Genomic DNA, 56,657 nt, shown 5'->3' on the forward strand with positions numbered 1-56,657 from the left:
ATGCGTTTGTTCGCCAGCCCCCGCGCGATCAGCGCTAGGATCTCCGTTTCGCGCGGCGTGAGCCGTTCCGGCGTGACCGTCACGCCCCGCCGCTCGCGCGACAGCGCGTCCGCGAGCACTTCCGCCACGCGTGGCTGCACGTAACGCTCCCCGCGCGCCACCCGCACGATGGTGTCACGCAGCGTCACGACGTCCACGTCCTTCAGCAGGTACCCACTCGCGCCGGCCTGCAGCCCACCCACCATCGCGTCCTCCTCCTCGAACGTCGTGAGCAGCACCACGGGCGGCCCGCTGCGCGCGCGCAGTTGCGCCGTCGCCTCCACGCCGCCCATGCCGGGCATGCGCACGTCCATCAGCACGACGTCCACGTCGCCCGGGTGCGCGTCCACCCACGCCACCGCGTCCTCGCCGCTGGCCGCTTCCGCCGCGACGCTCACGCCCTCCTCCAGGTCCAGCAGCGTCCGCAGGCCCACGCGCACCCACGGCTGATCATCCACCACGAGCACGCGAATCACGCGCCCGCTCCGTTCGTTTTCACGGTCATCCATAACTTGAATTCTCCCTCCCCGTACGTGCCGCCGGCCGCGCCGCCCAGATGCGCGGCCCGCTCCCTCAGCCCGGCGATGCCCTGCCCGCCCACCGGCGTGGGGTGCGCGTCCGGCGCGGGGTTCCGGGCGGTGAGGGTCACGTCGCCTGCCCCGAACGTGACGTGCAGCGTGAGCGGCTGCCCGGGCGCGTGCTTGCGGGCGTTCGTCAGGGCTTCCTGCGCCGCGCGGTACACCGCGAGCTGCGCGTCCTGCGAGACGTGACTTTCGGTGCCGTCGATGCGCAGCGTCACGTTCGCGTCGCCCCAGTCACGCAGCAGCGCCCGCAGGGCCGGCGCGAGCCCCGCGCCGATCACGTCGGGCCGCAGCGCCTGCACGGCCCGGCGCACGTCCGCGATGGCCTCGGTGTTGCGGTCCAGCACGCGCCCCAGCACCTCACGGGCGCTGCCGGCCTCCTCAGGCAGCAGGCGCGCGAGGGCCTGCAGCTCGAAGCGCTGAGCGGTCAGTTGATGCCCAAGCGTGTCGTGCAGCTCCCGGGAGATGCGCGTGCGTTCCTCGAGGTGTGCGTGCCGGATTTCCCGGTCGCGGTACGCGCGCAGCAGCGCGTGGCTCTCCTGCAACGCCTCGCGGGCGTGCGCCTGGCGCACGCCCAGTTCGAAGCTCAGCAGCGTGTAGCCGCACACCACGGTCGTGATGAGCACCGCAATGACTGTCCACAGCAGCAGGTACCGCCACGGCCCGAACAGCCCGTCGCCGTTCACCTGCGCGAGCAGGCTCACCCACGCGAACTCCGCCGCGAACGCCACCGCGAGTGCCAGCCCGACCGCCTGCCAGAACCCGAGTTGCAGACGCAGCAGCACGACCACGTACACCAGCGCGAGCAGCGGCTGGTAGTACAGGGACAGCAGGAAGCTGATGGCGGCGACCACGGCCGTCCCGGCGTAGCGCCAGCCGGCCACCTGACTGCCGAGCCGCACGACGATGGCCGCCCACAGCACGCCCGCGAGCAACACCTTCCCGCTGGCGAGCACCCACCACGGCTCGGTGGGTAATTTGTCCGCGTCGATGATCAGCGGCTTGGTGAGCAGCACCAGCAGCAGGATCATCAGGACGTTCAGGCCAGAAAAGACCGCTGCGAGGCGCGCGGACGGCTTCATCTGCGCGAACAGCCCACGGGGAGCGGGCAGGGGCGTCAACTCGGGCACGCGCCCATGCTAGCGGCTGGCCGGCCCCGGTCACGCCTCCCGGCGGGCATATGCCGCGTCAGCGTCGGCCTGCACGGTACGCCCACCACAGCAGCGGGAGTTGCAGCGGCAGCCGTGCCCACAGCGCCCACACGGGCAGCTGCGGGAAACGCTCGGGGTGCAGCGTCATGTACACGTTCGCCGGGAAGACGGCGACCAGCAGCGCCATCAGGCCGACGCTCGCCGCGCGCCGCGTCGGGCGGTACAGCAGCCCCAACCCGCCCGTCAGTTCCGCCGCGCCGCTCAGCAGGGTGGCGGGCCGCGCCGGGAGGGGCGGTGGGACGATCGCGTCAAAGAAGGCGGGGCGCAGGAAATGCAGGGTGCCCGCCGTGATGAACAGCGCTGCGAGCGGCAGCGTGGCGCGGGAAGCAGGGGTGGTCATCGCCTCAGCGTGGCACGTACGGCGGCGCGGGAGTGGAGTGGGCACTTCAGAGCGGTGGGGGAGAGGACCAAAAAGAACCGGGAGCGTACGCTCCCGGTTCCGAGGGGAAGGGCGATTACTCGCTCTTCTCGCCTTCTTCTTTCTTGTCGTTGCCGAGGCCGAACTGCGCGAAGAGGTCGGCGTACACGTCGCCGAGCTTCGTGCTGATCTTGCCGCCCTGGCTGGCGTCCTTGGCGTTGTAGCTGTAGTCGTAGTCGCCGCCACCGCGACGGCCACCACGGCCACCACCGCTGCGCTGACCGCCGCCCTGGCCGCCGAACTGACGGTCACGGCTGCCGCCGCCCTGGCTGACGTAGTCGCCGCCACGCGCCGGGGCACCACCGAGGGCGCGACGACGGCTGAGGCTGGCGCGCTGCTCGACGGGGTCGATGTTCAGGATGACGGCTTCGATCTCGTCGCCCTTCTTGAACAGGTCGGCGGGGTTGTTCACGCGGTTCAGGTCGAGTTCGCTGATGTGGATCAGGCCCTCGATGCCTTCCTCGATTTCCATGAACACGCCGAAGTCCGTGAGGCCCGTGACCTTGCCCTTGACCGGCGTGCCGGGGGGGTAACGGTCGGGGAGGGCGCTCCAGGGATCGTCCGTGGTCTGGCGAAGACCGAGGCTGATACGCCGGTCTTTCGGGTCGATGCGCAGGATGATCGCCTCGACTTCGTCGCCTTCCTTGAGGACTTCGTTCGGGTGACGGACGCGCTTCGTCCAGCTCATTTCGCTGACGTGCACCAGGCCTTCGAGGCCGGGTTCGATTTCCACGAACGCACCGAAGTTGGTGAGGTTCGTGACCTTACCCTTGACCTTCTGGCCGATGGCGAACTTGTCCACGGCGCTTTCCCACGGGTCGGTGGTGAGGGCCTTCATGGACAGGTTGATGCGCTCGCGGCTGGGGTCCACGTCGATGACCTGGACGTCCACCTTGTCGCCGACCTTGACGACGTCGCGGGGGTGGTTGAAGCGACCAAAGGTCAGCTCGCTGCGGTGCACGAGGCCGTCGATGCCGCCGAGGTTGACGAACACGCCGAAGTCGGTGATTTCGACGACTTCACCCTCGAACTTCGCGCCGGGCTCGAGCGTGTGCATGGTCTCTTCGCGCGCCTGGGCCTTTTTGGCTTCCATGATGGCGCGGTGGGAGATGATCACGCGGTTGCGCTTGCGGTTCAGCTCGATGAGCTTCACTTCGAGGGGCTTGCCGACGTACGGATCGAGGTCGTTGACGCGGCGGGTGTCCACCTGGCTGGCGGGCAGGAACGCGCGAATGCCGTCGATCTGGGCCACCAGGCCACCGCGCACCTTCTCGATGATGTCGACCTGGAAGGGCTCGTCCTTGGCCTGCATATCGGCCAGGACGCGCCAGCCCTTATCCTGATCGGCGCGCTTCTTGCTCAGCACGATCTGGCCGTTGGCCAGGTCCGAACGCACGACGTACGCCTCGATCTGATCGCCGGGCTTGTACTGTTCCTGCGCTTGTTCCTGGGTGAGGGGTTCGTCGGCGAGCTGGTTGAAGGGGATGAGGCCTTCCACCTTGGCGCCGACGTCCACCATCAGGCCTTCGTTGCCGATAAACACGATGGTGCCGGTCAGGACGTCACCGCGGTTGACCTCGCGGATCTCGGGGGCGGACTCGCTGGCGAGCACGTCCTCCATGGTCATGGCGGGGTAGTCGCGTTCGGCGCCCGTGGTTTCGGGCTGAGCAGTCCCGCTCTGGGCGGGGGTCGGGGTAGCCTGGTCTTCCATTAACTTGGTTCCTCCTACGTACCTGCGCGCTCGCTCCGGCCATGCCGGCAAATCGCGCGCGCGGCAACACCTCAGTGTAGCATCCCATGAGGGGGGATTGCAAATAAGGATTTTGGCGTGTGGTGCGCATTCCGTGCGTCCTTCACCGGTGCAGCTTCCCGGGGGGTGCTTGACGAGGCGGCCAGTCTCGACGTAGACTCATCCCCGCTTCCCGAGAGGCGAAGCGACCGCCAGAGTACAGCGTTGGGGCATCGTCTAACGGCAGGACGACGGTTTCTGGCACCGTTAATCAAGGTTCGAATCCTTGTGCCCCAGCCAACCTACACCGCCTATCCAGGCGGTGTTTTTTTGTTTGGTCAACGTGTGTGGCCAAGAATATCAATGGCTTTAAAAAGTAAAGCAGAATGCTTTGCGTTGCCGTCCGCTCTGCTACGCTACACCCATGACGCAGTACGACGTGGTCATCATTGGCGGCGGCCCCGCCGGCCTCACCGCCGGCATCTACACCGGCCGCGCCAACCTCAAAACCCTGATCCTCGAAAAAGGCCAGCCCGGCGGGCAGATCGCCCAAACCGAAGAAGTCGAGAACTACCCCGGCTTCCCTGAACCCATCCACGGCATGGAACTCGCGCAGCGCATGGTCCAGCAGGCCGAGAAGTTCGGCGCGGTCCTCGACATGGACGAAGTCCAGAGCATCAGCCACGACATCAGCAGCCACACCTTCACCATCACCGGCTACAACGGCACCTACACGGCCAAAGCCGTCATCCTGGCCACCGGCGCGAACCCCAAACGCCTCGGCATTCCCGGCGAGGAGAACTTCTGGGGACGCGGCGTCAGCACCTGCGCCACCTGCGACGGCTTCTTCTACCGCGGCAAGAAGGTCGTCGTGATCGGCGGCGGGGACGCCGCCGTCGAAGAAGGCCTGTTCCTCACCAAATTCGCGGACGAAGTCACGCTCATTCACCGCCGCGACACCCTGCGTGCCAACAAGGTCGCCCAGGCCCGCGCCTTCGCGAACCCCAAGATGAAATTCATCTGGGACACCGTTCCCGAAGAAATCCTCGGCGAGGGTGAAGGCTTCACGCAGCAGGTGCGCGCCGTACGCCTCCGCAACCTCAAAACCGGCGAGGTCACCGACTTCCAGACCGACGGCGTGTTCATCTTCATCGGCCACGTGCCCAACACCGACTTCGTCCGGGACACCGTCAAACTCCGCGACGACGGCTACGTCGAGGTAACGGACGACATCTACACCAGCGTGCCCGGCATCTTCGCCGCCGGCGACGTCAGCGACTACGTGTACCGCCAGCTCGCCACCAGCGTCGGCGCCGGCACCCGCGCCGCCATGAGCGCCGAACGCATGCTCGCCGCCCTCGAAGTCGAAGAAACCGCCGCCGACTGAACCCTCACCAGGTTGCCCCACACTCCAATCGCCGAGCGAGGCCCCGGACATTCCGGGGCCTCGCCCACTTCAGGCCCCGTCGTGGGCCCGTCCGGGCCAGGGAGGTATGCCCCGAGGGGCACGCCGTCGCCGCGTCCGCTCGCGTATCCTGCGTCGGTGATCGGGCGAACCCTCTGGCGCAAGGCGCGCGGCCTGCGCGGCAAACTGCGCCGACTGGCCCGCAGCGTTAGCGCCCGGCAGGCCCACCCGGACGACGCCTGGGCCGAGCGGCACCTCACCCCGCCGGAAACGCGTGTGTACGCCCGCATGGACGCCCGCGACCGGGAGCACGCCCTGCGCGTCACGCGGCGCATGCTCCGCGACCACCCGGACGCGAGCGCCGACCTCGTGGCCGCGGCGCTGCTCCACGACTGCGGCAAGAGCATCCGCCCGTACCGTGTCCTGGAACGCGTCCTGCTGGCGGCCATTCCCAACCGCGCCGCGCGGCTGCTGCCCGCATGGACATTTGGACCGTTCGCCGCACTCACGGTCCGCGCGCACCACCCCACCCTGGGCGCCGACCTGCTCCGCACTGCCGGCGGGCGCGCGCGCGTGGCGCAGCTCGTGGCACGCCACCACACCCCCGGAGCGGACGCGGAAGCGGCGCTGCTGCACCTGTACGACGACCTGGAGTGACGCAGCGCGCCGCAAGGTCGTGTCTGGGGCGTAGAGCACAGGCGCGTCAGATTTCGGTGAGCAAAATGAGGTACGTTGGACGCAGCATGACCTCGTCTGGCGCCCACAACAGCCCCCGCGTGCTCCTGTTCGACTGGGGCGATACGCTGATGCGCGACAACCCCGCCGAGATTCGCAAGATGCGCGACTGGCTCCACGTGGAGGCGCTGCCCGGCGCCAACGAGACCCTCGCCACCCTCCGCGCGCGCGGCTACCGCCTCATCATCGCCACGAACGCCGCCGAGTCCTGCGCGCACGACGTGCTCAGCGCGCTGGACCGCGTGGACCTCGCCGTGCACGTCGAGCGCGTGTACACCGCCCGGGACCTCGGCATCACCAAGCGCGACCCACGCTTCTACAGCGTGATCCTCGCGGACCTCGGCGTGAGCGCCCACGACGCCGTGATGATCGGCGACGCGTGGAGCAGCGACGTGCTCGCGGCGCACGCGGCCGGCCTTGACGCCGTGTGGCTCAGCGACGCCCCCGCCCCCGGCGATCTGCCGCCCGGCGTGCGGCAGGTGCGCACGCTGATGGACCTGCTGCGCCTGTTCCCGCCGCTCGGCGTGACCCCTCACTTGACAACCAGCTGAGCGGGACCTAGACTGCCTTCCGCTCGACGCTTGAGCAATGGCTGGCCGCCACACAGCGGCCCCATCGTCTAACGGTTAGGACACTACCCTTTCAAGGTAGCGATACGGGTTCGAATCCCGTTGGGGTCACCACCACGCGCGGGGGATGCATGCATCCCCCGCGCGCTTTTTGGCCTGTCCGCGCCTCAACGGCCCACGAACGGCGCCCGCGCCCGCAGGTCCCGGATGGCCGTCTCCTTGCCTTTCGCCTCAACCTCCACCCACGGCACGTCCAGATACGCAGAAGGGTACACCGAAATCAGGTCCGCGTGCCGCCGATCATGCGGCCCCTCGATGCCGCTCGACAGGTGCACGATCTGCCACGCCGGGTCGGGCCACGTCGCGCGCGCCTCCAGCGTGAATGCCCGCACGGACGCGTCCTCCTGGTCCGGCAGTTTTTCCTTCACGACATGATGATGCGCGTCGAACACCATCGGCACGCCAGCCGCGCGGCACACGCCCAGCACGTCCTGCGCCCCCACCGACACCTCGTCGTTCTCCAGCGCCAGCCGTGCGCGCGCGTTCGCGGGCAGCGCCGCAATGGCCTGCACGAGTTCCGGCATGCGCCCGCGCTTCCCGGCGTGCAGGATGATCGGCGCCCACGCGCTCGCCGGCAGGTCCATCAGGTCCAGCACGTCCGCGTGGAACGCCAGGACGCGCGCGCTCGTCGCGGCCACCTCAGGCCGCTCGCTGTTCAGCACGATGAACTGCTCCGGGTGGATCAGCAGGCGAATGCCCAGCGCGCGCGCCCTCTGCCCGACGCGCGCGAGGTCCGCGCGCAGCCCCTGCAGCACCGCCCACCCCACGCCGTCCGCGTAATCCGCGAGGGGGAACAGGTGCGCGCTCATGCGGAACAGCCGGATGCGTTCACGCGCGCAGAACTCCAGGCCGCGCAGCAGCCGCGCGAGGTTGTCGGCGTACAGTTCCGCCAGCCTCGGCGCGCGGGCGTCCTCGGGCAGCGCGGAGTAACTCTTGAGGGTGATGGTGCGGAAGCGCACCTCGTCGGTGGTGGTCATGCATACCAGCCCCAGTTCCGACTGGCACACGGGGCTGGGGGCGTCAGCAGCGTCACTCATCTTGCCATGCTGCCGCGCCCCCATGAACACCACCGTACGTTTACGCCCGAATGCCTTCAGGAACCGCGCGGCGCGAGCGGCGGGATGCGCAGGCCCCCTTTGCCGTCCCAGCCCTTGAAGGCGTAGAAGCGGCCCGGCAGGCCCGTCGTGAGGTAGTCATTGAGCGGCTCACGCATCGGCGGGCTGTCCAGCCGCGCGATCGCCTCCTCCGGCGTGAAGAAGCGCGCCTCCACGATGAACCCGTCCGGGTCCGACGGGTTGAGCAGTCCTTCCCACGCCGCCTCGAACACCACCGCGATGGCCCGCTCCCCGCGCCGCTCATCCTCGATGTGCACGGTGTACGCCATGTGCTTGATCGCCGTGAGTTTCAGGCCCGTCTCCTCGTAGATCTCGCGGACCAGCGCCTCGGGCACGATCTCACCGGCTTCCACCATGCCGCCCGGCAGGGTGTAGCGCACCCGCCCGGCGCCCTGCCAGTCGTTCCCGACCATCAGGACGCGTCCCTGCGCGTCGCGCAGCACCGCCGCCGTCACGAGCAGGTCACGGCGCGGCATGCGGCACCTCCGCGCGGCACGCCGCAGCCGGGACGAGGGGGGAGGCGCGGCGCGCGCGCTCACGCGCCCGCATGCGTCAGCTCCTGCAGCAGCGCCTCGCGTTCCACGTTCACGAGCGCGGCGATGAGCGGCGCGAGGCCGCCCGCCACCACCGTCTCCAGCGGAAAGTTCTTCACGTCGCCGCTGAGGCGGTGATCCGTGACGCGGTTCTGCGGGTAGTTGTACGTACGGATCTTCTCGCTGCGGTCCCCGCTGCCGACCTGCGCGGCGCGGTCCGCCCGCTCCTGCGCTTCCCGCACGGCCCGCTCCCGCTCGGCGAGGCGCGCGCGCAGCACCACCAGCGCCTTCTCGCGGTTCTTGATCTGGCTGCGTCCGTCCTGGCAGACGACCACGATCTCGTCGGGCGTGCCCGGCCGGTACACGGCGCGCACCGCGCTGTCGGTGGTGTTCACGCCCTGCCCGCCCGCGCCCTGCGAGCGGAACACGTCAATGCGCACCTCGGAAAGGTCGAGGTCCACCTCGGCGTCCTCCACCTGCGGCAGCACCGCGACCGTCACGGTGCTCGTGTGAATGCGCCCCTGCGTTTCCGTGGCGGGCACGCGCTGCACGCGGTGCACGCCCCGCTCGAAGCGGAACGCGCGGAACGCCCCGTCGCCGGTCACCTCGAACGTCACTTTGCTGAGGCCGCCCAGGTCGCTTTCGTTCGCGTCCAGAACGGCGAGCTTCAGGCCGGCGCCCTCCGCGTACCGCTCGTACATGCTCAGCAGGTCCGCGGCGAACAGCGCCGCCTCGTCGCCGCCCGCGCCCGCGCGAATCTCGACGATGCAGTCGTGCGGGTCGTGCGGGTCGGTGGGCAGCAGCAACACTTCCAGTTCCGTGTCGATGGCGCGCATGCGCGCCTCGGACGCGTCCAGGTCCGCGCGCGCCAGGTCACGCATTTCCGGGTCGCTGAGCAGCTCGCGGGCGTCTCTCGCCTGCGTGTCGAGCGTGCAGTACTCCCGCCAGAGGTTCACGATGGGGGTGAGTTCCCGGTGGCGCCGCGCGACGCGCCGGTACTGCCCCTGATCGCTGATGATGTTCGGGTCGGCGAGGTGCGCCTCGACCTGTTCGTACTCGTGTTCCAGCGCCGCCAGTTTCTGCGTCAGCATGGCGGCGCTCCCGCGCGAACAAGGTGATGGCCGTTGTCGTGGATCATGTGGAGCAGTGTACTGTCACGCTGCCGGGCCCGCCTGCGCGCGTAAAGAAGTCGTCATGGCCCGCCCGGTGAAATTCTTAGATTCCCACGAGCCCGCCCGGACCGTGCGGGCTCATCTAGCTGCCGGGCGCTCGGGCGCGCGCGGCGCTGCGTACACTGCCCCTCATGCGAAGTGTCAATATCGGCCTCCTCGGGTGCGGCACGGTCGGCGCGAACGTCCTGACGCTGCTGGAGCGTCGCCGGCCTCTGCTCGAATCGGTGGGCGTGCGCGTGAACGTTGCTGGCGTCCTCGTCCGCGACGCGTCCCGACCCCGTGATGTCCCGCCCGGCACGCCTCTCACGGCCGACCCGGCCTTCCTGAACGAGTGCGCCGTCGTGATCGAGGCGATGGGCGGCATTGACGGGCCGCTCGCGCTGCTCCGCCCGTTTCTCGCGTCGGGCCGCAGCGTCATCACCGCGAACAAGGCCCTGCTTGCTGAACGCTGGGATGAACTGCGCGGCTACGCGCTCGCCGGGGAGCTGTACTACGAGGCGTCCGTCATGGCGGGTACGCCCATCATCGGCCCGATGAGCACGGTGCTGCGCGCCAGCGAGTTCAGGCGCTTGCAGGCCGTGCTGAACGGCACGTGCAACTACATCCTCACGCAGATGGAAGGCGGCCGCAGCTACCAGGAGGCGCTCGCGGAAGCGCAGGCGCTCGGGTACGCGGAAGACCCGCCTACGCTCGATGTCGGCGGGTTCGACACCGCCCATAAGCTCGCGGTGCTGGCGCGCTTCTGCGCCGACGGCGACTTCCCGTACAGTGCCATCCGCGTGCGGGGCATCGAGCAGGTCACGCTGGACGACGTGCAGGACGCCCTGCGGAACGGGGAGCGCATCAAGCTCGTCGCGGAACTGCGCCGCACGCCAGGCGGCTGGGACGCCAGCGTCGAGCCGCGCCGACTGCCCGGCACGCACGCGCTGTGCACCAGCGGCGCGAGCCGCAACGCCATGGTGTTCGAGGGGGAGGAGTGCGGCGAGCTGTTCTTCGCGGGGGGCGGCGCGGGCGGCATGGTTACGGCGTCCGCCATGATGGGCGACCTGCTCGACTACCTGATCGGCTTTCCCGGGCACGTGCCGCTGCATTGAGTTGACCCGCGCTGCATACCGTGCTATTTTTATATTCATCAGCGGCCCGAGTGGCCGCTTTTTTCGTGCCGTGCTCCGCGCCCCTGACGACCCACCTGACCCGCATGGTGTATGCTCAGCGGTTCGCGCGCAGGGGACATTTTGCTGCGCCCACCCGCCCTATACTGCACACGTGAACGGTGCGCTGTCCTTCCCTACAGACGCCTTCGAGGCGCGGCTCCGCGAGGTCCTGCGCTCCCAGGTGGAATTCATCGAGCTGATCGGCGACGACCTGGTGACGGCCGGCGGCAAGCGCACGCGCCCCGCCCTGACGTACCTCGCGTTCCGCGCACTCGGCCTTGACGCGCACCCGCAGGAACACGACGTGGCCGTCGCTGTGGAACTGCTGCACAGCGCCAGCCTCCTGCACGACGACCTCATTGACGACGCCGATACGCGCCGCGGCGCCCCCACCGCCTTCCGCCGCTTCGGGAACGTCGTCAGCGTCATGAGCGGCGACTACATGCTCAGCAAACTCCTCGTGCTGCTCGCGAGCACCACGCCCGGCCTCGTGCGCGCCTTCGGCGAGACCGCCGCCCACGTCTGCGAAGGGGAAGTGCTGCAGTTCCAGGTGGCCGCGTACGGCGAGTACAGCCACGAACATTACCTGAACGTCATCTACGGCAAAACCGCCGCGCTCGTGGAACTCGCGGCGAGCGCGCCCGCGCTGCTGGTCGGCGCGAGCGACGCGCACCAGCGCGCCCTCGCGGACTTCGGTCGGGAGTACGGCATGGCCTTCCAGATGCAGGACGACCTCCTCGACCTGGCCGGGACGGAAGCGCTCATCGGCAAGCCCGTCGGCGGGGACCTGCGTGAAGGCAAGGCGACCTTGCCGATCCTGTACCTCCTCGAAGGGCCTGACGGTGACGAAGTCCGCGCGATTCTGGAGCGCCGCGCCGCGCATGAGGGCGACGTGGACCGCGTCCGCGCCCTCGCGTTCGCGCAGGGCGCCGTGGACCGCACCCGCGCGGCCATTCAGGACCGCGCCCTGCGCGCCGTAACGGCCCTGCGCGCCCTCCCCGCCAGCCCCGCCCGCGACCGCCTGGAGGCCTTTGCGGCGCAGGCGGCGGACCGCGTGAAGTGACGCCCGACCACCCACGCCACTTGGCCGACGCCGACGGCGGGCGCGTGTCGTATACTCCCCGCATGACGTTCAGCGCGTGTTCTTCCCTGTAGCGGACGACACGCCCTCACGTGCCGCCGCGTAGCCCTGCTGCGCGGCGTTTCTGTTGCCACACCCCGGAGGCCCCATGACGCAAACGCTGCCTGACATCTACCTGCACGACACCCTCACGCGCCAGAAAGTGAAGTTCGAGCCGACCACGCCCGGCCGGGTCGGCATGTACCTGTGCGGCCCGACCGTCTACAGCGACGCGCACGTCGGCCACGCGAAAAAGGAAGTCGCGTTCGACGTGGTCCGCCGGTACTTCCTGCACCGCGGGTACGCCGTGCGGTACGTCAGCAACATCACTGACGTCGGCCACCTGCAAAACGACAGCGACGACGGCGAGGACAAGATCGCCAAACGCGCCGCGCTGGAGCAGCTCGAACCGATGGAAGTCGCCGACAAGTACTTCTGGTCGTTCGTGTCCGACATGGAACGCCTGAACGTCCTCAAGCCCAGCATCAACCCGCGCGCCACCGGCCACATCACTGAACAGATCGAGCTGATCGAGGAACTGATCGCGCGCGGCCACGCGTACGCCGCGAACGGCAGCGTGTACTTCGACGTGCGCTCCTGGCCGCGTTACGGCGTCCTGTCTGGCCGGAAGCTCGACGACCAGGAGGAAGGCACCCGTGAGGACGTCCGCGAGGAGAAACGCGACCCGCGCGACTTTGCCCTCTGGAAACGCGCGGAAGCCGGGCACATCATGCGCTGGGACAGCCCCTGGGGCGTCGGTTTCCCCGGCTGGCACATTGAGTGCAGCGCCATGAGCCTCAAGTACCTCGGCGAAGGTTTCGACATCCACGGCGGCGGCCTGGACCTGCAGTTCCCGCACCACGAGGCGGAAATTGCGCAGAGCGAAGCGGCCGGGCACGCGTTCGCGCGGTACTGGATGCACAACAACATGCTCACCATCGGCGGCGAGAAGATGAGCAAGAGCAAGGGGAACTTCACGACCCTCGCGGACCTGTACGGACGCGTGGATCCGATGGTCGTGCGCTTCCTGCTGATCAGCAGCCACTACCGCAGCATCACCGAAATGAACGACGACGCCTTCGTGAGCGCCGCGAATGGGTACCGACGCCTCAACGAGGCCCTGCACGAGGTGGAACGCCGCCTGCCCGACGCGGCGGACGGCGAGGACGCCGCCCTCAGCCGCAAGATCGCCGGGCACGTGGCCGCGTTCGAGGCGGCCATGAGCGACGACTTCAACACGCCCAAGGCAGTGGCGGCGCTGTTCGGCCTGACCACCGACGTGAACGCCGCCCTGAACGCCGGCGCCGTGCCGAACGCCACGCTGGTCGCCGCGCGTGACGCGTACCGTCAGCTTGGCGGCGACGTCCTCGGCCTGTTCGCGGACACTCAGGACGCCCGTCAGGATGACACGCAACTCGTGAGCGCCCTGATGGACCTCGTGCTCAAGGCCCGCCAGAACTACCGCCTGAACAAACAGTACGGCGAGGCCGACGAACTGCGTGACACGCTCACGAAGGTCGGCGTGACCGTCGAGGACACCAAGGACGGCCCGCGCTGGCGCCGCTAAGGCCCGACCATGCAGGAGGCCCGCGCCGGGATGCGCGGGCCTCCTTTTGCTGAACGCCGTCAGGCGCCGGGGGTGCTGCCCGGAAAGACCGCCACGCGGCCCACCATGTACGCCACGCCATACAGGAACAGCGCGGCCACCGGAATCAGGCGCAGCGCCGTGCGTTCACTCAGGAAGCGCCCGCGCAGCATCAACTCGATCATGACGAGGCTCAGGATCACGAACGACGCGTACATCCAGTGCTCCAGGTTGCGGCTGGGGTCGTACGGCAGGCAGTAGCGCGTCAGGTCCTGCGCGGGCGTGGCGGCCGGGCAGTTCCGCGCGAGTTCCTCCGCGGTGGCGCGCGTCGCGGACGCGGTCTTCGCGCCGCCCAGGGCCAGCAGGACGCCCGTGATGGCCGGCAGCAGCGCCAGTACCCACGTGACACGCACGAGCGTCACGAAGGCGCGCGGGACGTCCGTGCGGGCCAGGAAGCGCAGGCTCCACAGGAACAGCAGCAGGGTGGCGAGCGCGAGGGGCGTGGGGAACAGAAACGCCAGGCCCGTGCGGAATTGCAGGTCATGCAGGCTCGTGAGCAGACTCATTGCCTACAGCGTACCGAACGGCCCCGCGCGAAACGTCCTGCGGGTCAGCGGGCGTCCCAGGTGAGCTGCAGCGGCTCGGGCAGCGCGGGCCCGTCGAGCACGTACGTACCGGCGGGTACGAGGGCCGTGCCGAGCTTCAGGCCCTGCCCGCCGGCGCTCACGCGAACGCCGCCGGGCAGGCGACTCAGGTAGTACGCGCCGCCGTCCGCGAGGATCGTGAGGCCCGACAGTGCCGCGATGCCGCTCGCCTCCCCGAGGTCCACGGCGCTCGCGGCGGGCGGCACGGCGCGCGCCACGCCCGCGTCCAGCGGGATCGGTTCATTGCCGCGCGTGAGGTGATAGGGGAGGCCCGGTGTGCTCGCCGGTTCATGCAGGCCGCTGAGCGCAAGCGGCACGCCCTCGGGCAGCGGGTCGCCTGGCTGGAGGGTGACGCTGCCGTACGTGAGGGTCACGCCGTGCGGCAGGGCCGTCAGGGTCGCGCCGCTCGCGCCACGCACGACGGTGAGGCCCAGCAGTGCAGGCAGCGCGAGCGTGACGCCCAGGTCGTGCTCCCCGTCCGGCAGGGGCGTGTGGTGCGTGACGTGATCACCGTGCACTGTGAGGGCGCGCCCCAGCAGGCTGAACGCCAGCGGCCGCCCGAACCCGGACGGCACCGGCGCGATGAGCGCGGCCGCCGCGCCGTCCGGGTGGGGCGTGGCCGTCCGCACAGGCGGGGGCGGCGCGGCGGGCGTGGGCGCGGGCGCGGGGCGGCGTGGTGGCGGGATGACCAGGCGGTGCCGGTTCATGAACGCGCCGAACGCTGCCGCCGCGACGATGAGCAGCAGCCAGGGGGACAGGCGCGCCGGGGGGGGCGCAGCGCCGGGCTCCGGTGAGGGCAGCGCCTCCGCAGGCGTTCCGGCGGGGCGGATGGCGGGCAGCGGCACCTGCACGTTCCCGACCAGCAGGGCGGGCGTGACGACCGCGCCGCGGGCGAGGCGGTCATTGCGGAGGTGCACGCTAATTTCCGCGCCGCGCGGCGCATCCCCGCGGGCGTTCACGCCGCGGACTGTGCCGCTCAGCCCGGCGGGTAGAGGTGCGAGGCGAACGCGTGCCGAGGGGACGCCGGTCAGGCGGTACCGCAGCGTGGTGCTCCCGCCGCGCGCGAGGGCGGTGCGTGCGGCGGGCGTCACGGGCACCAGCGTCCAGCTCCGCGCGTTCGCCTGCGTGACGCCCAGGGGGCGCAGCGGCGCGGCCGGGCTGGCTGGGGGACCGCTGAGGCCCTCAGGGAAGCGCAACAGGATGCGCCGGGCACCCTCGGGGGTGCGGGTGCAGAGCAGGCTGGTGGTGCCGACGGGGACCGGGTGGGGGACGTTGAGGCGCACGGTGCCGCCGGGCGCGAGGGTAACGCTCAGGTCGCGCCCGGCGCGGTCCGGGTCGAGTTCCGCGCGGGTGGTGCCGGGCAGGCGCACGGTGGGCGTCAGGCGGTCCGGGACGTCGAGCAGGGCCGGGGGGAACTGGCCGTCTGTGAGGTTGGGGGCGAGGCCCAGGGGGAGTTCGGTGGCGCTGCCGTGCCCTCCGGCACGCAGGGCGTCCCGCGCGTCCTTGGGAACGACCGTGCCGAGCGCGAGGTAATACAGGTGGTCGAGGGGGCCGCGCACGCGTTCGAAGGCGCGCATGGCCCGCTCGGCGGTGTAGCGGCGGGCCGGGTCGTTGTTCTGGCCGTCGGTGAGGACGTACACGGTCGTGGCCGCAGCGTCGTCCGGGGCGAGGCGCGCGAAGGTGGCTTCCAGGCTGCGGTACAGCCAGGTGTTGCGGCCGTTCGCGGCGGTGGCCTGCAGGGCCTGGAGCGCGCGCGCGCGGTCCTGCGGGAGGGTGTAGGTCACCTGGCTGCGCACGCCGGCGTCAAAGGTGACGAGGTGGAGTTCGCCGGTCTGCCGGGCGATCAGGCGCGTGAGCTGCGCCTTGACGGCGGGGAAGATGACGGCGCGGCCGTCGCCCTGGCCCATCATGCTGCCGCTGACGTCGAGGAGGATCACGGTGCGTGCGCGGTCCGGGGCGGGGGTGGGGGGCGTGCAGGTGGTCTGGGCGTGCGCCGTGGTGAGCAGCAGGGTGAGAAGCAGGGCGGCGCGCGCGGTCATGGCGTTCACTTTAGAGCCTGGGGCGTTTGCGCAGACACAGGCGACCGGCCCACCGCAATATTTTACGTAATGGGCGTAACTAGTTTTTACATTTATGCGTTGACCCTTAGCGCCCATCCTGATACAATAAGTGAACTGGACGCGCTCCAGCCGCCAAAAAGGGAGGCTGCGCTCCACCAGCACCCCCCACCATCGCCCCTGCGCCACCGACGCGCAGGCGTCAAGGAGGCCCATGAGCCAAACAGAATACACCGCAGACCAAATCAGCATCCTCAAGGGTCTCGAAGCGGTCCGCAAACGCCCCGGCATGTACGTCCAGGGCGGCACCGGCATTGACGGCTACCACCAGCTCCTCACCGAAATTATCGACAACGGCATCGACGAAGGCCTCGCCGGCTTCGCCGACACCATCCAGGTCATCATGCACGCCGACGGCAGCGCCACCGTCATCGACAACGGCCGTGGCATCCCCGTCGACATCATGAAAAGCGAAGGCCGACCCGCCATCGAAGTCATCTTCATGGAACTCCACGCGGGCGGCAAATTCGGCCAGGGCGCCTACAAGGTCTCCGGCGGCCTCCACGGCGTCGGCAGCAGCGTCGTGAACGCCCTCAGCAGCTACCTCGACGTCACCGTCAACAAACACGGCAAGCTCCACAACGTCCGCTTCGAACGTGGTGAACTCACCACGCCCCTGCGTGTGGTCGGCCCCACCCCCGCCGACGTCGACTGGAGCACCAAGGTCAGCTTCCACCCCGACCCCGCCGTCTTCAGCGAATTCGAGAACAAGTTCGACTACGACCGCATCCGCCGCCGCCTCCGCGAACTCGCGTACCTCACGGGCCTGAAAATCGTGCTGCGCGACGAACGCACCGACCTGCACGCCGGCCAGGTCCGCGAAGAAATCTTCCACGAGAAGGGCGGCATCGCCAACTTCGCCCGCGCACTGGTCACCGACGACACCAAACTGCTGTACGCCGAACCCATCGTCATGCGCGGCACGCACAGCGACGTCGAGGTGGAAGTCGCGTTCATCCACGCGAACACCTACAGCGCCGACAACATCCTCACGTACGCCAACATGATCCGCACGCGCGACGGCGGCACGCCCCTCACCGGCTTCAAAACCGCGTACACCCGTATCCTCAACAAGTACGCCAAAGAGAAGAACCTCGTGAAGAGCGGCAACCCCGTCCCCAGCGGCGAGGACCTCCTTGAAGGCATCTACTGCGTCGTGAGCGTCAAACTCGGCGAGCCGCAGTTCGAATCGCAGGCGAAAGTCAAGCTGCTCAACAGCGAAGCGCAGACGGCCGTGAACGCCATCGTCGGCGAGAAATTCGCCGAATTCCTCGAAGAGAACCCCAAAATTGGCAAGATCATCGTCGAGAAGGCTGCCGAAGCCGCCCGCGCCCGCGAAGCCGCCCGCAAGGCCCGCGACATCGTGCGCCGCAGCAACCCCCTCGAAAACGACGACCTGCCCGGGAAGCTCGCGGACTGCAGCAGCCAGGACCCCAGCGAAAGCGAACTGTTCATCGTGGAAGGGAACTCCGCCGGTGGCAGCGCCAAGAGCGGCCGTGAACGCCGCTTCCAGGCGATCCTCCCGCTGCGCGGCAAGATCCTGAACGTCGAAAAGGCCGAGCTGAACAAGATCCTCAAGAACGCTGAGATCCGCGCCCTCATCGGCGCGATCGGCGCGGGCGTCGAAGGCACCGGCGACAACATGCACTTCGACCTGTCCAACCTCCGCTACCACAAGGTCATCATCATGACCGACGCGGACATGGACGGCGGCCACATCGCCACGCTGCTGCTGACCTTCTTCTTCCGCTACATGCGTCCCGTCGTCGAGCAGGGTTACCTGTACATCGCGCAGCCGCCCCTGTACCGCCTCACTGTGGGCCGCGAGAAGAAAGGCACGTACCTCTACAACGAGGACGACCTGCGCGTCCTGACGAAGCAGGCCACGAGGGACGGCAAGAAGTTCGAGATCCAGCGTTTCAAAGGCCTCGGCGAAATGAACGCCGACCAGCTGTGGGACACCACCATGAACCCCGAAACGCGCACCCTCAAGCGCGTCAGCATCGAGGACCTGATCTCCGCCAACGAAACCTTCGAGGCCCTGATGGGCAGCGAAGTCGCGCCGCGCAAACTGTTCATCCAGGAGAACGCCCGCTTCGCGGAAATCAGCATCTGAGCTCTGGAAGCACAGGCCGCCCCGGACTAGTCCGGGGCGGCCTGTGCTTCATGTTCGGCGCCTTCCTGCCTGCCAGCGACCGGGGAGAGTGCCGTGCACGGGGCTTACGTGGCAGAGGGGTCTTTGGGGGGCACGCAGGTTCAGGTCTGGTGCGGCGATTCCGTCCACTTCCTGCTGTTGAAGCGGCGGTCATGCTGAAGCTGGAGGCGGGGACTTCAGGAGGGCGCCGGGGACGAGGCTGATACCGAGGTTTGTGCGGCTGCTTTCGAAGTGGGCGTTCGAAGGTGAAACCACCCTTGTCGCTGGCGTGGTGATCCAGTAATCCACGCTCAGCGGCCCGTTTCCGGACAAGTACCTTTCGGATGAACCGCCAATCGAAAGTCATGGGTGACCAGAAATCAAGCATCCATTGATTGAGGAACCTTCATCAAACAGAACGACAACTCCTCGAATTCTGCCTACAATCTTTAGACATCTACACAAAAGAACCTCCTGTTCCCATCAAATCGGCATTCGGATGGTTCCTGGTTGGACCGAAATACATGCAGAAAATCAGAGAACCTTTATTTATTCCCTGAACAAATTTTTAGAGATTGTTTACAATCTGTGTCCTAGTCGAGGTTAATCTCATTTCGCTGGGTATACTCCCTCTTGACTGATTGCAGCCTGACGTTGCTTGAGGTGATTTCCGTTAGGGGGGAAGATCATGAACACGGCACTCGATCTTATTGTGATCGCGCACTTACGTTGGGATTTCGTTTTTCAGCGACCGCAACACCTGATGACGCGCGCGGCCCGCGACCGCCGCGTCTATTACGTTGAAGAACCCATCTTCGGCGAAGGCAACGACTGGCTTGACGTCCGCCGCGACCCGAGCGGCGTGACCGTCTGCACCCCACACATCGAAGCTGGTCACAGCCCCGCCGACTCCCAGGCGCGCACCGCCATCCTCCTGCGCGACCTCGTGAAACAGGAACGCCTTCAGCGCTACGCCCTCTGGGTGTACACGCCCATGGAACTGCCCATCACCGCGCACCTCCGTCCCGCCGTCACCATCTACGACTGCATGGACGAACTGGCGAACTTCCGCCACGCCCCCCCAGAACTGCGCGAACGCGAGCGGGAGCTGTTCCGCCGCGCCGACGTCGTCTTCACCGGCGGCCACCGCCTCTACGAAGCCAAGTGCCAGCAGCACCCCAACGTCTTCCCCTTCCCCAGCAGTGTCGAAGTCGAGCACTTCGCGCAGGCCCGCGCCGGCCTCGCCGACCCCGCCGACCAACGTGACCTGCCGCGTCCCCGCCTCGGCTTCTACGGCGTCATCGATGAGCGGTTCGACATCGACCTGATCCGCGACGTCGCCGCACGCCGCCCCGAATGGCACTTCGTGTTCCTCGGCCCCATCGTGAAAATCGACCCGGCCGACCTTCCTGCCGGCGCCAACATCCACTACCTCGGCCAGAAAGGGTACGCGGACCTGCCCGCCTACCTCGCGCACTGGGACGTGGCGCTGCTGCCCTTCGCCCGCAACGAATCCACCGAATTCATCTCGCCGACCAAAACGCCCGAGTACCTCGCTGCAGGCGTGCCCGTCGTGTCCACCGGCATCCGTGACGTAATCCGCCCATACGGCGAGCAGAAACTCGTGCACATCGCTGACGACGCCGACGCCTTCGAGGCCGCCTGCGCCACCGCTCTCGCCGAACGCAGCACGACCGCTCACCATGACCGCCAGGCACGCGCCGACGCGCTGCTCGCACAGACGTCCTGGGACCGCACCTGGGACGCCATGAGCCGCCAGATCTACGCGGCCGCTCAACCGGAGGCCGCCGATGACTGAATTCAACCCCACCCGTTTCGACTACCTGATCGTCGGCGCCGGCTTCGCCGGCAGCGTCCTCGCCGAACGTCTCGCTTCGGAGCTCGGCGCGCGCGTCCTGATCGTCGACAAGCGCCCGCACATCGGCGGGAACGCCTACGACCGCTACGACGACGCGGGCATCCTGATCCACCCGTACGGCCCGCACATCTTCCACACCAACAGCAAGGACGTCTTCGACTACCTGTCGAACTTCACCGAGTGGCGTCCGTACCAGCACCGCGTGCTCGCCAGCGTCGACGGTCAGGAACTCCCGATTCCCATCAACCTCGACACCGTGAACAAGCTGTACGGCCTGAACCTCACGTCCTTCCAGGTCGAGGAGTTCTTCGAGTCCGTCGCGGAAAAGGTCGAGCAGGTCCGCACCAGCGAGGACGTCGTCGTCAGCAAGGTCGGCCGTGACCTGTACAACAAGTTCTTCCGCGGCTACACCCGTAAGCAGTGGGGCCTGGACCCCAGCGAACTCGACGCGAGCGTGACGGCGCGCGTGCCCACCCGCACGAACCGCGACGACCGCTACTTCGCGGACACGTACCAGGCGATGCCACTGCACGGGTACACCCGCATGTTCGAGCAGATGCTCTCGCACCCGAACATCAAGGTGATGCTGAATACCGACTACCGCGAGATCGTGGACATCATCCCGTTCGACCACATGATCTACACCGGCCCGGTGGACGCGTTCTTCGACTTCAAGTACGGCAAGCTCCCGTACCGCAGCCTGGAGTTCGTGCACGAAACGCACGCGCGTGAGCACTTCCAGCCAGTCGGCACTGTGAACTACCCGAACGACTACGGGTACACGCGCATCAGCGAGTTCAAGTACATCACCGGGCAGGAGCACAAGCACACCAGCGTCGTGTACGAGTACCCGCGCGCGGAAGGCGACCCGTACTACCCGGTACCCCGACCTGAGAACGCCGAGCTCTACAAGCAGTACGAAGCGGAAGCGAAAGCGCGCGAGGACGTCACGTTCGTTGGCCGCCTCGCCACGTACCGCTACTACAACATGGATCAGGTCGTCGCGCAGGCGCTCACCACCTTCAACAAACTCCGCGCGCGCCACGAGGCCCGCGTCAGCCAAACGGTGACCGCCCTGGAGGTGTGAATGCGTCCCCTGGAGCTCTGGGTGGGCGTCGAACCCACCGTCAGCCGCGTGGGCGACACCACCATGGATCAGTTGCACCTCAGCGGCTTCCATCACCGTCTGGACGACATTGACCGCCTCGCCTCGCTCGGCGCGAAACGCGTGCGCTTCCCCCTGCTGTGGGAGCGCACCGCCCCGAACGGCGTGGACACCTGCGCTTGGGCGTGGGCGGACGAGCGCCTGCAGCGCCTGCAAGACCTCGGCGTGGACCCCATCGTGGGTCTCGTGCACCACGGCAGCGGCCCGATGGACACGCACCTGCTCGACCCGAACTTCGAGGTGGGGCTCGCGCGGTACGCCCGCGCGGTCGCGCAGCGCTACCCGCACATCACGCAGTACACGCCGGTGAACGAGCCCCTCACGACCGCGCGATTCGCGGCGCTGTACGGCCACTGGTACCCGCACGCCCGCGATGACCTGAGCTTCTGGCACGCGCTGAAGCACCAGCTGCGCGCCACGGTCCTCGCCATGCGCGCCATCCGCGAGGTGAACCCGGGCGCGCAACTCGTGCAGACCGAGGACCTGGGCCGCACGTACAGCACGCCGCACCTGCAGTACCAGGCGGACTTCGAGAACGAACGCCGCTGGATCAGCATGGACCTGCTGATGGGACGCGTGGACGAGACGCACCCCATGTGGGCGTACCTCAGGGGCATCGGCGCGAGCGAACCGGACATCCTGTGGTTCGCGGAGAACCCCTGCCCGCCGGACATTTTCGGGCTGAACAGCTACGTCACCAGCGAACGCTTCCTCGACGAACGCCTCGACCACTACCCGCAGCATATGCACGGCGGGAACGGCCGCGACCAGTACGTCGACGTGGAAGCCGTGCGCGTGAACGGCGCGTTCCTGACCGGCCCCGGTGAGCGCCTCCGCGAGACGTACGAACGTTACGGCCGCCCCGTCGCCATCACCGAAGTGCACCTCGGCTGCACCCGCGAGGAGCAGCTGCGCTGGCTGCGGGAAGTCTGGGACGACGCGCAGGCCGTCAGCCACGCGGGCGTGGACGTCCGCGGCGTCACGATCTGGTCCGCGTTCGGCGCGCACGACTGGAACTCCCTGCTCACGCAGCAAAATGGCCACTACGAGAGCGGCGTGTGGGACGTACGCGCGCCCGCACCGCGCCCCACGGCCATGGCCGCCCTCGCCCGCGACCTCAGTGCCGGCCGCACGCCCACGCACCCGGTTCTCAGCAGTCCCGGCTGGTGGCGCCGCCGTGAGCGCCTCACGTACCCGCCGCACGGCACCGTGCGTGAAGAACCCGTCAGCGGCCCGCGGCTGCTCATCACGGGGGCCACTGGCACGCTCGGGCAGGCGTTCGCGCGCGCCTGCGCCATCCGCGGCCTGCCGTACCACCTGCTGGACCGCCGCGCCCTCGACATCACCGATGAGGCGTCCATCCACGCGGCGCTCGACCTGCACCAGCCGTGGGCGGTCATCAACACGGCCGGGTACGTCCGCGTGGACGACGCCGAAACGGACCCCCGCAACACCCGCGAGAACACGCACGGCCCGCACCTCCTCGCGCTCGCGTGCGCGCAGCGCGGCGTGCCCCTGATGACGTTCTCGTCCGACCTGGTGTTCGACGGCACGAAGGGCGCCCCCTACGTCGAGAGTGACGCCGTGAACCCCCTGAACGCGTACGGACGCAGCAAGGCCGACGCGGAACGCCTCGTGCTGCAGGCCGCCCCGGACGCCCTGGTGATCCGCACGAGCGCCTTCTTCGGACCCTGGGACCCGTACAACTTCGCCGCGTACGTCGTCCGCGAGCTGCAGGCCGGGCGGACCGTACGCGCCGCCGGCGATCAGGTCGTGTCCCCGACGTACGTCCCGGACCTCACGTGCGCGGCTCTGGACCTGCTCATCGATGGGGAGCGCGGCATCTGGCACCTCGCGAACGCCGGCGCGCTCAGCTGGGCGGACTTCGCGCGGCGCGTCGCCCGCGTGGGCGGCCTCAGCGAGCGCCTCGTGGAAGCCGTGTCCACGGCGGACCTGCACCAGAAGGCCGCGCGGCCCGCCGCCAGCGCCCTGATCAGCGAACGAGGCTGGATCATGCCCAGCCTCGACGTCGCCATCGAACACTGGTACGCGCACACCGCGCAGCGCCCCAGGGAGACCCAGGCGGCAGACTAAGCCCCCGCAGGGGAGGGCCCGTCGGTGCTTGCTGACGGGCCCTCCCCGCTGCCGACCCTCCCGGCACCAGCGGCGCGCGTCCCGCACGCACGGACGTCCGCCGGTCCTGCGTGGTATGACTGCCGCAATGCACCCTGAAACCCTTACGCTTCGGCAACCGGTGTACGCGCAGCGCGGCATGGTCGCCACCAGCCAGCCGCTCGCGGCGCAGGCGGGCCTCGCCGTCCTGCGCGACGGCGGGAACGCCGTGGACGCCGCCATTGCCACCGCTGCTGCCCTCACCGTCGTGGAACCTACCAGCAACGGCATCGGCGGTGACCTGTTCGCCCTGATCTGGAAGAACGGCGAGTTGCATGGCCTGAACGCCAGCGGCGCCGCGCCTGCGGCGCTCACGCATGACGCGCTGGGCGGGCAGCCCATGCCCGCCCAGGGGTGGCTGCCCGTTACGGTGCCCGGCGCCGTGCGCGGCTGGGCGGACCTGCACGCCCGCTTCGGCCAGCTGGACTTCCCCCGCGTGCTGCAGGGCGCCATCACGTACGCCCGCGAAGGCTATCCGCTCAGCCCCGTCCTCGCGCATAACTGGGCGCGCGCGGCGCGCATCTACGCGGCGCGCAACCACGACTTCCTGCAGCACTGGTTCGAAACGTTCCTGCCCGACCACTTCACCCCCGCGGCCGGGGCCGTCTGGGCGTCCGAAGGGCACGCGCGGACCCTGGAGCGGATCGCCGCCACGAACGGCGCGGCGTTCTACACCGGCGACCTCGCGGACGCCATCCACGCGCACGCGCAGAGCAGCGGCGGCCTTCTCCACGGCACGGACCTCGCCGCGCACCAGAGCGAATGGGTGACGCCCATCCACGCCCGCTACGGCGGGCATGACCTGTGGGAGATTCCGCCGAACGGACAGGGCATCGCTGCGCTCATCGCCCTGGGCATCCTGGACGGCCTGGACCTCCCCGACGACCCGCACGACCCCGCGGGGCTGCACACGCAGATCGAGGCGATGAAGCTCGGCTTCGCGGACGCCCACGCGCACGTCGCCGATCCGCGCCACGCGGACGTGCCCGTGGAGCGCCTGCTGAGCCGCGAGCACCACGCCCACCACCGCGCGCGCCTCACCGAGCGCGCCCTCGACCCGAATACGCCCCCGCCCAGCACGGGCGGCACCGTGTACCTCGCCACGGCCGACGCGGACGGCACCATGGTGAGCCTTATCCAGAGCAACTACATGGGCTTCGGGAGCGGCATCGTCGTGCCCAGCACCGGCATTGCCCTGCACAACCGCGGGCACAACTTCCACGCGGACCCCGCGCACCCGAACGGCCTCCGGCCCGGCAAACGCCCGTACCACACCATCATTCCCGGCTTCCTGACTCGCGCGGACGGCACGCCTGTCGGCCCGCTCGGCGTGATGGGCGGCTTCATGCAACCTCAGGGGCACCTGCAGGTCACGCTCAACATGCTCCGCTACGGCATGAACCCCCAGGCCGCCCTGGACGCGCCCCGCTGGCAGTGGACGAACGGCTTCGCCGTCGAGGTGGAGCACGCGCTGCCCGCACCCGTCGCGCGCGCCCTCGCGGCGCGAGGGCATGACGTCCGCGTGAACCTCGACCCGAACGCGTTCGGGCGTGGGCAGATCATCACGCGCGACGCGGGCACCGGCGTGTACTGCGGCGGCAGCGAACCGCGCGCAGACGGCCTCGTCGCCGCGTACTGACGACCCCAGGGGCACGGCGGGCCACTTCATCCAGTGGGCCCGCCGTGCCCCTTTCATGGATGGCCTCGTGCGCCTGCCCTGGGGGCCAGGGCGCGGCGCGCCGTCTGTCCTGCTGAGCGCGCCCGGCCGGGGAGACGTGAACGGCCCGCCCCGAGCCGCAGGGGTTTCCTCAGGGGTGAAGGGGGGCGTGCGCCCTGCCCGGCCGCCCGTACGCTGAGGACGTTCGCTGCCGTTCCGTCCGCCCCCCGACTCACCTGGCGGGGCGCCCGGCCCTGCCCCTGGAGGTGCACGATGCGCTCCCCGCTCCATGCCGTTCCGCCTGCCGCCCTCGTTCAGGGCCTCGCGCTGCTGCTCGCGCCGCTCGTGCTGCTGTCCTTCCCACGGGTGGGGTGGGACGCGGCCACGCCCATCGCGCTCACAGGCGTCGTGTTCGACCTGACTTTCAGTGCCCTGATCGCCGCGCACCTGACGCGCCGCCGCTTTCCGGCGCGGTACGCGGAACGGGCCCTACTGGGCCTGACAGTCGCGGCGCTGATCGTGCCCGGCGGCTGGCCGTTCGCAGTCCTGCCCGGCGGCGCGTGGACGGCGCTGCGCGCCCGCCGGCAACCCACGATCCCGCTGCCCCAACCGATGACGGCCGCCGAAGAGTTGCAGGTCCGCCTGCACCGCTGGCTCGGTCATACGGGCACTGCGCGCACCCTGGCGCGTGAAGCGCTCACGCTCGCCAGCTTCCGCGCCCGCCCGCACGTGCCCGGCGGCGCTGTCCCCTTCACCGCGCACCAGCGCGGCGGATGGGGAACCTACGTGGTCCTGTACGTCTTCATGGACCTGCCGACGCACTTCGCCCTGCACGCCACGGGCCTGGGCGCGTTCGCGTGGGCGGTCACGGGCGCGCAGGGCCTCACGTGCGTGTGGGCGGCGGCGCTCGCGGCGAGTGTCCGTGCGCACCCCACCCTCGTGACCGGGGAGCACCTGTTGCTGCAGCAGGGACTCCTGTGGACCGCCCGCGTTCCCCGCGCGCACGTGCAGCGCGTCACGCCGTACGATCGTCACGCGCCGGGCCTCGGCCTGTCCTTGCTCGTCCCGCCAAACGTCACCGTGCAGCTCACCGAGCCGGTCACGGTGCAGGGCGTCCTCGGCCTGCACCGCCGCACGCGCACCGTACACCTGTTCCTCGACGACCCGGCGGCGTTCACGGCAACCCTGCAGGATGCGGGAGCGTACAGGGAAGCATGAGCTTCTTCAAACGCATGCTGGCCAGTGTCGGCGTGGGCGGCGCCCGCGTGGACGCCCGACTGGAACGTGACGCCGTTCGACTCGGCGAGGACCTGCGCGGCGTCGTCCTCCTGTCGGGCGGGGCCGTGGAACAGAACATCGAACGCCTGAACTTCAGCCTGATGACGCTCGCGCGCCACGACGACACCACCAGCGCCCACGCGGTCGCGCGCGTCACGCTCGGGGAACGCGTGACCCTGCGCGCCGGAGAGACGCGGGAACTGCCGTTCCACCTGACCGTCCCGTACCACGCGCCCATCAGCGCGCCCGGCGTGCGCCTGTGGCTGCACACCGACGCCGATATCGCCGGCGCCAGCGACCCCGGCGACGAGGACAGCGTCCGCATTCTCCCGAACGCCCCCACCCAGGCCTTCCTGGACGCCTTGAGCGCCCTCGGATTCCACCTGAAGAGCGGCACCGTGGAGTTCACGCACGGGCGGCTCGTGCAGGAACTGGAGTTCGCGCCCCCGCACGGTCAGGGGCACATCACGGAGCTGGAGGTCGTTCTCCTGCCGGGCGCGCAGCACCTCGACGTCCGCCTTGAAGTGGACCGCCGCGCGCGCGGCCTGCACAGCCTGTTCACGAGTGAGCTGGAGGCGCGCGGCCTGCTGCGCCTCACGCCCGAGCTGCTCGCGGGCGGCGCGCCCGCCGTTCAAAATGAAGTGCGCCGCCACATCCAGCGTCTTTCCTGAGGGTCGGCCGCGCCCCTGGCCTGGACGCGCGGCGCCTCAGCCCCGTGCGATCATGCGCGCATGACGCTGACCCTGTATACCGCCGACGTCGTGTACACCGGCATGGGCCTGCCCGTCGCGGACGGCGCGGTCGCCGTGAGCGGCGACGTGATCGCCGCCGCCGGACCGCGCGTGCAGGTCCGCGCGCAGTTCCCAGACGCCCCCGAAGTGCGCGCCGCGCGCGTGATCGCGCCGCCGCCCGTGAACGCACACGCCCACCTCGACATGACGCTGTACCCGTTCAGGCCGCAGCCGTACTTCAGCTGGATTCCGGACGTGGTCGTGCAGCACCGTGACCGCCGCGGCCTGGACGCCGCCCGCCTCGGCCTGCGGGCCGTGCAGGCCAGCGGCGCCGGCGGCCTCGGTGACATCGTGTGGAGTGAGGACGTCATGGAGTTCCTGCTGCGCGAAGCCGACCTGCCGGGCGTGGCGTACTGGGAAGTCATCGACATGAACCCGGACACCGCCGAGGCCACCTTCCATGAGGCCGTCCGGCGCGTGGAGGCGTGGCGGCGCCTGGAGCGGCCGGGCGGGATGCGCGTCGGCCTGACGCCGCACACGCCGCACACCGTGAGCGCCCGGCTTCTACGCCTCCTGGCGGCGTACGCGCGGGCCGAGGCGCTCCCACTGCAGATTCACGTGGCGGAGCACCCGAGCGAGCTGGAGTTATACCGCACGGGCGGCGGGCCGCTCGCTGCGAGCCTCGCGCGCCTGGGTGCCCCGCCGCACGACGTCGTGATGGGCCGCGCGCCCGACGCGGCGCTCACGCCCGTGCGGCACCTCGCGGATCTGGGCGTGCTGGACGCCCGCCCCACCCTCATTCACATGGTCAACACCACCAAGGACGATGCGCGCGCAGTCGCGCAGGCCGGGTGCGTCGTCGTGAGCTGCCCGCGCAGCAACGCGAACCTGGAGTGCGGGACGTTCCCGTGGGCGACGTTCGCGGCGGCGGGCGCCGAGGTGGCGCTCGGCACGGACAGCGTCGCGAGCGGCGAGACGCTCAACGTGCACGACGAGGTTCGCGCGGCGTTCGCCGTGCACCCGAACCTGGACGCGCGGCAGATCATTCGCGCCGCGGTGAAGGGCGGCCGGCGCGCGCTCGGCCTGGGTGTGCCGTTCCTGCGCCGCGGGGAGACGTGGCACCCCGAGTACATCTGGCCGGACCCGGTCGCCTGAGCGGAGGGCGGCGGCCTGCAGAGTGCCGCCCTTCGCGGGGTTCAGCGTTTGAGTTGCGCGGTGCAGCTGCCGCGCAGCGGCGTGGGCTCGCCACGGTCCAGCGTGAGCGTCCCCTGATACGGCTGCGACAGCGGGTCCGTGATCGTGCAGGTGTACACGTACGGGCGGCGCTCCACCGTGCGCCCCACCCATACGAACTTCAGGGTGGGCACGCCGGTCGCGTCGTACTTCACGACGTTCGTTCCGGCGCGGCCTGCCGCGAACGCGGCCGTTTCATCGCGGGCGGCGAGGGTGGCCGCCTGCCGCGGCTCCCCGACGAGTTGCGTGACGGGTGCGTCGAACGCGACGTTCTCGGCGTTCACGAGGCCCGTGATGGCCCACGTCTGGCCGATTTCGAGCGGGCCGGCGCTGGGCGAGGACGGACCCTGCTGCGCGAGTTGCGCGGCGGTGCTGAGCAGAGGCGCGCACGACCCGAGGAGGACCGCGGCGCCGAGCAGTGGGAGCAATGTACGCATGCCCGCACTGTACGGAGGGGAATCGCCCGCCCCGCGCCTCATGAATGCACCCTCAAGGGCGCGTGGCAGCCGCATGAGAACACGAGGCGCCCGGGCTTCCCGGGCGCCTTCGCCATGATGGGCGTTACTCCTGAACGGGCAGGTCGTCCTGCAGTTCCGCGCCGCGCACCGCCTCCAGCGTCTCCAACGGGCGGGCGGGTGCCGGGTCCGGCCTGAACCGCGTCTCGATCGCGCGGGCGTGCGCTTCGAGACCCTCCGCGCGCGCCAGCCGCGCCGCGTGCGGCCCGACCCGGCGCAGCGCGCTGTCGTTCACCCCGACCACACTGATGATGTTCTGGAAGTCCCGCACATTCACGGGCGACGCGAACCGGGCGGTGCCGCCGGTCGGCATCACGTGACTCGGCCCGGCCACGTAATCGCCGAGCGCTTCCATGCTGCTCTCCCCGAGGAATACGCCGCCCGCGCGCGTCACGCCGTCCAGCAGCGCCCACGGGTCACGCGTGAGCAGGCACAAGTGCTCCGGCGCGTACAGGTTCGCGAGCTCCAACCCCTCCTCAAGCGTTCCGGCGAGGACGATCTTCGCGCGCGCGTCCACGCTGTCGCGCGCCCACGACCGATTCGGTTCGGGCAGCGCTTCGAGCTGCTCGTGCAGTTCGCGTTCCACCTCGATCAGCAGGTCGCGGCTGGTGCTGACCAGCACGGGCTCCGCGCCGTTGTGTTCCGCCTGCGCGAGCAGGTCGGCGGCAACGAAGCGCGCGTCGGCGCTGTCATCCGCGAGGACCAGCGTCTCGGTCGGGCCCGGCAGGCTCTCGATGCCGACCTGACCGTATACGAGGCGCTTGGCGATCACGACGAACAGGTTGCCGGGCCCGGCGATCTTGTCGACCGCCGGGACGCTCGCCGTGCCGTACGCGAGCGCGCCGATGGCCTGCGCGCCGCCTGCGCGGACCACGCGCGTCACGCCGATCAGCCGCGCGGCCACCAGAATGGCCGGGTGAATGCGGCCCGCGCGGTCCGGGGGCGTCGTGACCGTGAGGTCGCGGACGCCCGCGACCTGCGCGGGCACCGCCGTGTGAATGAGCGTGCTGACGAGGGGCGCGAGGCCGCCCGGCACGTACACGCCCACCCGCCCGAGCGGCCGCACGAGCTGCCCGAGCGTGCCGTCCTCGTTCTCGTGCATGAACCCGCCGGCGGGCTGACGCTCGTAGAACGCGCGGACACGCGCGATGGCCAGTTCGAGTGCCGCGTGCAGCTCCGGCTCGACGGTGGCGCTCGCCAGTTCTTCCTCGCTCACGAGGAGCGCGTCGGGGCGCGCGCCGTCCAGGCGCTCCGTCCAGTCGCGCAGGGCGTCGTCGCCGCGCGCGCGGACGTCCGCGAGGATGCGCGTCACGACCTGCTCGGGCGTGAGCGCCTCCCCGAACGTCGAGTGAATGCGGGCCAGCACAGCGTCCGGCACGGGAATGTCCTGGAAGGACCGCGTGAGGGCCGCGCGGGCCTCGTCACCTTGCATGATGTTCATCGTTCACCTGTTCAGAAGCGGCCCCGGCGTGGTGGCCAGGGCGGGAGAGCGAAACGGAGGCGCTCAGGGTCAGCGGCGGCGGCGTGCGCGCACGCCGCCATCGCGCTCCCGCGCGGCCTCGCGCGCGAACTGCTCGGCCGCGGGGGAGCCGACCAGCAGCGCGTCCACGCTGCCGAAGTCGGTCGGCTGCACCAGCCGCAGCAGCCGGTGCGGCGCGTGCGCCTCCACGAACACCAGCGCGCCGCCGGGCCGCAGGGTGTACGCGCGCGCGGCTACGCCGCCGACCTCGCTGTCCGGGAGGCGCTGCACGTGCACGCGCCCCCCGACCATGCGGACGTCCGCATGCGTGAGGTCCTCCGTGGCGCTGCGCAGCCACAGCAGCAGCGACACGGGGTCGTGGTGGTCGCTGACGAGCGGCGCGCTGACCTCCTCGCGGCCCTGCCGGAGCGTCACCAACCCGGCCTTGCGGTCGAAGTGCGTCTCGAACGACGCGCGGGTACGGCCGTCCCCTTCGGCGTACGCGAGGCTGGTGCCGGCGCGCGGGTGCATGCGGCTGGTCTGCACGCGCCGCACGGCGGGGAGTACCCCGCCGAAGTCGGTCTGCACGCGGGCGATCACCGCCGTCTTGTCGTGCGCGACGCTCCACGCCTGCTCGCCCGCGCCGCGTCCGTTCACGCTCAGCGTGAACGTGAACGCGTCCGGGTGGGGGAGCGCGCCCATCAGGTCCGCGCTCCGCGCATCACGCGAGCTGACTCCAGAAGCTGGTGCCCGGCCCGTCCCACGTGGCGCCGAGCGCCTCCGCGACGGTGGCGCCCACGTCCGCGAACGTCGCGCGCTCCCCGAGGTCCACCGCGCCCAGGCCCGGGCGGTACGCGAGCAGCAGGCCGTACTCGCGGGTGTGGTCGCTGCCGTGCCACGTCGGGTCGTTCCCGTGGTCGCTGATGACCAGCAGGCACCCGTCCTGCGGGACGCTCGCCAGGAGGTCCGGCAGGCGCGCGTCGAACTCCGCGAGGCTGCCCGCGTACCCCTGCGGGTCGCGGCGGTGCCCGAACTTCGCGTCGAAGTCCACGAGGTTCGTGAACACCAGACCGTCAAGGTCGCCCTGCATGCGCCGCAGCGTCTTCTCGATACCGTCGGCGTTGTTGTCCGTGTGGATTTCCTCGGTGAACCCCTGGTGGTCGTAGATGTCCGGGATCTTCCCGATGCCCACCACGTCGCGGCCCGCGTCCTTCACGGCGTCCAGCACCGTGCGCGGCGGCGTCAGGCTGAAGTCCTTGCGGAGCTCGTTCGCGCGCTCGAACGGGAACGCGCCGCGGAACGGCCGCGCGATGACGCGCGCGACGGCGTACTCGCCTTGCAGCAGGTCACGTGCTGCGCGGCACCACGCGTACAGCGTCTCGATGGGCACCTTGTCCACGTGCGCGGCAATCTGGAAGACGCTGTCGGCGCTGGTGTACACGATGGGGTCGCCGGTTTCCAGGTGCGCGGCGCCGTAGTCGCGGATGACGTCCGTGCCGCTGTACGGCTGGTTGCACAGGTGCCCGTGCCCGGTGGCGGCGTCGAAGGCGTCCATGATGACGGGCGGGAAGCCGTCCGGGAACACCTGGAAGGGATGCTGCAGCTGCACGCCCATGAACTCCCAGTGGCCGGTGCTGGTGTCCTTGCCGGGGCTGACTTCGCGCATGCGCCCGAACGCGCCGTGCACGTCCGTCACCGGCTCGCCCGGCAGCGTGACGCTCGGCACGCGGGCCAGCCCGAGGCGCGCGAGGTTCGGCAGGGCCGTGCCCGTGCGTTCCAGGGTGTGGTTGATGGTGTGGGCGCCGGCGTCGCCGAACGCTGCAGCGTCTGGCAGTTCGCCCGCCCCGACGGAATCCAGCACGATGATCGTGAACTTCATGCGTGCAGTGTACCGCGCGTCCCGCGCTCAGCCGCCCGGCGTGGCCGCGTCGCCCATGAGCGCCTGGACGGCCTGCAGGAGCGCCGCGTCGGTACGCACGGAAGCGCGCGCGCCGTGCAGGGGCATCAGGTTCACCGGCAGGACGTACGCGTCGCCGTTCCACACCTCACGTGCCCACCCAATCGACAGCACCGTCGCGCGCCCCAACCCGGCGCGCAGGCCCGTGACGGCGGCGGCCTCGGCGTCCATGTCGGCGGTGTCCGCGCGCGTCACGAGGACCTGCGCGCCAAGCGCCGCGTGCAGGTCCTCGCGAACGGCGGCGTCCAGGTCCGCGCGGGTGCGCGCGCCCTCACGCGTGGCGGTCGTCACGAACCACCCGGCGTCCGCGAGCGCCGAGGCCGTGCGCGCCGCCCACGCGCGCGCGTCCTCGCTGGGGCCGCCCACCTCCACGTGAAGGTGCCCGGCCCGCACGGGCACGTTTCCCCAGGCGGGCACCGGCGCGTCCAGAGCGGCTGGAACGGCCGCGCGGACCTGCGCTTCCGTGCGCGTAAGGGCGTCTTCCACGTGCGCGAGGTACGCATCCGGGTCGCGCGGCGCGCCGTCCGCCGGGAACGCCCCGGCGTCCACCACCGTGCCCGCGAGCGGCGTCAGCAGCGGCGGCAGCGGCGAAACCACCCCGCTCGCCGGATGCCGGAACCGCACGACGTTCTGCAGGGCGCTCAGCACCGGCACGCCCCGCGCGCCCGCGAAGCCCAACTCGAACGCAATGCTGCTGTCGAGGTTCAGGTCCTCGATGGGCGCCACGACCAGCGTCGCCCGCCCGATCTGCGCCGTGTCGACCGCGTAGATGCCGCGCGTGAACTGCGGCCCGAGTAGCACCGCCCCGTTCGAGTCGCGGTACGGCAGGAACGTCAGCGGCCCCGTGATCGGCAGCCCCCGCGCCGCCAGCGCGTCCGTGAGGGCCGCGCGCACCGCGCGCTCCAGCCGCGCGCCCACCAGCCGCCCCCCGTGATGAAACACGCGCGTGCACAGGTACGCGGGCGCGTCCCCGCGCGCCAGCCGTGCGAACTCCGCCGTCATGCGTTCCGCCGCACGACCATCAGCACGCCCGCCGCGACCACCGCGAGGCCCAGCAGCCGCACCCCACTCAGGTGCACCGCCGGGCGGCCCAGCAGCCCGAACGCGTCAATCACCGCCGCGCTCGTGAGTTCCGCCAGCAGAATCGTCGTGATGCCCCCCAGCACCCCCAGGCCCTGAATGGCCGACAGCGTCCCGAGGACCACCAGCAACCCCACCAGCCCACCCACGAGGCCCAGCGCCGGCACGCCCAGCATCAGCGCCCCACGTCCCAGCACCACGAGCGCGGCCACCACGGCGACCAGCAGGACCAGCAGCGCCGCGCGCAGCGCCGCCGAGTCGGTCGGCAGCGGCGTGCGGCCACTCAGCAGCCACCCCAGCAGCGCCACCGCGAGGCCCAGCAGATGCACGATCACCAGTGTCGACCACGGGCCCGCACGGCCCTGCAGCAACGTATTGATGGGCCCGAGACACGCGATGGCCGCGCCCGTCGCGAGCCCGATGAGGAGCGCCGGCAAAGGAAGAGAGGACATGTGCTGCGGACGATACCCCGCGCGGCTCACGCCCGCGCGCGCAAACCCGTCATTCGGCACGGCCGGATCGTCTCACAGGCGTCCGAAACGCGCGTGCTACGATTGCGGCGACATGACCGCCGCAACCGCCCCCCTGACCGCCGAAGTCGCCCACGCCCCGCAACTCGTCGCGTCCGGCCTGAGCAAAACGTACGGTCGGCGGCAGGTCGTGCGCGGCGTGGACCTCACCGTGCGGCGCGGCGAGATCGTGGCGCTGTTCGGCCCGAACGGCGCGGGCAAAACCACCACCTTCTACATGATGGTCGGCTTCGTCCGCCCCAACACCGGCACCATCACCCTCGGCGGGCGCGACGTCACCCGCCTTCCCATGCACGAACGCGCCCGCGCGGGCCTCGGGTACCTCCCGCAGGAACCCAGCGCGTTCCGCCGCATGACCGCGCGCGACAACCTCCTCGCCATCCTGGAGTACACCAACCTCAGCCGCGCGGAACGCGAGGCGCGCGCCGACGCCCTCCTCGACGAATTCGGCCTCACCGCCCTCGCGAACAGTTACGCGTACCAGATGTCCGGCGGGGAACGCCGCCGCCTGGAACTCGCCCGCTCCCTCACCACCGACCCGGACTTCCTGCTGCTCGACGAGCCGTTCACCGGCGTCGACCCGAAAAGCATCCGCGAGATTCAGCGCCTGATCTTCGAATTGCGCGACCGGCGCGGCATCGGCGTGTTCATCACGGACCACAACGTCCGCGAAACCATCGCCCTCACTGACCGCGTGTACCTGATGTACGACGGGCAGGTGAAGTTCGACGGGACGCCGCAGGCGTTCGCCGCCGACGAAGACGCCCGCCGCCACTACCTCGGCGACGACTTCGAGCTCTGAGTCGGGGAAGGGGAGAACGCGATGCTGTGGCTCTTCGTAGCCTTCGTGGTGCTGCTGTCGGGCTTCGTGGCGTACGCCGCCGACAACATCGCCCGCCGCGCCGGCCGTAAACACCTGCGCCTGTTCGGCCTGCGGCCCAAAACGACCGCCCTGATCGTCGCCGTCGCCAGCGGCATGGGCATCAGCCTCGCGTCGGTGCTCGCGTTCGCGCTCATCAACCGCCAGGCCATCGCGAACATCACCCAGGCGGACCGCCTCCGCGTCGAACTCAACACCCTGAAAGCCGGCGTGCGTGATATCCGCACGCAAGCCCAGACGGCCCGGCAGGAACGCGACAAGGCCCTGCGCGACGCCGAAACGCAACGCGCCGCGCGGCAGCTCGCCATCACGCAACGCGACCGGGCCGCGCAGCAGCTCGCCAGCGCCCAGCAGGAACGCGCCCGCGTGGAGCAGCAGGTGTCCGGCCTCGCCGACAAGATCAACCGCCTGAACGCCCTGCGCGCCGAACTCGCCACGAAAGCCGCCACCGGCCAGCGCGCCCTACAGCTGACGCTCGCCCAGGCCAAAACCCTCGACGCGCGCCTGCAGGCGCTCAGCGCGCAACTCAGCGAACTGGAAGCGTCGCGCCGCGACCTGAACGACCGCGTCCGCCAGGCCGACGCGCGCGCCCAGGCCGCCGAAACGGACGCGCAGGCCGCCAGCGCCCGCGCGCAGGCCGCGCAGGCCCGCGCCGCGCAGGCCGAACGCCGCGTCGCCGACGCCCAGACCCGCGTCACTGACGCGCAAGCGCGCGCCAACGCCCTCGAAACGCAACGCCGCACGCTCGAAACGCAGCTCGGCACTCTCGCCGCCGACAAAGCCCGCCTGAGCGGCGAACGCGACCGCGTCGTCGCGCAGCGCGACCAGGCTGCGCGCGAACGCGCCACGCTCCAGCAGGACATCAAGAGCCTGCGCGCGCAGCAGGAAGCCCTCAACAACGAAAACAACCGCCTGCGCAGCGACCTGCAGCGCACCCAGGCCGCGAACGACGTGCTCCGCGAGGACTTCACGCGCGCCACCAGCGAACTCGCCGCGAGCCGCAACGACACCATTCTCTTCCAGAAAGGCGAGATCGTCTTTCGCGACACCGTCGCGTCCGTCCGGAACCTCCCGGACTTCCTGCGCGCCGCGAGCGCCAGCGTCACCGCGCAGGGCGCGCGCGGCACGCCCGCCGCCGTCCTCTCCGAACGCGCGCAGACGCAACTGCAGACGAAACTGCGCGGCCTGAACGCCAGCGCCTTCGTCGTGTGCCGCAGCGCCACGAACGTCGCCGTCGGCTTCCAGGTGGAACTCAGCTGTGACGCGCGCAGCAACAACGTCCTGTACCGCCGCGGGCAGGTGATCCGCACCGTCACCCTGAACCTCGGCGGCGACCCGGTCGCGCTGCGCGTGCAACTGCTCGACCTCGTGCAGGACGCTGTCTCGGACCTTGTCTCGCGCGGCCTCCCCCCGGAATCCGTGCTGGACCGCGGCCTGAACACCGCCGAACTCCTCGACCTGTACGGGCGCCTCAGCACCCGCACGGGCGGCACGGTCCGCGTGGGCATCGCCCCGCGCGACGAGGTCCGCCCGAGCACCCGCAGCGTGGACCTCTACCCGGTCATCCTGAATTAGGTCCGCAGACAAAACGCCCACCGCCCCCAAGACGAGAGCGGCCAGCCTGGAGGTACCCGCGTCCGCGCGTTACTGCGCGGCGATGCCGCGGGCGCGGAACGCCTGACGGACCAGGTCCGCGCTCGCCCGGCCGTACAGGCGTTCCGCCGCCGTGACCGTCGCGTTCGCTGCCGCCACGAACGTCGTGTCCGGCGCGAACGCGAACTGCGCGTTCACGATCACGCGGTCCGCGCGGTACGCCCCGAGGGCCGCGCGGATGTCCCACAGGGCCCGCGACCACACCTCGCCGTCCGCGTGCACTTCTCCCACGAGGTCCGCGACCGTTTTATTCGTGTCGACGCGCCGCAGGCAGTGCGGGGCGCTGCTGTACGACGTGGAGTCCCAGTCGCCCACGCACGCCGGACTGGTGCGCACGGGCATGCCGTACTGCTGCGCCACCGCGAGGCCCACGCTCACGGCGAGGTAATCGCCGAACGCCTCCCCGATCGCGCCCGCCTGCGGTGACGCCCCGAACCCCGGCACCTGCGCGGCGTGCACGGCGTGCCCGTATTCGTGCACGATCACCTCGCCGTCCTCGGCGTCGTCCACGCCGCCCTTCCCGAACCGCAGCTCGTCTTTCGTGTCCGTCTGGAAGCTGTTGTCCTGCCCCCACTGGTTGATGCGGACATGCTGCGGGCGCATGTTCACCGGCGGCAGGTCACCCGTGCCGAACCCGAGGCTCTGCAGGTACTTCTGCGCTTCCGTCACCCAGAAGTACGCCATCACCTGCTCGAAGCGGTCGTCGTGGCGCGTGAACGTGAACGTGTTCGTCGGGGAGTACGCCGCGTCGCCCGTTTCGCTGCGCACGACCGCGTACGCCCCGCGCAGGTACCCGCTCCCGTCCAGGTTCGACAGGGCCACGCGCGCGTACGCGCTCGCCGGGACCGCCGCGTCCGCGTCGTTCGCGTCCGTCAGCGTCTGATTGCCCGTGACCTGCACCGGGTTCGGCAGGAACACGCTCGCCTGCCCACCCCCAGCATTCGACGGGACCTTCGCGCCCTGCGCGCCCAGTACCCCGGACGGCGCAGGCTGAGTGCACGCGGCCAGCAGCGCCGCCCCGAGGGCGAGCAGCCCGATTCGCTTCACCATGATTGTCACCTCGAATATCACAGTACGTCCCGAGCGCGACGAGCACGCGAAAGGTAAGGTTCATCTAAGGTCGCGCCCACCAAGCTCGCATGGACCACGCCCACAATGATCAGCAATGTTGCGTCGCCCCAGGCGGCGTGACGCAGGAGGCACCATGACGTACCAGGAACCCCGGCAACGTATGAGCAAACGGTCGCTGCTGCTCGTGAGCGGCCTGTCCGCCGCGCTCGGCAATGACCAGATCCGGCAGCAGATCCTTCAGGTGATCCGTGACGCCGCCCAGGGCGCGCAGACGACCCTCGACACCACCGTCAAACCTGCCGTGGGCACCGCCGTCGGTACGGCCATGCACGTCGCGCAGGACGCCGCGAAGCACGGCGTGAGCGCCGCCACGCACCTCAAGAAGGAAGGTACGGCGCTCGCCTCGCACCTCGCGAGCGCCGCCACGACCGCGGCCACCACGGCCGCCAGCACCGCCACGAGTGCCGCCGCCACGGTGGCCGGCACCGCCAGTGACGTGGCCGAGGGGGCCGCACGCGAGGTGCGCCAAGTGCGCCATCACGTGTACGCAGCGCAGCGCGAGTTGGGGCATGATGTGCAGGTGAAAGCGAAACGTTACGAGAAGACCGCCAACAAACGCCTCCGCGAGCATGACAAGAAAATCGCGCGTCTCGAAGCGGAAATCGAGCGCCGCACGCAGTCGCGCGGCGGGAGCGGCATGGGCACGCTGCTGCTGCTCGGCGGCGTGGTCGCCGCGGGCGTCGCTCTGGTGCGCATGCCCGCCCTGCGCGAGAAGCTGATCGGCGCCGTGGAGGGCGTGAACCCGGACGCGGCGCAGACGCTGCGCGAGCAGGGCCACGAACTCGGGAAGGTCGTCGGCACCATGTGGATCGAGCGCACCGCGCCCGCCGCGGCGCCCGCGCCCGCGCCGAAACCCGTCGCGCAGACCGGCTCGAACTGGGGCGGCTCGCCCAGCCCGAACGCCCCCGCGGCGGACGGTGCGAAGCCCGCTCAGGCAGAAGCGCCGAAACCGGCGGCGGAAGCGGCAAAACCTGCCGCGGAAACCGCGAAGGCCGACGCCAGCAAGCCCGCAGCGGCCCCGGCGAGCACCAGCAAACCCGCCGAGACGGCCAAGCCCGCCGCGGAGCAGGCGAACACCCAGCCCGCCGCGAAGACCGACAAGAGCGCACCCGACAGCAAGGGCGCCACGTCCACCCCCAAGAACTGACCTGAGGGCACGAGGAAGGGCGACGCCGACATGTCGGCGTCGCCCTTCCTCGTGCCCTCAACCTCCCCAGAGTCAACCGGGCGCCGCGCTCGGAGGTCGGTGTGCCCGCTTACCAGGGCGTCCCCTGACGCCCCTGCTGCCAGATCCAGAGGCCCAGGATGCAGGCCAGGAGCGCGGGACAGAGCAACAGGGTGAGGACGATGGTCAACGCTGATGGTGACGAGTCGGCGCGGCACATGACGAAGGTGGTCGTACAGGTCACGGGCATGCGTTCACCCAGGCGGGGAGCGTCCCGTACAGCCGTCAACTTCGCAGTCTGCCGGTTTTCGAGCAGGACCGTCACGTCGTAGGACGTGTTCCCGCGGTTGTGCCGCGCGGAGATGTCCAGAGCGACGCCGAGCGTGTGGATTTTGGGGGCCTGCAGAAAGCTCAGTTCGTCGTGCGCCACCAGCCACCACCTCGAGGCTCACGACGGAGGTCAGCAGGGTCTGCGCGGCCACCAGCACGAGCCGGCGGAGGCTGCCGCGCGGCGTTGCCTGCGGCGGCTTGGAGGGTTGAGGCGCGTCCCGGTGTCGACCCGTGGACCGCCCCCATGCCGTCCGACAGGTCGACCTTCCTGCACCCGGTCAGGGCATCAACCCGGGCGCTTGCGCGCCGGGAAAACGACCGGCTGACCTGCCGAGCTTGCCGCCCTGATGGATTGGCCGGCGATTCCGGCGTTAGTTCAGGGTGGCGAGGAACGCCGCCTGGTTGCGGTAGAACGGCAGGACGTTCCGGAAGGTGATGTTACCAGTGATGTCGATGTGGTCCCAGCCGTCGAGCGTGCCGAGGTCGTACCACGCACCGCGCGCGGGCGTCTGGCCGGTGTACTTGAGTGTGGGGATGCCCATGTTCAGGGGGGCGGCCATGCTCTTGACGGGAACGAGGCCGTCATTCGCCCACCAGGTCTTGTCGTAGCGGATCTGGCCGGAAGGGGAGGTGCCGCTCATGTTGCCGAGGCCGGGCGCGAGCGGCCACGCGAACGGGTACGAGGCGGGGAGCATGACGGGGTTCTGCGTCGGGAGCGGGTACTCCCAGCCGCTGAGGAGGCCGGGGGTGCTGGCGCGGGTGTTCCAGCTGAAGTAGTACACGTTCGGGCTGAGGCCGACGGCGCGGTTCAGGGCGGCGGTGCCGTCGGGACTGAGGTCGTACGCGGCCTGGTCCTGCGTGGTCCAGATGGCGGAGTTGAACACCCGCTCGGCGTACGCGGGGTAGCTTTCGCCGCTGCGGCGCGCGAGGCCGTACTGCCCGAGGTCGAAGTCGTAGATCATGTTGTCCGGCGCGACCCCGGCGGATTGCGCGAGGCTGAGGATCAGCGTCTTGAACATGGGGATCATGACCTGGAGGTTGTCGGCGGCGGGGCTGCCGCTGTTGGGGGTGCTGATGGTCATGACGGCGCGAACCCACCCGACCCGCCCGCCGTCGTAGAGGGGCGCGTGGCCGCTGCGGGCGCGTTCGGCAGCGGCGCCGTTCTCGAGGAGGTGCACGAGGTAGCGGGCGGTGGTGCCGCCCATGCTGTGCCCCACGAGGTTGATGGGGTGCTGGGCGTCCCACTGCGGGTACAGGCCGGGGTAGCACTTCCGGGGGTCGCGGCGGTCGTGATGGAACTGTTGCGCGCGCGCTTCGCCGTAGTCGACGCAGCCGCCTTTGATCTGGAAGTAGAGTTCGACGGCGCGGTCGTAGTTGCTGCTGATGGGGCCCATAGACGCGGTGTAGGTGGGGTACCCCTGCGCTTTGAGGTCCTCCTGGATGTCGTTGAGGCCGCCCCAGTATTTGATGGCGCCGCCGAACGCCTCGGTGCGGCCGAAGCCGAGCATGCCGTGGACGAGGACGATGGGGATGGCGCCGGCGGGGGCGGCCTGCGTGTGGAGGCCGCCCCCGGGGTACGTGCGGGTGAGGTCGGTGGTGGGGGTGGCGCGGGTCGTTTCGGGCGGGGTGCTGGGGACGTTCGCCTGGCGCTTGGCGTACGTGTCGGCGGTGCCCTGGGCGCTGAGGGTCCCCGTGGTGGGGGTGGGCGTCTGGGTGCAGGCGACGAGCAGGGCGGCAGTCAGGGCGGCGGTGGTGAGGTGGCGTGCGGTCATGGTGTCCCCCCCGGGAGCATGAGCGCGAGCGGACAGCGTGTGCGCTCGGCAGATAGGCGAGGCTGCGCGGGGCAGCGTCCTTGGACGGATTGGGTTCGGTGCGCCCATCTTGAATTGAACTGCGTTCAGAAATCAACGTGAGGTTTCCTCCCCACGCTGCGGGGGTACACTCCACGCAATGCCCATCACCGCTTTCGACGCGGCGCGCGCCCGCGCGCACTTCCCGCAACTCACCGCCGACCACGCCTTCCTCGACAACGCCGCCGGCAGCTTCACGCCGGAGCATACGCACCGCGCGATCCTCGCGCACCTTCAGGACCTCGGCAGCGTCAACGCCGGCATGGGTCACCCGCACGGCGACCGCGTCCTCGACCTCAAGACCCGCGCGCGCGCGGCCACCGCCACGTTCCTGAACGCGCACCCGAACGAGGTCGCGCTCGGGCCGAGCTCCACCGCGCTCGCCTTCCGCCTTGCGGGCGCCTTCGCGCGCCTCTGGGGCCCCGGCGACGAGATCATCATCAGCGAACTCGAACACGAGGCGAACGCCAGCCCCTGGCGCGAACTCGAACGTCAGGGGCTCAAGGTGCACCTCTGGCGCGCCCGCACGCCCGACATGACCCTGCACGTCGAGGACCTCCGGCCGCTCCTGAACGCCCGCACCCGCCTGCTCGCCGTAACGGCCGCGTCGAACACCCTGGGCGTCACGCCCCCCGTCCGCGAGGCCATTCAGGTGGCCCACGAGGTCGGCGCGTGGACCGTCATCGACGACGTGCACGGCGCCGCGCACCACCTCCCGGACGTGCGCGCCTGGAACGCCGACTTCGTGACGTTCAGCCCGTACAAGGTGTTCGCGCCGCACCTCGGCGCCATGTACATCCGCGGGGAGCTGCTCGCGCAACTGCCCGTGCCGAAGCTCAGCTTCATGGCGGACGACAACATCAGCAAGATCGAGCACGGCACCGCGCCGTACGCCAGCCTCGCCGGGTGGCTGGGCGCCCTCGACTACCTGCGGGACCTCAGCGGCCACGACGCGCTCACTCGCGCCGCGCTGGGAGAGGTGTACGCCGCTGCCGACGCCCACGAACGCGCCCTCACGGACCGGGTCCTGAGTGGCCTGCGCGACCTGCCGCACGTGACCCTGTACGGCCCGCAGACGACCGAGGGCCGCGTGGCCACCTTCGCGATGCGCGTGCAGGGCCTCACCCCGCACGAAACGGCGCTGAAGCTCGCGCAGCGCGGCGTGAGCGTCGCCGCCGGGCACTTCTACGCCGTGCTGCCCATGACCCGCCTCGGGCTGATGCCGGACGGCGTCGTCCGCGCGAGCCTCGCGCACTACAACACCCACGACGACATCACGCGCCTGCTGGACGGCCTCGCGGCCCTCGCCTGAAGCGAGCGTGAAGATGCGCAGGCGGGCGGCGCCACACCGCCCGCCTGTACCCTGAGCGCATGAACCGCCTCGGAAACGCCACCAGCCCCTACCTGCAGCAGCACGCGGACAACCCCGTCGACTGGTACGAATGGGGAGATGAAGCCTTCCGGGCCGCCCGCGAACGCGACGTGCCCATCCTGCTGTCCGTCGGGTACGCCACCTGCCACTGGTGCCACGTGATGGCCCACGAATCCTTCGAGGACGCGCAGACGGCCGCGTTCATGAACGAGCACTTCGTGAATGTCAAAGTCGACCGCGAACAGCGGCCCGACGTGGACGCCGTGTACATGCGCGCCGTGCAGGCCATGACCGGCGCGGGCGGCTGGCCCATGACGGTGTTCCTCGCGCCGGACCGCCGGCCGTTCTACGCGGGCACGTACTTCCCGCCGCGCGACGCGTACGGCATGCCGTCCTTCCGCACGGTCCTCGCGAGCGTCGCGAACGCCTGGGCAGACCGCCGGGACCAGCTGCTCGGCAACGCGGACGCCCTCACGGAGCACGTCCGCGCCATGAGCGCCCCGAAACCCGCCGCGGACGGCGCCCTCCCGGAGGACTTCGCGCCGCGCGGCCTCGACAACGCCCGCCGCACGTTCGACGCGCGCCACGGCGGGTTCGGCAGCGCGCCGAAATTCCCCGCGCCGACCTTCCTGACGTACCTGCTCACGCAGCCTGACGGGCGCGACATGGCCGTGCGCACCCTCGACGCCATGATGCGCGGCGGCCTGATGGACCAGCTCGGCGGGGGCTTCCACCGCTACAGCGTCGACGAGCGCTGGCTGGTGCCACACTTCGAGAAGATGCTGTACGACAACGCGCAGCTCGTGCGCGCGTACCTGCGCGCGCACGTCGTCACGGGCCGCGCGGACTTCCTCGACACCGCCCGCGCCACCCTCGCGTACATGGAGCGCGAACTGCTCACCCCCGAGGGCGGCTTCGCGTGCGCGCAGGACGCCGATCAGGAAGGCATCGAGGGGAAATTCTTCGTGTGGACGCCGCAGGAATTCCGGGACCTGCTCGGCGCGGACGCCGACCTGGCCCTGCGGCACTACGGCGTGACGGACGCCGGAAACTTCCAAGACCCACACCACCCGGCGTTCGGGCGGCGGAGCGTGCTGAGCGTCGTCACGGACGTCCCCGAGCTCGCCCGCGCGTTCAGCCTCGGCGAGGACGACGTGCGCGCCCGACTGGGCCGCGCGCGCGAAACCCTGTTCAGCGCCCGCCGCGCGCGCGCCCACCCGGGACTGGACGACAAGGTCCTGACGTCCTGGAACGGCCTGGCCCTCATGGCTTTCGCGGACGCGTACCGCCTCACCGGCGAGACGCACTACCTCGACGTGGCCCGGCGGAACGCCGACTTCGTCCGCGCGCGCCTCACCGCGCCCGACGGCGCACCCCTGCACGCCTACCGCGCCGACGTACGCGGCCTGCTGGAGGACGCCGCCCTGTACGGCCTGGGCCTCGTCGCACTGTACGCCGCCGCAGGAAACCTGGAGCACCTGCAGTGGGCGCGGGCCCTGTGGGACCGGGCGCGCCGCGACCACTGGGACGACGCGGCGGGCGTGTTCTACAGCAGCGGCCCGGACGCCGAGGCGCTCGTCGCGCCCACCACCGAAACGTTCGACGCCGCCATCATGAGCGACAATGCCGCCGCGTGCCTGCTGGGGCTGCACATCGACCGGTACTTCGGCGAGGACGAGGGCGCGCGCATCACGGCGCGGGTGCTCGCGGGCACCGCGAACGACATGCTCACGCACCCCAGCGGCTTCGGCGGGCTGTGGCAGGCGCACGCACACCTGCACGCACCGCACGTAGAGATCGCGCTGCTGGGCACGCCCGAGCAGCGCGCCCCGTTCGAGCGCGCCCTCGCCGCGCAGGACCTCCCGTTCGTGACGGTCGCGCCAGCCGAGCGCGGCGGCGGCCTGCCGTTGCTGGAAGGCCGCGAGGGGAACGGCGTCGCGTACGTCTGCCGGAACTTCACCTGCGACCTGCCCGCCCGCGACCCCGCCGCCTTCACGGCGCAGCTGCGCGCCCTGCAAGGCTGAACGCCCGAGGCGGAGGGGGCGGCCCTGTCCGGAGCCGCCCCCTCCGCCCTGCGGCGCTCACGGCAGGGTCATCAGGCGCGCCACATCCAGACGCCCACCCGTGACGGTACGCCCCTGCAGGGACGCGGTCGGCGTGACCGACGCGAGCAGCGCCGCTTTCAGGGCGCTGGGGCTCACGCCCGGGTGCGTGGACGCGTACAGCGCGGCGGCGCCCGTCACGAACGCGGTCGCCATGCTGGTTCCGTCCGCGGTTGCGTACGTGCTGCCGTTCACCGTCGAACGGATGCTCACGCCGGGCGCGCCAAGGTCCACGCTGCCCGCCCCGGTGTTCGCCCACGACGGCAACGCCCCCGCCTTGTCGATGGCCGTGACCGACACGACGTTCGGCAAGTCGTACGCCGCCGGGTACGCGGGCTGCGCGTCCGCGTTCACGCCGTTGTTCCCGGCGGAGGCCACGAACAGGATGCCCGCGTCGTTCGCGGCGGAAATCGCGTCGTACAGCGCCTGCGACGGCGCGCCCGACCAGGAGCTGTTGATCGCCACGACGTTCACGCCGCGGTTCACCTTCAGGTCCGTGAGGTACGCGATAGCGCTCACCGCGTTCGCCGTGTCGCCGTACCCGGACGTCCCGAGGAACTTCGTGGGGATCAGGTTCACCGCCCAGTTGACGCCCGCGACGCCCTGCGCGTTGTTCGCGCGCGCGCCGATGATGCCCGCCACGTGCGTGCCGTGCTTGTCGGCGTTGCCGGTGTACAGCGCGCTGCTGCCGTCCGTGAAGTTCCAGCCGCGCGTGTCGTCCACGTAGCCGTTCCCGTCGTTATCCACGCCGTCGGCTGGGTCGGCGGGGTTCGTCCACACCTGCGCGGCGAGGTCCGGGTGGTCGATCTGCACGCCGGTGTCGACCACGCCGACGTACACGCTGGCGCTGCCGGTGTACCCACGCGCCCAGGCAGCCGCGGCGCCCGTCCCGTAGGGGCTCGCGGGCTGCGTCGTGGACCCCTGCAGGCCCCACAGCGTGCTGTAGAAGGTGTCGTTCACGATGTACGCGCCCTGCGGCGTGTACGTGTGGTTGCGTTCCGCGTACGCGACGGTGCCGCGGGCGCTCAGGGTGTGCAGCGCCTGCGCTTCGCGGCCGCTCGGCACGGTGAGGCGGTACACGTCACCGCCGGGCGTGAGCCGCTCGGCGCGCAGGAGCAGCGCGCCCAGGCCGAGCGTCTGCGCGTTCAGGGGGGTGCGCGCGCGGACCTTCACGATCAGTTCGCCGGGGACGTCCGCGGGGACGTTGGCGGGCGCCGCCCACAAGCCGAGGTCGTCTGCGGGGAGGGCGCTGGTCGGCGTGGCGCCCTGCGGTTGGCTGCAGGCGGCCAGCAGGACGCTGAGGGTCACGGCGAGCGCGAGGGGACGGGACGCGGACTTGGGGAACTTCGGCATCAGGGGGGGACCTTTCTGAGGAGGGGCGGGTCAGGTGGGGCGGCAGGTGAGCGGCTGCGAGGCGCGGACCACGCCGGACGCCGGCAGCGTCGCCGGGAACGCGCACGGCGCCTGCCCGGGGGGGTGAGCGTGAAGGTGTACGTCCCGGCAGGCGGGCCGCTCAGGTACAGTTCGCCGCGGTCGCCGACCACGAACGTGTCGTCGTTCAGGGTGACGAGCGTGCCGAGGGGGACGGCCTGCCCGTCGGGCGTGAGGACCGTGACGACGAGGCCCGTTTCGACGTGCGTTTCGAAGCGGAGCTCCACGGCGCCGCGGTACGGCGCGCTGAACTTCAGGACGCTGCTGTTGAGTTCCGCTTCGAGCGGCAGGTCGTTGAGGCGCACCCGGACGGTGTTCGTGCGGTACGGCTGCAGGGGCCCGAGGACCGCCCAGCCGCTCGCGTCGGTCGTCGCGGCGGGGGTGAGGTTGCCGTTGAGCATCAGCGCGACGTTCGGGTACCCGACGTACACGCGCGCGAAGCTGCCCAGCGTGGACCGCCCGAACCGCACGCCCTGCGCGTCGAGGGTGACGCCGCCTTTCAGGGCGACCTGCCCGCGCGTCTGGGTGGGGGAGGCGCTGGCGTTCACGTTCATGTCGAAGTACCGCCCGCGGTTCGCGAGCGCGAAGCTCTGCGCGACGTCGTCGTGCCCGTACGCGACGGCGGTCGTGCCGGTCGCGGCGCGCGTGAGCGTGCGCGGCCCGCGCCCGTCCGTGCTGGTGCTGACCTTGCTGTTCCCGCCGAACAGGTACTCGCTGGTCAGCGCGAGCTTCACGCGGTTCGTGAGTAGGCCCGTCGCGGACAGGTTCAGCGTGAAGTCGTTCGTGGGCTGGTAGGTGTACTGCACCCCGAGGCTGCCGGTCCCCTCGCCGGAGGTGGCGAGGGTGTACGCGTACGACACGCCGACGTTGTGCCCGCGCGCGACCGTCATGGACGACGCCAGCGAGAACCCCAGCTCCGGGGCCAGGCCGAGCGTGCTGAGGCGCGCGCGGTCGTCGTCGACGCGCGTGAATCCGGGCGTTCTGACGTGCACCTCGCCGAGGGCCAGCCAGTCCTTGCCGCTCACCTGCGCGCTCAGCTGCCCGTACGCGCCCCAGCCGAGCCAGCTGCGGCTGCCCGCGCCGACCAGCGTGACGTACGCCGGGCCGACCGCCACGCGGTTCACGACGCCGAACAGCGCGGCGTCGCGCGTGGCTTCGGCCTGTGCGCCCACCGTCCATTGCGGCGTCACGCCGTACGCGACGTCGCCCTGCGCGAGCCACCGGTCGATTTTCGGCGTGTAGCCGGCGCTCGCGCTGTAGGTCCAGCCGCCCGCGCGCAGCATGTCGGGCTGCGCGTAGTACGCCTGCGTGAAGTTCGTTTTGGTGTGCAGGACGTCCTCGACGTCCACGTGGAGCGTGCCGAACGCCCCGTGCGGCTGCAGCCCGTCGATCTCGTATGGCCCGGCCGGGAGGCGTTTGGTGTAGAGCCATCCGTCCGCGTCGTACACGTCCACCAGGCTAGGGCGGGTGAGGGTCCCGCGTACCGTCTGGTCCTTGCGGGTGCTGCCGGACACGTCATCCAGGGACTGCACGCGCACGCCGTACAGCGGCACGGCGCCGCCCCACAGGCGCGCGCTCGTCTCGACCGTTCCGGCCCGCACGCGCAGCGCCTGCTCCGGCAGGTCGTACGCCCCTTCGGCCGTGAAGCCGCTCAGGGTCACGTTCGGGTAGGCCTGCACGTTCAGGGCCGCCTGCGCGGAGAAACGCCCGGCGGCGCCGCCGACGAGGACGTTCCCGGACAGGGCCAGACCCGTCTGCGCGCCGAGCACCACGGCGTAATCCATGAAGCCGCTCGGGACGCTGAAGGTGGGCGCGACCGCCCCGGCGGCGTCCCTGAGCGTGATGCGGGTGAGTTGGAAGCGTTCCGGGCTGGCGTTGAGGTGCAGCCGCAGGTTCTCCTCGTCGACGCGCACGGCGTCCACGAGGTCGTTCAGGAGCACGTACGGTTCGTCGTTCACGCACTGCGCGTCGCGCTGGTGCAGGCGCAGCGTACCGGCCGCCTGGGCGTTCACGTACGCGCGCTGCCCGTCGGTGAGCACCAGCACGGGGGGGTGCTGGGGCACGTCGTTCACAACGACGTCCATGGGGAGGGGGTGGAGGTTCAGTTCGGCGGCGCTGAGGCACGGCGCGGCGTGCGCGGCGGTCCACGCGCTCAGGGCGAGCAGCGCGAACCGCCGCGGCCAGCGCGCGGAACCGTCAGCGGACCTGGACGACGTAGTCCTCGGTTTTGTCGCCCACCTGGACGCGGACGGTGAGGGGGTCGCCGCTGCCCGCGGCGTCAGGGGGGAGCGGCCACGAACGCGAATCCTTGCTAAAGACATAAGGAATCTCAACGGTGAGCGGGGTGAGGGCGGGACCACGCACCAACTTCACCGACGCGAGGTTCACGAAACCCTCGCCGGTGTTCTGGACGGTGAGTGTCCATTTGCCGTCGGGCGCGGCAGTAGCGGTCCAGTTGAGTTTGTACGCGAGGGGGTCTTTCTGCCGCCGCGTCAGCGCCGGGAACGAGAAGCGCAGCAGCTGCTGCACGGTGTTCTGCTTCAGGCTGGCGCTGGTCGGCACTTCCTGCAGGAACACGCGGTAGTACATTTCCGGGCCGGTGCTGGGCTTGGTCCACCCGACGCGGACGGTCCGGGAACCGCGCGGGTCGATCTTCAGGACAGGCGGCGTCACGATCACGTCGCTGGTGGGAACGTACACGTTCAGGCCGTTCACGACGGTCCAGGCCTGCACCTGCACCTGAATCTGCACGTCCTGGGTCGCGTAGTTCTGCACGTCGATGGTCTGGATGGGTGCCTGCGGCGTCAGCACCACTTTCGCGGGTGACGCCGAAAAAGAACCGGCCTGCGCTGCCGTGAGCAGCGCCAGGCCGGCCAGGCACAGGCGGTGTTGTGCCGTGAGGATCATGGGGTACGCCGGTCCGTTTCCCTTAGTACGTGTCGACGTAGACGGTGATCGTATCGGCGTACGAGTCCACGGTCGCGTTCATGCCGTCCGCCGACTTGATGAGGGCGTACACGGGGAAGGCCTGGGCGACGTTGGTGTTGTTGCCGGTGCCGTTCGGGACGGTGTAGCCGGCGAGCTGGTCACCCCAGACGCTGCTGTGGCCCGCGTCCGTGTACACGTTGTACGCGAGTTTCGCGCCGCTGGCGCTGCCCATCTTGCGGTTGGTGTAGCTCATGCCGCTGCCGGGGCTCATAGAGATCTTGAATTTGGTGCCGTTGGTACACAGCACGCGCACTTCGCCTTGCGCGTCGAGGTCGCTGGTCATGTCGTAGCTGGCGAACGCACCGAAGTCGATGTCGTCCGCGTCCACTTGGCAGGACTCGATGGCTTCCGCGAACGTCTGGTAGTTGCCGACGGCAACGTTCAGGGAGTCCGTGGAGGCGTTGGCCGGGCGGGTGTTCTGGGCGAAGGCGGCGCTGGCGGTGAGCAGGCTGATCAGAGCAATGGCTTTGGTGTTCATGAGTTCCTCCCGAGAACCTGAAGTGTGCGAGCCCCTGAGCGCATCCGGGCGGATTCCCGGATGGCCGTCCACAGGGTGGTGTTTAAGCTCGGCATGAGCATAGGAAGAACGGCGTTTCACGCCAATTACATGTGCGGTAGGAAAAGCACACCCATAAATTTCAGCTTTTAATGTTGATTTAACGTGTTCTTGTCGTCACGCACAGCAAAGCCTCAGGCAAAAGTCCATCAGGCACGCTTTTCTGGGAAACGTGAACAGGCCCTCATGACGCCGGAGCCTCACGCGGACGTTACAGGAAAAGCCGTTACCGCCAATGCCAATCACCCCGGAGCGTGCCCACAGGCCAGTGCGGCGCGTTAACCGCCGCTTAACGGCCCGGTCCTACCTTCAGGGCAGCCGAAGCCCTCGGCCCCCAAAGGAGCCTCATCATGCCCAGAACGTACCCCTGGCCGCTGCTCGCCGCGCCCATCACCGCCGCCCTGTTGGCCGTTCCCTTCCTGCCCAACCCTCAGCCCACGCCCGCCACGGCCTCCAGCCCCGCCGTGACCGCGCCGCCCACCACACCCGGCGCTCCCTTCACGGCCCGCACCAGCCCCAGCACCGCGCCCGACGCCAGTGCCCCCTGGCCTGAGCGCACCCGCACCGACGACGCGACCGCCAGCCGCCTCGAACGCGCCTACACGAGCGGCACCGCCGCCGCCGTCCGCGTGAACATCGGCGACAGCGGCCTCGGCAGCGGCTTCTTCATCAGCAGCGACGGGTACGTCATGACTGCCGCGCACGTCGCCCTGGGCGGCGAGCACGGGGACGGCGCCGACCTGAGCGTCATCACCGACGACGGCACCAGCCACCCCGCCCGCCTCGTCGGGTACGACGAAGCCCGCGACCTCGCCGTCCTGAAGGTCGACGGGCAGGGCTTCGCGCACCTCAACTTCGCCGCGCGCACCCCGAACGTCGGCGACGGCGTCGTCGCCATCGGCAACTCCCGCGGCGCGTTCGACGGCGGCCGCGCAGGTGCCGTCACCGCCCTGAACGCCAGCCTCGACGCGACCTTCCCGACCGGCCTCGTCGCGTCCAGCATGCCGCTCGCGCCCGGCGACAGCGGCGGTCCCGTCCTGAACGCCCAGGGTGAGGTCGTCGGCGTCAGCACCGCCATCAGCCTGCAGGGCGGGAACTTCAGCAGCTACTTCGTACCGCTCACCGGCAGCAGCAGCATCGTCCGCGACCTGCAGGCCGGCACCAGACGCGGCGTGCCCGTCGTCGGCGTGAGCGTCGCCGAACCAAGCGCGCTCGGCCTCACCGGCACCGGCGCGGTCGTCACCGGCCTCACCAGCGGCCTCGGCGGGGAACGCGCCGGCCTGCGCGCCGCGCAGCTCCGCGAGTACCGCGACGCGAACGGCGACGCCCGTCAGACCGCCACCGGCGGCGACATCATCACCGCCATCGACGGCCGCGCCATCAAGGCCCCGGACGACCTCATCACGTACCTGCGGGGCAAGCAGCCCGGCGACCGCGTCACCCTCACGGTCCAGCGCGACGGGCGGTCCCTGCAGGTGAACGTCACCCTCAGCGCGAAACGGACGGCGTGAACATGATCGTTCTGCACGCCGACGTGCGCGCCCGGCGCCGCGCCGCGCTCGACGCGCTGCTCACCGGCCTGACCGTCGCCCTGCTGATCCTCGCGTGGGGGTTCGCGTGGCGCGCGACGCCTGCCGGACCGCTCACCGACGCCGTCCGCTTCGGCGCCACGCACCTCGCGTACCTGCTGCTCGCCAGCACGAGCGTCCTCGCCGTCCGCCGCGCTCCAGCACCCGCCACGCTCAGCGGCGCCGCACTCACGCTGCTGCTCGCCATTGCTGCGGCCCTCACCGGGGGGGTCAGCGCCGCGCCGCTCGGCACCGCCGCCCGCGCCGCCGGCCTGGTCGCCCTGCCGCTCCTGCTCGCCGCCCCGTGGGCGCCGCGCCGACCGTGGCTGCTGCTCCCCGCGTTAATCGCCGCGACGCTGCACGTCACGTGGCTCGGCACCGCCCCCAGCCTCACTGCCATCCTCGCCAGCGCCGCCGTCGCCCTCGCTGTCCTCACGCGCGGCGCCACGCGCTAGATTGACCCCATGCGCCTGCTGCTCGTCGAGGACGACGCCCGCCTCGCGCGCCCCATCATCGATACGCTCACCGAAGCCGGTTACGACGTCACCTGGCGCGCCGACGGTGACGCCGGGCTGCACGAGGCGCTGCTCGGCGCGTACCCGCTGATCATCCTCGACGTCATGCTCCCGCACCGCGACGGCTTCAGCGTCGCCCACGCCCTGCGCGACGCCGGCAGCGACGCCGGCCTGCTGTTCCTCACCGCCCGCGGCGAACTCCCGGACCGCGTCCAGGGCCTCGACGTGGGCGGCGACGCGTACCTCGTGAAACCCTTCGAGACGCCCGAACTGCTCGCCACCCTGCGCGCCCTGGCCCGCCGCGATGCCCGCGGCCGCGCCGCCACCCTCACTTTCGCCGCCGGGCGCGGTCGCCTCGACCAGCGCGCCCGCACCGTCACCTGGGACGGCGCCGAAGCGTCCGTCACCGCCCGCGAGTACGCCCTGCTCGAAACGCTCGCTCTGGCGCCCGGACGCTGGTTCACCCGCGAGGCCCTCGTGGACCGCATCTGGGGCGCCGAGTTCGGCGGCGAGGCGCGCATCGTGGACGTGTACGTTCGCTACCTGCGCCGCAAACTCGCGCCCGAGGCGATCGCCAGCGAACGCGGCCGCGGCTACCGCGTGGACGCATGACGCGCCGCCACGCCACCCTCCGCGTCCGCCTCGCAGCCCTCACCGCCGCCGTCAGCCTCGCCGCCGTGCTGCTCGTCACCCTCGCGCTCGCCGCCGTCGTGCAGCGCTTCGTGCAGGACGCGCAGGTCGCGCGCCTCGCCAGCGCCGCCAGCACCATCCGCGAACGCATCGAAACGGCCCTCGCGTACGGCCCGCTCGACCTGAACGCCACGCGCGGCAACGACATTCCCGCCGAGTTCGGCGTGCGCGTCACGCTCGCCGGCACGTCCCTCGCGCAGACGCAGGCGTTCCCGAACGGCGTGCCCGAGGACCTCACGCCCGGCGCGTACCGCGTGAACGGGCAGCTCGCGTACGTCCGCACCCTCAGCAGCCGCGGCGCGCTGCTGGTGCTCGCCACCGAAAACCGCGCCGCCACCGACACCCGCGCGGCCCTCACCCGCGCCCTCGCACTCACGCTGCCCGTCGCACTGCCGCTCGTGGCGCTGTTCGCCTGGCTCGCCGCCGGGCGCATGCTGCGCCCCATCAAGACGCTGGAGCAGGCCGCGCGCGACATCGGCGAGAGCGGCGACCTCACCCGCCCCGTGCCCGGCGCCGGCCCGCACGACGAACTCGCGCGCCTCGCCGCGACCCTCCAGACGACCTTCGCGCAGCTCGCCGCGACCCGCGAACGCGAGGTGACATTCCTGCGCGCCGCCGCGCACGACCTGCGCACGCCCCTCGCCGCGCTGCGCGCCCGCGTGACCCTCGCCCTCGCCCGCGACCGCGACGCGCAGCGGTACCGCGCGGACCTGCAGGAAGTCGGCACGGACCTCGCGCGCCTCACGCGCCTCGCCGAGCACCTCCTGCTGCTCGCCCGCAACCCCAGCACCCTCACCCTCGCGCCGCTGGACCTCCACGACCTCGCCGCCGACGCCGTCGACACTGCCCGCACCCACCACCCGGACCGCGACATCGACCTGACCGGCCCGGGCACGCGTGCGCGCGGGGACCGCATCCTGCTCACGCAGGCCGTCACGAACCTCCTCGAGAACGCCGCGCGCCACGCACCGAACGCCGCCATCCTCGTGACCGTCGGCGCGGAAGGTTCCAGGACGTTCATCCGCGTGCACGACGATGGCCCGGGCGTCCCCCCGGAGGTGCTCGCGCGGCTCGGAGAGGCGTTCTACCGCCCGGACGCCGCGCGCGCCGGCGAAGGGCACGGCCTGGGGCTCGCCATCGCGCGGCACGTCGCGCAGCTGCACGGCGGCGCTCTCGAACTGCACAGCGGGGTCGAGCAGGGCTTCACGGCGACCCTGCGCCTCCCCGACGCCGGCGCGCCCCACTAAGGGTGAGGGCACGCCCTCGCGGATAGCATGCGCTCATGCTGACCTTCCACCGCCCGGACGCCCCTCTGTTCGCGTCGTACCTTGACGCCCTGCGGGAATGCCACGCGGAGGGCCGCCACCTCGACCTGAACCCGGACGAACTGCGCGCCCACCCCGACGCCCACCTGTACGCCCTGCGCGCCCGCGCCACTCCTGGCCGTCCCGACCGGATCCCCGAAACGGTGTTCTGGGCCGCCGACGCCGCCGGGTACGCCGGGCGCGTGTCCGTGCGGCACACCCTGAACGCCCGCCTGCGCCGCCTCGACGGGCACATCGGGTACGAGATCCGCCCGGCCCGCCGCGGCCTCGGGTACGGGCACGCGCTGCTCGCGCACGGCCTGCAGTACGCGCGCACGCTCGGCCTGGACCGCGTGCTCCTCACCGTCCGCGGCGACAACGCCGGCTCCATCCGCATCATCGAACGGGGCGGCGGTATCCTCGAAACCTCGCGGCGCCTCATGGAGCACGACGTGCCCATCCGGTACTACTGGATCGACCTGAACGCGCCCTGAATGGCGAAAGGCCCGGGCGTACAGCCCGGGCCCTCCTGCAGCGTTACACCGCGAGGGTTTCCTCGTGGCGGCTCACGTACCGGCCGGGCGGCAGCTCGATGCTCGTCGCGTTCGTCTCGAACTCGTCGTTCCAGCCGATCTCGTCGAGCGCCTTTTTCCACGCGCCGATGCTCTCGTCCTTGTAGATCGCGTACGCGGCCATGCCCACCTCGGGGCCGCCGCGCGCGATGACGCTCTCCACCCACGCCCACTTCGCGCTGACGTTCCGCAGTTCCGCCGTGGTACGCAGCTCCTTCTGAATGCGTTTGAGGCGCCCCTCGATGGTCTTCACGCCCGCGAACGGGTCCGCGAAGTGCGGCGTGTGCCGTTTCGGCACGAACGGGCTGATGCCGAGCGCGATCCGGTTGACCTTCGCGAGGTCCTTCGTGAACGAGATCAGCTCGGTGATGTCGTCGTCATTCTCCGGACCGAGGCCGATCATCATGTACACCTTCAGGCCGCTGAAGCCCAGATCGCGGCTGATCTGCGCGGTCTTCAGCAGGTCCTCGGTGGTGATGCCCTTCTTCAGCCAGCGGCGCAGGCGTTCGCTCGGCGCGTCCGACGCGACCGTGAACGTCCGCAGGCCGCCCGCCTTCAGGATCGTGGCGAGCTCCTCGTCGACGGTGTCCGCGCGGATGCTGCTCACGCCCAGCTTGATGCCGCGCTCCGTGAGCTGACGTCCCACGTACTTCGTGTGCGGGAAGTCGCTCAGGGCCGCGCCCACCAGGCCGACCTTCGTGGCCCAGTCCGGAATGCGTTCCAGCAGCTCGTCGCCGCCGTTGTTGCGGTTCGGGCCGTACATGGTCCGCGCGAGGCAGAACGTGCACGGGCGCGGGCAGCCGCGCTGCGCCTCCACCAGGAACATGTTACTGAGCTCCGAGTGCGGCGTGACGATCTGGCTGTACGCGGGCAGCAGTTCCTTCGGCGCGGTCGCCCACTTTGGCTCGTGCACGTGCCGGGACGGGATGAACACGCCCGGCATGCCGTCGATCAGATCAAAGAAGTCCTCACGCGTGACCGATTCGCGCAGCGCCTCGCTCACGACCGGCACGATCTGCTCGCCGTCCCCGATGATGATCAGGTCCGCGAACGGCGTCAGGGGGTACGGGTTGCTGCTCGTGAACGGCCCGCCGATCATCACGATCGGGTCGTTCTCGTCGCGCTCCTCGCGGAGCGGGTGCATGCCGCTCAGGTCCAGCGTGCGGATGATGTTCGTCAGGTCCAGCTCGAACGACACGCTCATCGCGAACAGCTGACAGTCCCCGGCGGGACGGCCGGACTCGACGGTCGGGATGGTCTGCCCGGCGCGCGCGAACGCCTCCGGGTCCTCCGGAAGGAACGCCCGCTCGCACGCGACGCCTTCTTCCTGGTTGAACATGCGGTAGATGACCTGATACCCAAGGCTCGCCATGCCTACCGAGTACCTGTTCGGGAACGCGAGCGTGACGCGGATGGGCGCCTGCTTGAAGATGGTGCCCGTTTCCGCGTCCAGCAGCGGCTTGATTTCATTGCGCCAGTAACTCAAGAACCCTCCGGGCGTCACCGCCACCAGAGAGTCAGGCGGCACGCGTCACAGTCCCTCATCATACGGGAAACGCCCAGAGCGACTGAAACGCGCGTTACGGCGCGCCCAGGAACGCGTGCGTCACGTACGACACCATCACCACGCCGCCCTGAGCGTGCCTCTCGAAGGCCGCGTCCAAGTGGCGCAGGAGGCGCGTCTGTTCCGGCGTGCCTGGCGCCGGCAGGTAACTGACGCTGCCGACCAGTGCGTGCAGGCGCTCCCGCGTGAAAGTAAGCGGGTTCGGGAAGGTCAGGTGCTCGAACCCGCCCGGCAGGAACTGCGCAATGGCCGCGAACGGCACCCCGTACTCGATGCTCGGCACCTGCGCGGCGTACGCCCCCACGACCCCCGCATACGCGCCCGTGAATCCACCGCCCGCCGCCTGGCCCCGCCAGTCGTTCCAGACCAGCAGCGCGCGCCCACCCGCACGCAGCACCCGCCGGAACTCCGGCACGGCCGTACCCGGCGTGAACCAGTGCGCCGCCTGCGCCGCCGCGACCAGCCCCACGCTGCCCCCCGCGAGGCCCGTGGCGTCCGCCGTGCCCGCATGGACGCGCAGCCGCCCCGACTGGACGTCCACGGTGAGCGCCGCCTCCAGCTGCGCGCGCATGCCCGGGTTCGGCTCAACGGCGTCCACGTGCGCGCCCGCGTCCAACAGCAGCCGCGTGAACAGCCCCGTGCCCGCGCCGACGTCCGCGACGCCCTCACGCAGCAGGTCACGGTCCCGCAGCATCTCTGTCAGCGCGGCCGGGTAGGTGGGGCGGCCCGTCACGTACGACGCCGCGCGACCCGTAAACCGTTCCGTATGCATGCGCCCACCATACCCGCCGGGGCGCGCCCCGTTCAGGACCGACGGTACGCGCTCGCCAGGAAGTACGCCACGCCGCCCAGCAGCGCCGCGAGCAGCAGGAACAGCAGCGTCCGGCCCAGCACGCCCGCCGCGCCCGCCAGGAACAACCCCACGCCGGTCAGGATCTGCCCGACCAGCCACACGAGCGCCAGCAGCGCGAACGCCGCCACCACGATCAGCAGCAGGTAGGCAAGAAGG

At 70.4% G+C, this 56,657-nt stretch carries 49 protein-coding genes and 2 tRNA genes (2 of these 51 cut by a window edge); 26 read left to right on the forward strand and 25 right to left on the reverse strand.

What is annotated here, in order from left to right:
• The 4 genes from DEIMA_RS07345 to DEIMA_RS07360 form a co-directional block, all read right to left on the reverse strand.
• A protein-coding gene (locus DEIMA_RS07345) for a response regulator (RefSeq protein WP_013556604.1) crosses the window boundary here: on the reverse strand, positions 1-548 show its 5' portion. The gene continues 130 nt to the left of window position 1, outside the view; 548 of the gene's 678 nt are visible here — the first part of the coding sequence; it begins with the start codon at positions 546-548; the stop codon falls past the left edge of the window.
• A complete protein-coding gene (locus DEIMA_RS16870) occupies positions 512-1,750 on the reverse strand; it encodes a sensor histidine kinase (protein WP_013556605.1) in 1,239 nt (412 codons plus the stop codon). Before DEIMA_RS16870 ends, DEIMA_RS07345 begins: the two co-directional genes overlap by 37 nt.
• A gap of 58 nt (positions 1,751-1,808) precedes the next feature.
• The gene (locus tag DEIMA_RS07355; protein ID WP_013556606.1) at positions 1,809-2,171 is read right to left on the reverse strand and encodes a DoxX family protein; all 363 of its coding nucleotides are present in this window, start codon (positions 2,169-2,171) and stop codon (positions 1,809-1,811) included.
• 115 nt (positions 2,172-2,286) lie between these two features.
• Complete coding sequence (locus DEIMA_RS07360; RefSeq protein WP_013556607.1) at positions 2,287-3,960, reverse strand: 30S ribosomal protein S1; 1,674 nt, start codon at positions 3,958-3,960, stop codon at positions 2,287-2,289.
• Between the two features lie 244 nt (positions 3,961-4,204).
• Between DEIMA_RS07360 and DEIMA_RS07365 the strand changes: the two genes are divergently transcribed.
• The 5 genes from DEIMA_RS07365 to DEIMA_RS07385 all read left to right on the forward strand — a co-directional run bounded on the left by DEIMA_RS07365 (position 4,205) and on the right by DEIMA_RS07385 (position 6,801).
• Positions 4,205-4,278: transfer RNA gene (locus tag DEIMA_RS07365), tRNA-Gln, on the forward strand.
• Positions 4,279-4,402: 124 nt separating this feature from the next.
• On the forward strand, positions 4,403-5,365 hold the full coding sequence (trxB, locus tag DEIMA_RS07370) for a thioredoxin-disulfide reductase (RefSeq protein WP_013556608.1): 963 nt from the start codon (positions 4,403-4,405) through the stop codon (positions 5,363-5,365).
• A gap of 156 nt (positions 5,366-5,521) precedes the next feature.
• Positions 5,522-6,040: an HD domain-containing protein gene (locus DEIMA_RS07375; RefSeq protein WP_013556609.1), complete on the forward strand. Its 519-nt coding sequence runs from the start codon at positions 5,522-5,524 to the stop codon at positions 6,038-6,040.
• An 86-nt stretch (positions 6,041-6,126) separates the two neighbouring features.
• Positions 6,127-6,669 carry an HAD family hydrolase gene (locus DEIMA_RS07380; protein ID WP_013556610.1) on the forward strand — a complete coding sequence of 181 codons (543 nt, stop codon included), beginning with the start codon at positions 6,127-6,129 and terminating at the stop codon, positions 6,667-6,669.
• A gap of 57 nt (positions 6,670-6,726) precedes the next feature.
• Positions 6,727-6,801, forward strand: a tRNA-Glu gene (locus DEIMA_RS07385).
• 53 nt (positions 6,802-6,854) lie between these two features.
• Here the strand turns inward: DEIMA_RS07385 and uvsE are convergent.
• Genes uvsE through prfA form a run of 3 tightly spaced genes read right to left on the reverse strand, consistent with a single transcriptional unit; the run spans position 6,855 to position 9,486 of the window.
• Positions 6,855-7,784 (reverse strand): UV DNA damage repair endonuclease UvsE, encoded by a 930-nt coding sequence (gene uvsE / locus DEIMA_RS07390; RefSeq protein WP_043817192.1) that lies wholly within the window; start codon positions 7,782-7,784, stop codon positions 6,855-6,857.
• Positions 7,785-7,840: 56 nt separating this feature from the next.
• On the reverse strand, positions 7,841-8,338 hold the full coding sequence (locus tag DEIMA_RS07395; protein ID WP_013556612.1) for an NUDIX hydrolase: 498 nt from the start codon (positions 8,336-8,338) through the stop codon (positions 7,841-7,843).
• Positions 8,339-8,397: 59 nt separating this feature from the next.
• Positions 8,398-9,486, reverse strand: coding sequence for a peptide chain release factor 1 (prfA, locus tag DEIMA_RS07400; RefSeq protein ID WP_013556613.1), 1,089 nt, complete (start codon positions 9,484-9,486; stop codon positions 8,398-8,400).
• A 212-nt stretch (positions 9,487-9,698) separates the two neighbouring features.
• On the opposite strand from prfA, the gene DEIMA_RS07405 reads away from it, so the two are divergent.
• From DEIMA_RS07405 to cysS, 3 genes are all read left to right on the forward strand, one after another.
• Positions 9,699-10,661 carry a homoserine dehydrogenase gene (locus tag DEIMA_RS07405; protein ID WP_013556614.1) on the forward strand — a complete coding sequence of 321 codons (963 nt, stop codon included), beginning with the start codon at positions 9,699-9,701 and terminating at the stop codon, positions 10,659-10,661.
• 172 nt (positions 10,662-10,833) lie between these two features.
• Positions 10,834-11,784 carry a polyprenyl synthetase family protein gene (locus DEIMA_RS07410; protein WP_013556615.1) on the forward strand — a complete coding sequence of 317 codons (951 nt, stop codon included), beginning with the start codon at positions 10,834-10,836 and terminating at the stop codon, positions 11,782-11,784.
• 166 nt (positions 11,785-11,950) lie between these two features.
• Positions 11,951-13,408, forward strand: a complete 1,458-nt coding sequence (cysS, locus tag DEIMA_RS07415) for a cysteine--tRNA ligase (RefSeq protein WP_013556616.1) — start codon at positions 11,951-11,953, stop codon at positions 13,406-13,408.
• Positions 13,409-13,467: 59 nt separating this feature from the next.
• Here the strand turns inward: cysS and DEIMA_RS07420 are convergent, their stop codons facing one another.
• Both DEIMA_RS07420 and DEIMA_RS18415 read right to left on the reverse strand, forming a co-directional pair.
• Positions 13,468-13,992, reverse strand: coding sequence for a hypothetical protein (locus DEIMA_RS07420; protein ID WP_013556617.1), 525 nt, complete (start codon positions 13,990-13,992; stop codon positions 13,468-13,470).
• 44 nt (positions 13,993-14,036) lie between these two features.
• Positions 14,037-16,109 carry a vWA domain-containing protein gene (locus DEIMA_RS18415; RefSeq protein ID WP_013556618.1) on the reverse strand — a complete coding sequence of 691 codons (2,073 nt, stop codon included), beginning with the start codon at positions 16,107-16,109 and terminating at the stop codon, positions 14,037-14,039.
• Positions 16,110-16,341: 232 nt separating this feature from the next.
• Here DEIMA_RS18415 and DEIMA_RS07430 point away from each other — a divergent pair, with 232 nt between their 5' ends.
• The 8 genes from DEIMA_RS07430 (at position 16,342) to DEIMA_RS07465 (ending at position 28,358) form a co-directional block, all read left to right on the forward strand.
• Positions 16,342-18,303: a DNA topoisomerase subunit B gene (locus DEIMA_RS07430; protein ID WP_013556619.1), complete on the forward strand. Its 1,962-nt coding sequence runs from the start codon at positions 16,342-16,344 to the stop codon at positions 18,301-18,303.
• Positions 18,304-19,009: 706 nt separating this feature from the next.
• Positions 19,010-20,140 (forward strand): glycosyltransferase family 1 protein, encoded by a 1,131-nt coding sequence (locus DEIMA_RS07435; protein ID WP_013556620.1) that lies wholly within the window; start codon positions 19,010-19,012, stop codon positions 20,138-20,140.
• Positions 20,133-21,287, forward strand: a complete 1,155-nt coding sequence (gene glf / locus DEIMA_RS07440; RefSeq protein WP_013556621.1) for a UDP-galactopyranose mutase — start codon at positions 20,133-20,135, stop codon at positions 21,285-21,287. Before DEIMA_RS07435 ends, glf begins: the two co-directional genes overlap by 8 nt.
• A complete protein-coding gene (locus DEIMA_RS07445; RefSeq protein WP_013556622.1) occupies positions 21,288-23,459 on the forward strand; it encodes a family 1 glycosylhydrolase in 2,172 nt (723 codons plus the stop codon).
• A 127-nt stretch (positions 23,460-23,586) separates the two neighbouring features.
• Positions 23,587-25,176, forward strand: a complete 1,590-nt coding sequence (locus DEIMA_RS07450) for a gamma-glutamyltransferase family protein (RefSeq protein ID WP_043816549.1) — start codon at positions 23,587-23,589, stop codon at positions 25,174-25,176.
• 291 nt (positions 25,177-25,467) lie between these two features.
• Positions 25,468-26,412, forward strand: coding sequence for a hypothetical protein (locus DEIMA_RS07455; protein ID WP_013556624.1), 945 nt, complete (start codon positions 25,468-25,470; stop codon positions 26,410-26,412).
• Positions 26,409-27,143: a sporulation protein gene (locus tag DEIMA_RS07460; protein WP_013556625.1), complete on the forward strand. Its 735-nt coding sequence runs from the start codon at positions 26,409-26,411 to the stop codon at positions 27,141-27,143. Before DEIMA_RS07455 ends, DEIMA_RS07460 begins: the two co-directional genes overlap by 4 nt.
• Positions 27,144-27,203: 60 nt before the next feature.
• Positions 27,204-28,358, forward strand: a complete 1,155-nt coding sequence (locus tag DEIMA_RS07465) for an amidohydrolase family protein (protein ID WP_013556626.1) — start codon at positions 27,204-27,206, stop codon at positions 28,356-28,358.
• 41 nt (positions 28,359-28,399) lie between these two features.
• Here DEIMA_RS07465 and DEIMA_RS07470 read toward each other — a convergent pair whose 3' ends face one another.
• The 6 genes from DEIMA_RS07470 to DEIMA_RS16875 form a co-directional block, all read right to left on the reverse strand.
• On the reverse strand, positions 28,400-28,873 hold the full coding sequence (locus DEIMA_RS07470) for a hypothetical protein (protein ID WP_043816551.1): 474 nt from the start codon (positions 28,871-28,873) through the stop codon (positions 28,400-28,402).
• 124 nt (positions 28,874-28,997) lie between these two features.
• A complete protein-coding gene (gene hisD, locus DEIMA_RS07475; RefSeq protein ID WP_013556628.1) occupies positions 28,998-30,392 on the reverse strand; it encodes a histidinol dehydrogenase in 1,395 nt (464 codons plus the stop codon).
• Between the two features lie 69 nt (positions 30,393-30,461).
• Positions 30,462-31,112, reverse strand: coding sequence for a hypothetical protein (locus DEIMA_RS07480; protein WP_013556629.1), 651 nt, complete (start codon positions 31,110-31,112; stop codon positions 30,462-30,464).
• Positions 31,113-31,131: 19 nt separating this feature from the next.
• Positions 31,132-32,289, reverse strand: coding sequence for a phosphopentomutase (locus DEIMA_RS07485; protein ID WP_013556630.1), 1,158 nt, complete (start codon positions 32,287-32,289; stop codon positions 31,132-31,134).
• Between the two features lie 27 nt (positions 32,290-32,316).
• Positions 32,317-33,369 (reverse strand): nucleoside 2-deoxyribosyltransferase, encoded by a 1,053-nt coding sequence (locus tag DEIMA_RS07490; protein WP_013556631.1) that lies wholly within the window; start codon positions 33,367-33,369, stop codon positions 32,317-32,319.
• Positions 33,366-33,899: a DMT family transporter gene (locus DEIMA_RS16875; protein ID WP_013556632.1), complete on the reverse strand. Its 534-nt coding sequence runs from the start codon at positions 33,897-33,899 to the stop codon at positions 33,366-33,368. The genes DEIMA_RS07490 and DEIMA_RS16875 overlap by 4 nt, the downstream gene beginning before the upstream one ends.
• Positions 33,900-34,011: 112 nt before the next feature.
• Between DEIMA_RS16875 and lptB the strand changes: the two genes are divergently transcribed.
• A complete protein-coding gene (gene lptB, locus DEIMA_RS07500; RefSeq protein WP_013556633.1) occupies positions 34,012-34,779 on the forward strand; it encodes an LPS export ABC transporter ATP-binding protein in 768 nt (255 codons plus the stop codon).
• 21 nt (positions 34,780-34,800) lie between these two features.
• Entirely contained in the window at positions 34,801-36,432 is a 1,632-nt protein-coding gene (locus DEIMA_RS07505; protein WP_013556634.1) for a DUF3084 domain-containing protein, read from the forward strand.
• 69 nt (positions 36,433-36,501) lie between these two features.
• Here DEIMA_RS07505 and DEIMA_RS07510 read toward each other — a convergent pair whose 3' ends face one another.
• Entirely contained in the window at positions 36,502-37,560 is a 1,059-nt protein-coding gene (locus tag DEIMA_RS07510; RefSeq protein ID WP_013556635.1) for a M36 family metallopeptidase, read from the reverse strand.
• 154 nt (positions 37,561-37,714) lie between these two features.
• Here DEIMA_RS07510 and DEIMA_RS16880 point away from each other — a divergent pair, with 154 nt between their 5' ends.
• Entirely contained in the window at positions 37,715-38,788 is a 1,074-nt protein-coding gene (locus tag DEIMA_RS16880; RefSeq protein ID WP_013556636.1) for a hypothetical protein, read from the forward strand.
• 109 nt (positions 38,789-38,897) lie between these two features.
• Here the strand turns inward: DEIMA_RS16880 and DEIMA_RS07525 are convergent, their stop codons facing one another.
• Positions 38,898-39,236 (reverse strand): hypothetical protein, encoded by a 339-nt coding sequence (locus DEIMA_RS07525; RefSeq protein WP_013556637.1) that lies wholly within the window; start codon positions 39,234-39,236, stop codon positions 38,898-38,900.
• Between the two features lie 271 nt (positions 39,237-39,507).
• A complete protein-coding gene (locus DEIMA_RS07530; protein WP_013556638.1) occupies positions 39,508-40,908 on the reverse strand; it encodes a lipase family alpha/beta hydrolase in 1,401 nt (466 codons plus the stop codon).
• 178 nt (positions 40,909-41,086) lie between these two features.
• Between DEIMA_RS07530 and DEIMA_RS07535 the strand changes: the two genes are divergently transcribed.
• Together DEIMA_RS07535 and DEIMA_RS07540 are read left to right on the forward strand one after the other, a co-directional pair.
• The gene (locus DEIMA_RS07535) at positions 41,087-42,298 is read left to right on the forward strand and encodes a cysteine desulfurase-like protein (RefSeq protein ID WP_013556639.1); all 1,212 of its coding nucleotides are present in this window, start codon (positions 41,087-41,089) and stop codon (positions 42,296-42,298) included.
• A gap of 59 nt (positions 42,299-42,357) precedes the next feature.
• On the forward strand, positions 42,358-44,382 hold the full coding sequence (locus tag DEIMA_RS07540) for a thioredoxin domain-containing protein (RefSeq protein WP_013556640.1): 2,025 nt from the start codon (positions 42,358-42,360) through the stop codon (positions 44,380-44,382).
• A 57-nt stretch (positions 44,383-44,439) separates the two neighbouring features.
• Here DEIMA_RS07540 and DEIMA_RS07545 read toward each other — a convergent pair whose 3' ends face one another.
• The 4 genes from DEIMA_RS07545 to DEIMA_RS07560 all read right to left on the reverse strand — a co-directional run bounded on the left by DEIMA_RS07545 (position 44,440) and on the right by DEIMA_RS07560 (position 49,357).
• Entirely contained in the window at positions 44,440-45,813 is a 1,374-nt protein-coding gene (locus DEIMA_RS07545; protein WP_013556641.1) for a S8 family peptidase, read from the reverse strand.
• Positions 45,813-47,975 carry a fimbria/pilus outer membrane usher protein gene (locus tag DEIMA_RS07550; protein WP_013556642.1) on the reverse strand — a complete coding sequence of 721 codons (2,163 nt, stop codon included), beginning with the start codon at positions 47,973-47,975 and terminating at the stop codon, positions 45,813-45,815. Before DEIMA_RS07550 ends, DEIMA_RS07545 begins: the two co-directional genes overlap by 1 nt.
• A gap of 112 nt (positions 47,976-48,087) precedes the next feature.
• Positions 48,088-48,798 carry a fimbrial biogenesis chaperone gene (locus DEIMA_RS07555; RefSeq protein WP_013556643.1) on the reverse strand — a complete coding sequence of 237 codons (711 nt, stop codon included), beginning with the start codon at positions 48,796-48,798 and terminating at the stop codon, positions 48,088-48,090.
• A gap of 22 nt (positions 48,799-48,820) precedes the next feature.
• Positions 48,821-49,357, reverse strand: coding sequence for a Csu type fimbrial protein (locus DEIMA_RS07560; RefSeq protein ID WP_013556644.1), 537 nt, complete (start codon positions 49,355-49,357; stop codon positions 48,821-48,823).
• 428 nt (positions 49,358-49,785) lie between these two features.
• Between DEIMA_RS07560 and DEIMA_RS07565 the strand changes: the two genes are divergently transcribed.
• Genes DEIMA_RS07565 through DEIMA_RS07585 form a run of 5 tightly spaced genes read left to right on the forward strand, consistent with a single transcriptional unit; the run spans position 49,786 to position 54,006 of the window.
• Positions 49,786-50,946 (forward strand): S1C family serine protease, encoded by a 1,161-nt coding sequence (locus tag DEIMA_RS07565; RefSeq protein WP_013556645.1) that lies wholly within the window; start codon positions 49,786-49,788, stop codon positions 50,944-50,946.
• Positions 50,943-51,458, forward strand: coding sequence for a hypothetical protein (locus DEIMA_RS07570; RefSeq protein WP_148234922.1), 516 nt, complete (start codon positions 50,943-50,945; stop codon positions 51,456-51,458). Before DEIMA_RS07565 ends, DEIMA_RS07570 begins: the two co-directional genes overlap by 4 nt.
• A gap of 9 nt (positions 51,459-51,467) precedes the next feature.
• Complete coding sequence (locus DEIMA_RS07575; protein ID WP_013556647.1) at positions 51,468-52,130, forward strand: response regulator transcription factor; 663 nt, start codon at positions 51,468-51,470, stop codon at positions 52,128-52,130.
• Positions 52,127-53,455: a HAMP domain-containing sensor histidine kinase gene (locus DEIMA_RS07580; RefSeq protein WP_013556648.1), complete on the forward strand. Its 1,329-nt coding sequence runs from the start codon at positions 52,127-52,129 to the stop codon at positions 53,453-53,455. Before DEIMA_RS07575 ends, DEIMA_RS07580 begins: the two co-directional genes overlap by 4 nt.
• A 35-nt stretch (positions 53,456-53,490) precedes the next feature.
• Positions 53,491-54,006: a GNAT family N-acetyltransferase gene (locus DEIMA_RS07585; RefSeq protein WP_013556649.1), complete on the forward strand. Its 516-nt coding sequence runs from the start codon at positions 53,491-53,493 to the stop codon at positions 54,004-54,006.
• 43 nt (positions 54,007-54,049) lie between these two features.
• Here DEIMA_RS07585 and DEIMA_RS07590 read toward each other — a convergent pair whose 3' ends face one another.
• The 3 genes from DEIMA_RS07590 to DEIMA_RS07600 all read right to left on the reverse strand — a co-directional run.
• Positions 54,050-55,570, reverse strand: coding sequence for a B12-binding domain-containing radical SAM protein (locus DEIMA_RS07590; RefSeq protein ID WP_013556650.1), 1,521 nt, complete (start codon positions 55,568-55,570; stop codon positions 54,050-54,052).
• Positions 55,571-55,664: 94 nt separating this feature from the next.
• The gene (locus DEIMA_RS07595; RefSeq protein ID WP_013556651.1) at positions 55,665-56,420 is read right to left on the reverse strand and encodes a class I SAM-dependent methyltransferase; all 756 of its coding nucleotides are present in this window, start codon (positions 56,418-56,420) and stop codon (positions 55,665-55,667) included.
• Between the two features lie 32 nt (positions 56,421-56,452).
• On the reverse strand, positions 56,453-56,657 hold the 3' portion of the coding sequence (locus DEIMA_RS07600; protein ID WP_148234923.1) for a hypothetical protein. 8 nt of this gene lie beyond the right edge of the window; the window shows 205 of its 213 coding nt (coding positions 9-213); its start codon lies off the right edge, out of view — the gene reads right to left on this strand; it ends in the stop codon at positions 56,453-56,455.

Origin of the sequence: Deinococcus maricopensis DSM 21211 (assembly GCF_000186385.1) — a bacterium.
Lineage (GTDB): Bacteria > Deinococcota > Deinococci > Deinococcales > Deinococcaceae > Deinococcus_B > Deinococcus_B maricopensis.

Coding starts and splice junctions, on each gene's coding strand:
- DEIMA_RS07355 (WP_013556606.1), bottom strand. CDS start 2,171: ATGACCACCCCTGCTTCCCGCGCCACGCTGCCGCTCGCAGCGCTGTTC.
- DEIMA_RS07360 (WP_013556607.1), bottom strand. CDS start 3,960: ATGGAAGACCAGGCTACCCCGACCCCCGCCCAGAGCGGGACTGCTCAG.
- trxB (WP_013556608.1), top strand. CDS start 4,403: ATGACGCAGTACGACGTGGTCATCATTGGCGGCGGCCCCGCCGGCCTC.
- DEIMA_RS07380 (WP_013556610.1), top strand. CDS start 6,127: ATGACCTCGTCTGGCGCCCACAACAGCCCCCGCGTGCTCCTGTTCGAC.
- uvsE (WP_043817192.1), bottom strand. CDS start 7,784: ATGAGTGACGCTGCTGACGCCCCCAGCCCCGTGTGCCAGTCGGAACTG.
- DEIMA_RS07395 (WP_013556612.1), bottom strand. CDS start 8,338: ATGCCGCGCCGTGACCTGCTCGTGACGGCGGCGGTGCTGCGCGACGCG.
- prfA (WP_013556613.1), bottom strand. CDS start 9,486: ATGCTGACGCAGAAACTGGCGGCGCTGGAACACGAGTACGAACAGGTC.
- DEIMA_RS07405 (WP_013556614.1), top strand. CDS start 9,699: ATGCGAAGTGTCAATATCGGCCTCCTCGGGTGCGGCACGGTCGGCGCG.
- cysS (WP_013556616.1), top strand. CDS start 11,951: ATGACGCAAACGCTGCCTGACATCTACCTGCACGACACCCTCACGCGC.
- DEIMA_RS07420 (WP_013556617.1), bottom strand. CDS start 13,992: ATGAGTCTGCTCACGAGCCTGCATGACCTGCAATTCCGCACGGGCCTG.
- DEIMA_RS18415 (WP_013556618.1), bottom strand. CDS start 16,109: ATGACCGCGCGCGCCGCCCTGCTTCTCACCCTGCTGCTCACCACGGCG.
- DEIMA_RS07430 (WP_013556619.1), top strand. CDS start 16,342: ATGAGCCAAACAGAATACACCGCAGACCAAATCAGCATCCTCAAGGGT.
- DEIMA_RS07435 (WP_013556620.1), top strand. CDS start 19,010: ATGAACACGGCACTCGATCTTATTGTGATCGCGCACTTACGTTGGGAT.
- glf (WP_013556621.1), top strand. CDS start 20,133: ATGACTGAATTCAACCCCACCCGTTTCGACTACCTGATCGTCGGCGCC.
- DEIMA_RS07445 (WP_013556622.1), top strand. CDS start 21,288: ATGCGTCCCCTGGAGCTCTGGGTGGGCGTCGAACCCACCGTCAGCCGC.
- DEIMA_RS07450 (WP_043816549.1), top strand. CDS start 23,587: ATGCACCCTGAAACCCTTACGCTTCGGCAACCGGTGTACGCGCAGCGC.
- DEIMA_RS07455 (WP_013556624.1), top strand. CDS start 25,468: ATGCGCTCCCCGCTCCATGCCGTTCCGCCTGCCGCCCTCGTTCAGGGC.
- DEIMA_RS07460 (WP_013556625.1), top strand. CDS start 26,409: ATGAGCTTCTTCAAACGCATGCTGGCCAGTGTCGGCGTGGGCGGCGCC.
- DEIMA_RS07465 (WP_013556626.1), top strand. CDS start 27,204: ATGACGCTGACCCTGTATACCGCCGACGTCGTGTACACCGGCATGGGC.
- DEIMA_RS07470 (WP_043816551.1), bottom strand. CDS start 28,873: ATGCGTACATTGCTCCCACTGCTCGGCGCCGCGGTCCTCCTCGGGTCG.
- hisD (WP_013556628.1), bottom strand. CDS start 30,392: ATGAACATCATGCAAGGTGACGAGGCCCGCGCGGCCCTCACGCGGTCC.
- DEIMA_RS07480 (WP_013556629.1), bottom strand. CDS start 31,112: ATGGGCGCGCTCCCCCACCCGGACGCGTTCACGTTCACGCTGAGCGTG.
- DEIMA_RS07485 (WP_013556630.1), bottom strand. CDS start 32,289: ATGAAGTTCACGATCATCGTGCTGGATTCCGTCGGGGCGGGCGAACTG.
- DEIMA_RS07490 (WP_013556631.1), bottom strand. CDS start 33,369: ATGACGGCGGAGTTCGCACGGCTGGCGCGCGGGGACGCGCCCGCGTAC.
- DEIMA_RS16875 (WP_013556632.1), bottom strand. CDS start 33,899: ATGTCCTCTCTTCCTTTGCCGGCGCTCCTCATCGGGCTCGCGACGGGC.
- lptB (WP_013556633.1), top strand. CDS start 34,012: ATGACCGCCGCAACCGCCCCCCTGACCGCCGAAGTCGCCCACGCCCCG.
- DEIMA_RS07505 (WP_013556634.1), top strand. CDS start 34,801: ATGCTGTGGCTCTTCGTAGCCTTCGTGGTGCTGCTGTCGGGCTTCGTG.
- DEIMA_RS07510 (WP_013556635.1), bottom strand. CDS start 37,560: ATGGTGAAGCGAATCGGGCTGCTCGCCCTCGGGGCGGCGCTGCTGGCC.
- DEIMA_RS16880 (WP_013556636.1), top strand. CDS start 37,715: ATGACGTACCAGGAACCCCGGCAACGTATGAGCAAACGGTCGCTGCTG.
- DEIMA_RS07530 (WP_013556638.1), bottom strand. CDS start 40,908: ATGACCGCACGCCACCTCACCACCGCCGCCCTGACTGCCGCCCTGCTC.
- DEIMA_RS07535 (WP_013556639.1), top strand. CDS start 41,087: ATGCCCATCACCGCTTTCGACGCGGCGCGCGCCCGCGCGCACTTCCCG.
- DEIMA_RS07540 (WP_013556640.1), top strand. CDS start 42,358: ATGAACCGCCTCGGAAACGCCACCAGCCCCTACCTGCAGCAGCACGCG.
- DEIMA_RS07545 (WP_013556641.1), bottom strand. CDS start 45,813: ATGCCGAAGTTCCCCAAGTCCGCGTCCCGTCCCCTCGCGCTCGCCGTG.
- DEIMA_RS07550 (WP_013556642.1), bottom strand. CDS start 47,975: ATGGACGTCGTTGTGAACGACGTGCCCCAGCACCCCCCCGTGCTGGTG.
- DEIMA_RS07555 (WP_013556643.1), bottom strand. CDS start 48,798: ATGATCCTCACGGCACAACACCGCCTGTGCCTGGCCGGCCTGGCGCTG.
- DEIMA_RS07560 (WP_013556644.1), bottom strand. CDS start 49,357: ATGAACACCAAAGCCATTGCTCTGATCAGCCTGCTCACCGCCAGCGCC.
- DEIMA_RS07565 (WP_013556645.1), top strand. CDS start 49,786: ATGCCCAGAACGTACCCCTGGCCGCTGCTCGCCGCGCCCATCACCGCC.
- DEIMA_RS07575 (WP_013556647.1), top strand. CDS start 51,468: ATGCGCCTGCTGCTCGTCGAGGACGACGCCCGCCTCGCGCGCCCCATC.
- DEIMA_RS07580 (WP_013556648.1), top strand. CDS start 52,127: ATGACGCGCCGCCACGCCACCCTCCGCGTCCGCCTCGCAGCCCTCACC.
- DEIMA_RS07585 (WP_013556649.1), top strand. CDS start 53,491: ATGCTGACCTTCCACCGCCCGGACGCCCCTCTGTTCGCGTCGTACCTT.
- DEIMA_RS07595 (WP_013556651.1), bottom strand. CDS start 56,420: ATGCATACGGAACGGTTTACGGGTCGCGCGGCGTCGTACGTGACGGGC.